The 57,671-nt window shown below is 71.8% G+C and carries 39 protein-coding genes, 1 pseudogene and 2 CRISPR repeat arrays (1 of these 42 running past the window's edge); of the genes and pseudogenes, 20 read left to right on the top strand and 20 right to left on the bottom strand.

What is annotated here, in order from left to right:
• The 10 genes from ACGFI8_RS41495 to ACGFI8_RS41450 all read right to left on the bottom strand — a co-directional run.
• Nucleotides 1–231, bottom strand: the 5' portion of a protein-coding gene (locus ACGFI8_RS41495) for a hypothetical protein (RefSeq protein WP_392813148.1). Its footprint begins 54 nt before the window's first position; the window shows 231 of its 285 coding nt (coding positions 1–231); it begins with the start codon at nucleotides 229–231; the stop codon falls past the left edge of the window.
• Nucleotides 232–296: 65 nt separating this feature from the next.
• The gene (locus ACGFI8_RS41490; RefSeq protein ID WP_392813146.1) at nucleotides 297–1,232 is read right to left on the bottom strand and encodes a Gfo/Idh/MocA family protein; all 936 of its coding nucleotides are present in this window, start codon (nucleotides 1,230–1,232) and stop codon (nucleotides 297–299) included.
• The gene (locus tag ACGFI8_RS41485) at nucleotides 1,223–1,990 is read right to left on the bottom strand and encodes an amidohydrolase family protein (protein ID WP_392813145.1); all 768 of its coding nucleotides are present in this window, start codon (nucleotides 1,988–1,990) and stop codon (nucleotides 1,223–1,225) included. Before ACGFI8_RS41485 ends, ACGFI8_RS41490 begins: the two co-directional genes overlap by 10 nt.
• A 1-nt stretch (nucleotide 1,991) precedes the next feature.
• On the bottom strand, nucleotides 1,992–2,747 hold the full coding sequence (locus ACGFI8_RS41480) for a cysteine hydrolase family protein (protein ID WP_392813143.1): 756 nt from the start codon (nucleotides 2,745–2,747) through the stop codon (nucleotides 1,992–1,994).
• On the bottom strand, nucleotides 2,744–3,619 hold the full coding sequence (locus ACGFI8_RS41475; RefSeq protein ID WP_392813141.1) for an NAD(P)-dependent oxidoreductase: 876 nt from the start codon (nucleotides 3,617–3,619) through the stop codon (nucleotides 2,744–2,746). The genes ACGFI8_RS41480 and ACGFI8_RS41475 overlap by 4 nt, the downstream gene beginning before the upstream one ends.
• A complete protein-coding gene (locus ACGFI8_RS41470) occupies nucleotides 3,616–4,659 on the bottom strand; it encodes an ABC transporter ATP-binding protein (protein ID WP_392813140.1) in 1,044 nt (347 codons plus the stop codon). The genes ACGFI8_RS41475 and ACGFI8_RS41470 overlap by 4 nt, the downstream gene beginning before the upstream one ends.
• Nucleotides 4,656–5,699 carry an ABC transporter ATP-binding protein gene (locus ACGFI8_RS41465; protein WP_392813139.1) on the bottom strand — a complete coding sequence of 348 codons (1,044 nt, stop codon included), beginning with the start codon at nucleotides 5,697–5,699 and terminating at the stop codon, nucleotides 4,656–4,658. The genes ACGFI8_RS41470 and ACGFI8_RS41465 overlap by 4 nt, the downstream gene beginning before the upstream one ends.
• Nucleotides 5,696–6,556, bottom strand: coding sequence for an ABC transporter permease (locus tag ACGFI8_RS41460; RefSeq protein ID WP_392813138.1), 861 nt, complete (start codon nucleotides 6,554–6,556; stop codon nucleotides 5,696–5,698). Before ACGFI8_RS41460 ends, ACGFI8_RS41465 begins: the two co-directional genes overlap by 4 nt.
• On the bottom strand, nucleotides 6,553–7,497 hold the full coding sequence (locus ACGFI8_RS41455; RefSeq protein ID WP_392813137.1) for an ABC transporter permease: 945 nt from the start codon (nucleotides 7,495–7,497) through the stop codon (nucleotides 6,553–6,555). The genes ACGFI8_RS41460 and ACGFI8_RS41455 overlap by 4 nt, the downstream gene beginning before the upstream one ends.
• A 65-nt stretch (nucleotides 7,498–7,562) precedes the next feature.
• Nucleotides 7,563–9,155, bottom strand: a complete 1,593-nt coding sequence (locus tag ACGFI8_RS41450; protein ID WP_392813135.1) for an ABC transporter substrate-binding protein — start codon at nucleotides 9,153–9,155, stop codon at nucleotides 7,563–7,565.
• A 157-nt stretch (nucleotides 9,156–9,312) separates the two neighbouring features.
• Between ACGFI8_RS41450 and ACGFI8_RS41445 the strand changes: the two genes are divergently transcribed.
• Nucleotides 9,313–10,209, top strand: coding sequence for a dihydrodipicolinate synthase family protein (locus tag ACGFI8_RS41445; protein WP_392813134.1), 897 nt, complete (start codon nucleotides 9,313–9,315; stop codon nucleotides 10,207–10,209).
• Nucleotides 10,210–10,278: 69 nt separating this feature from the next.
• Here the strand turns inward: ACGFI8_RS41445 and ACGFI8_RS41440 are convergent, their stop codons facing one another.
• The gene (locus ACGFI8_RS41440; protein WP_392813132.1) at nucleotides 10,279–11,892 is read right to left on the bottom strand and encodes an amidohydrolase family protein; all 1,614 of its coding nucleotides are present in this window, start codon (nucleotides 11,890–11,892) and stop codon (nucleotides 10,279–10,281) included.
• On the bottom strand, nucleotides 11,889–13,064 hold the full coding sequence (locus tag ACGFI8_RS41435) for a mandelate racemase/muconate lactonizing enzyme family protein (protein ID WP_392813131.1): 1,176 nt from the start codon (nucleotides 13,062–13,064) through the stop codon (nucleotides 11,889–11,891). The genes ACGFI8_RS41440 and ACGFI8_RS41435 overlap by 4 nt, the downstream gene beginning before the upstream one ends.
• Nucleotides 13,065–13,274: 210 nt before the next feature.
• Here ACGFI8_RS41435 and ACGFI8_RS41430 point away from each other — a divergent pair, with 210 nt between their 5' ends.
• From ACGFI8_RS41430 to ACGFI8_RS41420, 3 genes and pseudogenes are all read left to right on the top strand, one after another.
• On the top strand, nucleotides 13,275–14,021 hold the full coding sequence (locus ACGFI8_RS41430) for a FadR/GntR family transcriptional regulator (protein WP_392813130.1): 747 nt from the start codon (nucleotides 13,275–13,277) through the stop codon (nucleotides 14,019–14,021).
• 51 nt (nucleotides 14,022–14,072) lie between these two features.
• Entirely contained in the window at nucleotides 14,073–16,730 is a 2,658-nt protein-coding gene (locus ACGFI8_RS41425) for a PQQ-binding-like beta-propeller repeat protein (RefSeq protein ID WP_392813129.1), read from the top strand.
• Nucleotides 16,730–16,996 (top strand): annotated as a pseudogene (locus ACGFI8_RS41420) (serine dehydratase beta chain); the annotation flags it as partial. The gene ACGFI8_RS41425 and the pseudogene ACGFI8_RS41420, both read left to right, overlap by 1 nt.
• On the opposite strand, the gene ACGFI8_RS41415 reads toward ACGFI8_RS41420, so the two are convergent.
• The 3 genes from ACGFI8_RS41415 to ACGFI8_RS41405 form a co-directional block, all read right to left on the bottom strand.
• A complete protein-coding gene (locus tag ACGFI8_RS41415; protein WP_392813127.1) occupies nucleotides 16,961–17,674 on the bottom strand; it encodes a helical backbone metal receptor in 714 nt (237 codons plus the stop codon). The pseudogene ACGFI8_RS41420 and the gene ACGFI8_RS41415 overlap by 36 nt on opposite strands.
• A 202-nt stretch (nucleotides 17,675–17,876) precedes the next feature.
• Nucleotides 17,877–19,586, bottom strand: a complete 1,710-nt coding sequence (locus tag ACGFI8_RS41410) for an IS1634 family transposase (protein ID WP_392813126.1) — start codon at nucleotides 19,584–19,586, stop codon at nucleotides 17,877–17,879.
• An 816-nt stretch (nucleotides 19,587–20,402) separates the two neighbouring features.
• Nucleotides 20,403–27,411: a CRISPR direct-repeat array (repeat unit 28 nt; unit sequence GTGCTCCCCGCGCACGCGGGGGTGGTCC).
• A gap of 69 nt (nucleotides 27,412–27,480) precedes the next feature.
• Nucleotides 27,481–29,580, bottom strand: a complete 2,100-nt coding sequence (locus ACGFI8_RS41405) for a class I SAM-dependent DNA methyltransferase (RefSeq protein ID WP_392813124.1) — start codon at nucleotides 29,578–29,580, stop codon at nucleotides 27,481–27,483.
• 91 nt (nucleotides 29,581–29,671) lie between these two features.
• On the opposite strand from ACGFI8_RS41405, the gene ACGFI8_RS41400 reads away from it, so the two are divergent.
• Together ACGFI8_RS41400 and ACGFI8_RS41395 are read left to right on the top strand one after the other, a co-directional pair.
• Nucleotides 29,672–29,854: a hypothetical protein gene (locus tag ACGFI8_RS41400; protein WP_392813123.1), complete on the top strand. Its 183-nt coding sequence runs from the start codon at nucleotides 29,672–29,674 to the stop codon at nucleotides 29,852–29,854.
• 67 nt (nucleotides 29,855–29,921) lie between these two features.
• The gene (locus tag ACGFI8_RS41395) at nucleotides 29,922–30,542 is read left to right on the top strand and encodes a hypothetical protein (protein WP_392813122.1); all 621 of its coding nucleotides are present in this window, start codon (nucleotides 29,922–29,924) and stop codon (nucleotides 30,540–30,542) included.
• Here ACGFI8_RS41395 and ACGFI8_RS41390 read toward each other — a convergent pair.
• Complete coding sequence (locus tag ACGFI8_RS41390) at nucleotides 30,511–31,785, bottom strand: protein kinase (protein WP_392813176.1); 1,275 nt, start codon at nucleotides 31,783–31,785, stop codon at nucleotides 30,511–30,513. The genes ACGFI8_RS41395 and ACGFI8_RS41390 overlap by 32 nt on opposite strands.
• A 241-nt stretch (nucleotides 31,786–32,026) precedes the next feature.
• Here ACGFI8_RS41390 and ACGFI8_RS41385 point away from each other — a divergent pair, with 241 nt between their 5' ends.
• Genes ACGFI8_RS41385 through cas2e form a run of 9 tightly spaced genes read left to right on the top strand, consistent with a single transcriptional unit; the run spans nucleotide 32,027 to nucleotide 43,140 of the window.
• Nucleotides 32,027–34,150: a UvrD-helicase domain-containing protein gene (locus ACGFI8_RS41385; protein ID WP_392813121.1), complete on the top strand. Its 2,124-nt coding sequence runs from the start codon at nucleotides 32,027–32,029 to the stop codon at nucleotides 34,148–34,150.
• Nucleotides 34,147–36,987, top strand: a complete 2,841-nt coding sequence (cas3, locus tag ACGFI8_RS41380; RefSeq protein ID WP_392813119.1) for a CRISPR-associated helicase Cas3' — start codon at nucleotides 34,147–34,149, stop codon at nucleotides 36,985–36,987. The genes ACGFI8_RS41385 and cas3 overlap by 4 nt, the downstream gene beginning before the upstream one ends.
• A 30-nt stretch (nucleotides 36,988–37,017) precedes the next feature.
• Complete coding sequence (gene casA / locus ACGFI8_RS41375) at nucleotides 37,018–38,670, top strand: type I-E CRISPR-associated protein Cse1/CasA (protein ID WP_392813118.1); 1,653 nt, start codon at nucleotides 37,018–37,020, stop codon at nucleotides 38,668–38,670.
• Complete coding sequence (casB, locus tag ACGFI8_RS41370; protein ID WP_392813117.1) at nucleotides 38,667–39,311, top strand: type I-E CRISPR-associated protein Cse2/CasB; 645 nt, start codon at nucleotides 38,667–38,669, stop codon at nucleotides 39,309–39,311. The genes casA and casB overlap by 4 nt, the downstream gene beginning before the upstream one ends.
• Entirely contained in the window at nucleotides 39,308–40,432 is a 1,125-nt protein-coding gene (cas7e, locus tag ACGFI8_RS41365) for a type I-E CRISPR-associated protein Cas7/Cse4/CasC (protein ID WP_392813115.1), read from the top strand. The genes casB and cas7e overlap by 4 nt, the downstream gene beginning before the upstream one ends.
• Complete coding sequence (cas5e, locus tag ACGFI8_RS41360; RefSeq protein WP_392813114.1) at nucleotides 40,429–41,130, top strand: type I-E CRISPR-associated protein Cas5/CasD; 702 nt, start codon at nucleotides 40,429–40,431, stop codon at nucleotides 41,128–41,130. Before cas7e ends, cas5e begins: the two co-directional genes overlap by 4 nt.
• A 2-nt stretch (nucleotides 41,131–41,132) precedes the next feature.
• Nucleotides 41,133–41,798, top strand: a complete 666-nt coding sequence (gene cas6e, locus ACGFI8_RS41355) for a type I-E CRISPR-associated protein Cas6/Cse3/CasE (protein ID WP_392813112.1) — start codon at nucleotides 41,133–41,135, stop codon at nucleotides 41,796–41,798.
• Nucleotides 41,799–41,812: 14 nt separating this feature from the next.
• Nucleotides 41,813–42,763, top strand: coding sequence for a type I-E CRISPR-associated endonuclease Cas1e (gene cas1e, locus ACGFI8_RS41350; protein ID WP_392813110.1), 951 nt, complete (start codon nucleotides 41,813–41,815; stop codon nucleotides 42,761–42,763).
• A complete protein-coding gene (cas2e, locus tag ACGFI8_RS41345) occupies nucleotides 42,763–43,140 on the top strand; it encodes a type I-E CRISPR-associated endoribonuclease Cas2e (protein WP_392813108.1) in 378 nt (125 codons plus the stop codon). Before cas1e ends, cas2e begins: the two co-directional genes overlap by 1 nt.
• 44 nt (nucleotides 43,141–43,184) lie before the next feature.
• Nucleotides 43,185–45,900: direct repeats of the CRISPR family, unit length 24 nt; unit sequence TCCCCGCGCACGCGGGGATGGTCC.
• Between the two features lie 87 nt (nucleotides 45,901–45,987).
• Here cas2e and ACGFI8_RS41340 read toward each other — a convergent pair.
• Nucleotides 45,988–47,595 carry an ISL3 family transposase gene (locus tag ACGFI8_RS41340; protein WP_392813107.1) on the bottom strand — a complete coding sequence of 536 codons (1,608 nt, stop codon included), beginning with the start codon at nucleotides 47,593–47,595 and terminating at the stop codon, nucleotides 45,988–45,990.
• Nucleotides 47,596–48,016: 421 nt separating this feature from the next.
• Between ACGFI8_RS41340 and ACGFI8_RS41335 the strand changes: the two genes are divergently transcribed.
• Nucleotides 48,017–48,997 carry a fatty acid desaturase family protein gene (locus tag ACGFI8_RS41335; protein WP_392813105.1) on the top strand — a complete coding sequence of 327 codons (981 nt, stop codon included), beginning with the start codon at nucleotides 48,017–48,019 and terminating at the stop codon, nucleotides 48,995–48,997.
• On the top strand, nucleotides 48,955–49,620 hold the full coding sequence (locus ACGFI8_RS41330) for a maleylpyruvate isomerase N-terminal domain-containing protein (RefSeq protein WP_392813104.1): 666 nt from the start codon (nucleotides 48,955–48,957) through the stop codon (nucleotides 49,618–49,620). The genes ACGFI8_RS41335 and ACGFI8_RS41330 overlap by 43 nt, the downstream gene beginning before the upstream one ends.
• A 227-nt stretch (nucleotides 49,621–49,847) precedes the next feature.
• On the opposite strand, the gene ACGFI8_RS41325 is transcribed toward ACGFI8_RS41330, so the two are convergent.
• Nucleotides 49,848–50,798 carry an alpha/beta fold hydrolase gene (locus ACGFI8_RS41325; RefSeq protein WP_392813103.1) on the bottom strand — a complete coding sequence of 317 codons (951 nt, stop codon included), beginning with the start codon at nucleotides 50,796–50,798 and terminating at the stop codon, nucleotides 49,848–49,850.
• Nucleotides 50,795–52,273 (bottom strand): flavin-containing monooxygenase, encoded by a 1,479-nt coding sequence (locus ACGFI8_RS41320; RefSeq protein WP_392813102.1) that lies wholly within the window; start codon nucleotides 52,271–52,273, stop codon nucleotides 50,795–50,797. Before ACGFI8_RS41320 ends, ACGFI8_RS41325 begins: the two co-directional genes overlap by 4 nt.
• Nucleotides 52,274–52,410: 137 nt before the next feature.
• Here ACGFI8_RS41320 and ACGFI8_RS41315 point away from each other — a divergent pair, with 137 nt between their 5' ends.
• A complete protein-coding gene (locus tag ACGFI8_RS41315) occupies nucleotides 52,411–53,613 on the top strand; it encodes a PucR family transcriptional regulator (RefSeq protein WP_392813175.1) in 1,203 nt (400 codons plus the stop codon).
• Nucleotides 53,614–53,704: 91 nt separating this feature from the next.
• Nucleotides 53,705–54,019, top strand: a complete 315-nt coding sequence (locus ACGFI8_RS41310; RefSeq protein ID WP_392813100.1) for a hypothetical protein — start codon at nucleotides 53,705–53,707, stop codon at nucleotides 54,017–54,019.
• Nucleotides 54,020–54,065: 46 nt separating this feature from the next.
• Here ACGFI8_RS41310 and ACGFI8_RS41305 read toward each other — a convergent pair whose 3' ends face one another.
• On the bottom strand, nucleotides 54,066–54,317 hold the full coding sequence (locus ACGFI8_RS41305) for a hypothetical protein (protein WP_392813099.1): 252 nt from the start codon (nucleotides 54,315–54,317) through the stop codon (nucleotides 54,066–54,068).
• A gap of 158 nt (nucleotides 54,318–54,475) precedes the next feature.
• On the opposite strand from ACGFI8_RS41305, the gene ACGFI8_RS41300 reads away from it, so the two are divergent.
• Nucleotides 54,476–57,526, top strand: coding sequence for a discoidin domain-containing protein (locus tag ACGFI8_RS41300; RefSeq protein ID WP_392813097.1), 3,051 nt, complete (start codon nucleotides 54,476–54,478; stop codon nucleotides 57,524–57,526).
• Nucleotides 57,527–57,671 lie beyond the last annotated feature (145 nt).

Raw genomic sequence — 57,671 nt, 5'->3', positions numbered from 1 at the left:
GCCGTCCATGTACGTCTGCGCGGGCGTCAGGTATCCGTCGCTGGAGGTGGCGGTGGCCCGCTCGAACGTCTGCTGGAAGTAGGGGATGTAGCCGGTCTCGTTGCGGAAGTTCGTCAGCGTCGCCGTCGACTCCGTCCAGTGGTACATGTTGGTCTGCCACTTCGGGAAGTAGTAGCCGGGCACGTCCGGCTCACCGGGATCCCGCGTCGGGGAGACCAGCCAGTCCTCCACGCCGTCGCCGTCGACGTCGGCGATGTCCCAGAGGAACAGATCCTTGACCGAGACGTGCCGTCGGTTTATGAGGCGTGCTCCAAGGCGTCGAGCACCCGCATCGCCGGCAGCACGTCTGCCACCGTGCAGCGCGGAGCGCGACCCTCGGAAACGGCGGCGAGGAAATCAGCGTCCTGCGCCTCGATCGCCGCGTCCTGGGTGGCGGCCACTCCGGGCGAGTCGATGATGACTCCGTCGTGCCCGTAGAGGCGGCCGCCGTTGATGTGCAGCGTCTGGTCCTCCGCGATCAGCACGTAGTCGCTGACCGGTTCGCGGGAGTGGTACGACAGCGACAGGGTGGCCATGTCGCCGGCCGGGGTGACGAGCACGGCGCCGACGTCCATCGTGCTGCCGCTGGCGGGCCAGGCCGGTCCGCAGCCGCCGTGGACGGTGGCCTCGGTCGCGTCGAGCAGCCACAGTGCCGTGTCCACGAGGTGCGCGCCGTGGTGCCAGAGCACGCTGTCGGTCCAGTCGCGGGCCCGCCCGGTCCAGCCGACGTTGCTCTGCCGCAGCTGCAGCGAGCGCGCGATGACGTGGCGCAGCCGCAGCTCCCCGCGCTCCACCCGGGCGCGCACCTCCAGGTGCGGCGCCCAGAACCGCAGCGTGTGGCCCATCGCCACGTGTCGGCCGGTCTCCGCGGCGACCCGGGCCATCAGCTCGGCCTCCGCCAGCGAGACACCCGCCGGGATCTCGCACAGGACATGCTTGCCGGCCCGCAGCGCGGTGACGGTCAGGGCGGCGTGCACCGGGCTCGGCGCCGCCACCACGACCGCGTCCACGTCGGCGTCGGCCAGCAGCTCGTCGGTGTCCACATAGGAGCGTGCAATGTCGTGTTCGGCCGCGAACTCGGCGTTCTCCTCGGGTTTCGGGCCCGCCACCGCCACGACCCGGCCGCCGGCCGCCCGGATCGCCCGCGCGTGGCAGGCGCCGATCGCGCCCGGACCGAGGATTCCTACGCCCATGAGTCCCTCCCGAGGATCGTGGCCGCGCTACGGCCGAGCACCCGGTCCCGCTCTGCCGGGCCGAGAAATGGCATGTGGTCGGCCACGTGCGCGATGGCGGCGGCGTAGTCGGCGTCGGTGCCGCCGGGCCGGTTCCAGTCGCCGCTCCACATGAGACGGTCCGCGCCGAAGGCGGCGAGGGACATCCGCAGGTACGGCTCGGCGTCGGGGTAGGGGTAGGGGGTGCCGGCGTTGAGGAAGAAGCCCGACCACGATGTCGACGTGTTCGGCCGCTCCGCCAGGCGCAGGAACCGCTGGAATCCGCTGTACGGGGCGGGGTCGTCGGAGAACCGCAGCCAGCCGAGGTGTTCCAGCCTGAAGTGGACGCCCGGGTGCCGGTCCACGACGTCGAGGAAGGTGTCGTCGACGACGTCGGGGAAGGGGCCGGTGACGCTCGCCGTCAGGCCGTTGGCCTCCATCGCCTTCCAGACGTCGCCGCGCACCCGTGCTGGCAGCCGGACCCCGTTGAGGACTCCTCGCCGCGCCAGCTCGTCGATCCGGTGTGGTGCCTGCGGATCGTCGGGGTCGACCAGCCCGATCCCGGTGAACGCCTCGGGGTGCTCCCCGACGACGCGCTCCAGGTAGTCGTTGTCGGCGTTGCCGAGGTACTGCACGAGCACCGCCCGGTCGACGCCGTGGGCGCGCATGGTGTCCAGGTAGTCCTCGACCGGCCGGTACTTGGCGAGCCCGACGTGGACGTGGCAGTCGACGATCCCCACCTCACGCACGTTCGGCCGCCAGGCGCGCGCAGGCCGCGACGAACTCCGCCGAGGTGGCCGTGTAGCCGACGTTCGACTCGATGTACCGGATCGCCAGCAGGTTCGCGAGTTCGCCCTCGCGGGTCTCCGGGTACTCGAAGGTGCGGACGCAGTCGCGCAGCACGATGACGCGGTACCCGCGGTACATCGCCTCGGTGACCGTGTTGCCCAGGCAGATCCGGCTGTCGAAGCCGACCACCACGAGGTTGGCGATGTCGCGGGCCCGCAGCGTGGAGTCCAGCGTGGTCTCGTAGAAGCCGCTGTACATCTGCTTGCGGATCAGCGGCTCCCCGGGCCCGGGCTCGACCACCTTGGAGTAGGCCAGGACGTCGTTGGGTTCCCGCCATGCCTGCAGCACGTCGACGTCGCACGTCCGCATCGAGAGGTTGCGCCACTCGGTGCCCTCCGCGAGGCCGGGCGAGAGGTGGTTGGTGACGTGGACGACCGGCAGGCCGGCCCGCCGGGCGGCGTCGCGGGCCGGCACGATGTGCTCGCGGACGATCTGCCTGATGACCGGGTCGGGCGTGTAGATGCCGGTCCGGCCGTCGCCCGCGTCGCCGTCGTCGTCGAAGCCCTTGCCGTACGCGTCCACGATGAGGAACCCGGTGCGCGCCGGGTCCAGCTCCAGTTGCTCCTCGGCGTGCCCGAGCGGGTTGTCGAAGGATGGGAAGAGCCGGTAGTACCGGCCGGACAGGGTCAGCATCGTTGTCGGCGTCATCGGGTCTCTCCACTGTGCCTGGTCGTCGTGATGAGGGCCTGGGTGCCGCGGTCCCCGCCGAGCGCGTCGGCGACCGCGAGGCACAGCGCGTGCACCTGGGTCGTTCCCGGCAGTTCGCGAGCGTCGTCGACCTCGTCCAGGACGAGCTGGAGATCCTTCGCGAGGTGGGCCACCTTGAACCCGGGCTCCAGATCGTCGGCGGCGAGGCGGGCCCAGGCGAAGTCGAGCAACGGCGAACCGGCGACCCCGACCCGGACGGATTCCAGCACCTGCCGGGGATCCAGCTCGGCGGCCTCGGCCACCGCGAACGCCTCGCAGACGCCCTGCGTCACGTTGGCCACCAGAACCTGGTTGACGAGCTTGGCCGCCTGGCCGCTGCCGGCCGGTCCGTGGTGCACCACGGTCGTGCCGAGCGCCTCGAACAGGGGCCGCACGCGCGCGAGCGCGCCGGCGTCGCCGCCCACGAAGATCGACAGCGTGCCGTTGCGCGCCCCGGCCGGCCCCCCGCTCACCGGGGCGTCCAGGAGCGCGGCGATCGGCCCGGCGGCGGCCTGCTCGGCCAGGCGGCGGGCCAGCGCCGGTGATGAGGTGGACATGTCGATCGCGACCGTACCGGCCGCGGCGGCGGCAAGGATCCCGTCCGGATCCTGGTACGCCGCCGCCACGTCGGCGGGGTACGACAGCATCGTGACGATCACATCCTGGTCCCGCGCCGCCTCGGCGATCGAGCCGGCCCACCCGGCGCCCAGGTCGAGCAACGGTTCCGCCTTGGCGCGGGTCCGGTTGTGCACGCTCACCCGGTGCCCTGCCTCGATCAGGCGGGCGGCCATCGGCGCGCCCATCAGGCCCGTGCCGATCCAGCCGATCCTCATGCCGGTCCTCCCGCTCTTCCCGCGACGGTGTCGGCGACCTCGGGCGTGCCGTCCGGCGGCACGTCCGCGAAGTGGCAGGCGGCAAGAACACCGCCGCCGGTGACCGGCCGCAGCGGCGGCCGCTCCTGCGTGCATCGCGACGGCTGGCCCAGCTCACGCCACAGCTTGCAGCGCGGGGCGAAGTGGCAGCCGGTCGTGACCGGACCGGAGTCGGAGATCTCGCCCCGGATCACTTCACGGGTGAAGCCGCCGCCGGGGCGGAATGCCGGTATCGACCCGACCAGGGCCCGCGTGTACGGGTGCGCCGGGTGCTCCAGCAACGTCCGCCGTGGCCCGATCTCGACCAGCCGGCCGAGGTACAGCACGGCGATGCGTTCGCACAGGAAGTACACGGCGCGCAGGTCGTGGCTGATGAACAGCATCGAGAGGCCGAGCTCCCGGCGCAGGTCGGCGAAGAGGTTCAGCACCTGCGCCTGCACGGAGACATCCAGTGCGGACACGGGCTCGTCGGCCACCACGAGGGCGGGTTCGAGGGAGAGCGCCCGGGCGATGCCGATGCGCTGTCGCTGCCCGCCGCTGAACTGCTGCGGGTAGCGGTCGAGCATGTCCGGGCTGAGCCCTACGCGCCGCATGAGGTTGGCGATGCGCGAGTCGAGCTCGGGGCCCGAGGCGAGGCCGTGGATCCGGTACGGGTCGGTGAGGACCGACCGCACGGTACGGCGGGGATTGAAGGCACCCTGGGTGTTCTGGAAGATCATCTGGACATCGCGGCGGTATGCCAGCAGCTGCCGGCCCGAGAGCCCGCGCACGTCCTGCCCGCGCAGTTCCACGCGGCCGGAGGTCGGCTCCTCGAGCCGGACGATGAGCCGGCCGATCGTCGTCTTGCCGGATCCGCTCTCCCCGACGAGACCCAGCGCCTCGCCGGGGAACACGTCGAAGGAGACGTCGTCGACCGCCCGCACCGCCTGCCGGGAGCCGCCGATGCCGCGCCCGTGGAAGTCCTTCACCAGTCCGCGTACGGACAGCAGCGCTTCGGTCATGATGCCTCCCCGGCGGCCTGACCAGACCCGCCGAACTGCCCGGATCCGCTGAAGTGGCACCGGCTGCGCCGGCCGTCGGCGAGCGTCACGAGCGGCGGCGCCACCGCGGTGCACTCCTGCGGGTTGTCCATCGAGGCACGCAGCGCGCACCGCTCGGCGAACCGGCAGCCGGCCGGCCAGGCGCGCGGATCCGGTGGCGAACCGGGAATCGTGGTGAGCCGCTGCGGTGGCTCGCCGCCGAGGGGCGGCACGGCGGCCAGCAGCGCCCGGGTGTACGGGTGGGCCGGCGCGGTGCACACGTCGACGACGCGACCCGACTCGACGATCTGGCCGGCGTACATGACGAGCACCCGGTCGCAGATCTCGGCGACCGTGGTCATGTCGTGCGTGACGAACAGGATGCTCGTGCCCGACTGCTCCCGCACGTCCAGCAGCAGCCGCAGGATCTGCGCCTGGATCGTGACGTCCAGCGCGGTGGTCGGCTCGTCGGCGATGAGCAGATCCGGCCCGAGCTGGACGCCCATCGCGACCGCGACCCGCTGCTGCATCCCGCCGGACAGCTCGTGCGGGTAGCGCCGCACCTGCTCCTCGGTGCGGGGCAGGCCGACCCGGCCGAGGATGTCGAGGATCCGGCCGCGCCGTTCGGCACGCGGCAGGTCGGGCAGGTGCGCGCAGAGCCCCTCCCCCACCTGCGCGCCGATGCGGGCCACCGGATTGAGCGCCGCCCCGGCGTCCGACGGGATCAGCGCCATCTGCCGGCCGCGCAGGCTCGCCAGCTCGCGCTTGCCGGCGTCACGCAGTTCCCTGCCGCGCAGGCGCACCGAGCCGGCGACGATGCGGCCCGGCCGGGGTACGAGGCCCAGCAGCGCGAGCATCGTCACGCTCTTGCCGCTGCCGGATTCGCCGACCATGCCGACGATCTCGCCCGGCCGTACGTCGAGGTCCACCCCGTCGACCGCGCGTGCGACGTCGCCGCCCAGGGAGAACTCCACCGTCAGGCCGCTGACCTCGAGGACGGCCGCGGCGTCGGCGGCGCTCACGACACTCTCCGCGCGTCGAGCCGATCGCGCAGCGCGTCGGACAGGAGGTTGATGGCGAACACCGCGACCACGATGGGCACGCCGGCGACCAGCGCCAGCTCGGGATGGGACAGCATGAACTCCCGGCTCTCCGCGAGCCGCGAGCCCCACGACGCCTGCGGCGGCTGCACGCCCAGCCCGAGGAAGCCCAGGGCCGCCTCGTCGAGGATGGCGAACCCGAGCAGCACGGTGGTCTGCACCAGCACCAGCGGTACCAGGCCGGTCAGGATGTCGGTGCGGATCACACGCAGCCGGGAGGCGCCGAGCACGCGGGCCGCGTCGACGTACGGCCGGGACCGGATGCCCACCACGGCCGAGCGGATGAGCCGGGTGTAGAACGGCCAGTAGGAAAGCCCGAGCGCGAGGACGGTCGTGGTCAGCGAGGCGCCGAAGAGCCCGACCACGCCGATCGCCACCAGCAGCGAGGGGATCGCGAAGAACAGGTCGACCACCCGGGTCACCACCAAGTCCAGCCAGCCGCCCAGGAATCCGGTCAGCACGCCGAGCGGGATCGCGATGGCCGAGCCGATGGCGACCGCGCCGAGCGCGATCAACGCGGTCGCCCTCGCGCCGGAGGCGATCCGGCTGGCGACGTCGCGGCCCAGCTCGTCGGTGCCCAGCCAGTGCGCCGCGCTCGGGCCGGCGAAGCGGTGGTCGATGTCGATGGCGTACGGATCCTGGCCGACCAGCCACGGCCCGATCGCGATCGTGAGGAGCACCAGGAGACCGAGCGTGGCGCCGACGATCGTCAGCAGTGACGCACGGCGGCGCACCGGCACCCGGGGTTGCGAGACGAGAACGGCGGCCGGAGCGCTCATGTCAGCCTGACCCGGGGATCCAGCAGGCCCTGTGCCAGCTCGCCGGCCAGGTTGACCACGATGAACAGGGCGCCGTAGATGAGCACGAGCGCCTGCACCATCGCGTAGTCCCGTTCGGTCACCGCGCCGACCACCAACCGCCCCATGCCCGGCCAGTTGAACAGCGCCTCCACCACGATCGAGCCGGCCATCAGCGAGGCGATCGTCAGCCCGAGCGCGGCGACCAGCGAGGGCAGCGCGTTGCGCAACACGTATCCGATGGAGATTCTCCTTTGCGCGAGACCCTTCGCGCGGGCGAACGGGACGAACGGCTCCTGAGCGACCTCGACCACTGCGGATCTGGTCAGCCGGGCCAGGTATGGGCTGATCGCGAGGCCCAGCGTCAACGCGGGCAGCACGGTCAGCCGCATGCTCTGCGCCGCGTCGTCGGCGAAGGGCACGTAGCCCTGCGAGGGCACCAGGTGCAGCTTCAGCGCGAGCAGCATCATGAGGAGCGTGCCGAGGAAGAAGGCCGGTACCGCGAGCCCGAACAGCGTCGCGGACGTGATCATCGAGTCGAGCCGGGAGCCGGGGCGCATTCCGGCGGCGACACCGGCCGGGATCGCGATCAGCAGCGTCACCACCAGCCCGGCCCCGGCCAGTTGCAGCGTGGCCGGGATGCGATCCACGATGATCGTGCTGATCGGGATCTGCGAGCGGAACGAGACGCCGAGGTCGCCGTGCACCATGCCGGCCAGCCAGTCGCCGTACTGGCTCAGCAGCGGGCGGTCCAGCCCGAACCGCTCGCGCAGCTGGGCGACCACCGTGGGGTTGCTGTTCACACCGAGCATCGCGGTGATCGGGTCGCCCGGAATCAGGCGGACGTAGACGAACGAGAGCACGGAGAGTCCGAACAGCAGCGGAACCGCGAGCAGCATCCTTCGTAACGCGTACCGGAGCATCGCCCCCTCCTCCCAGGGATCGGTGGTGGCCGTCGCCGGTCACCACCGATCCGTCACGAGACCGATCAACCGACGCTGGCGCGCACCAGGCTGTAGGAGTCGTCGTCCAGCGGCGCGGTGAAGTCCTTCACCCGCTTGCTGACCGCGACCTGCGGCCACTGGTAGCCGACGACCAGCATCGGTAGTTCGTCAGCCTGCCACTGCTCAAGATCTTTGAAAATGGTCTTGGCGTCGTCGGTGCTGCCGGCGCCGAGGGCGCGATCGATCTTCGCGTCGATCGCCGGGTCGGCGAGGTGGGTGGTCAGCGCGGTGAGCGAACCACCGGAGTGGAACCAGTTCTGGTACAGGTCGGCCGCCCCGCCGGCGCCGGCTCCGCCGTGGTACATGGTGAACTTGCCCTTGGCCACGTCGCCCCAGTACGCCGCCGGGTCGTACTTGTCCGGGGTCACCTCGATGCCGATGTCCTTGAGGTTCTGCTGCAGGACCTGGACGTGACACCCGGCGGCCGGCCAGTTGGACTCGTAGGGCACGTCGACCTTGAACGGCGTTCCGTCGGCGACCCCTGGCACGCCCTGGGCCGTGCGGACACCACCGGCGCCTTCCTTCCAGCCGGCGGCGTCCAGCAGGGCCTTGGCCTTGCTGATGGCGTCCGCGCGGCTCGCCGTCTTGTACGTGTTGATCTCGATGTAGTTCGGGTCCCAGGGGCGCAGGATGTTGCCGTAGGTGACCCCGCCGGTGCCCGACCAGCACGCGGTCTGCCGTCCTTCCCGGTCCACCGCGTAGGCGACGGCCTGGCGCACGCTCTTGTCCGAGAACGGGGCCTTGGTGCGGTCCCAGCCCCAGAACAGCGGGGCGAGCGTGTCGGACTGGAGCACCTGCAGCGATCCGCCGCTCTTCTTGAGGCGCTCGGCGTCGGTGTAGCCGATGTTCGCGATGTCGCCCGAGCCGGACTCGATCGCGGCGGCGTGCCCGGACTGGTCCTCCGAGAACGTGTACCGAATCTTGGTGATCTTCGGCGGCGTCGGGTAGTGCGTGTTGATCTCGAAGATCGCGCTGCCCTTCGGGATGTAGGACGTGAGCTTCCACGGCCCGGAGGTCACGGTCGGCGAGGTGAAGTAGTCCGCCTTCGCCTCGACCGCCTTCTTCGACAGGATCGCCGCGCTGCCCGGCCGGCTGACCGTCTCCGGGAAGATCCGCGACGGCGCCGACAGGGTGAACTTCACCGTCTTCGTGTCCACCACGTCGACCGTGGTCAGGGTGGACAGCAGACCCTTCATCACGTCGCCGGTCTTCATCCGCTCGAAGGAGAACTTGACGTCCTCCGCCGTGACCGGGGACCCGTCGCTGAAGCCTGCGTTGCCCTTCAGCGTGAACGTGTATGTGGTGTTGTCCGGGGACGACTCCCACTTCTCCGCGAGCGCGCCGACCAGCTTGCCGGTGGCGTCACGCTCGGTGAGCGTCTCGTACATCATCGCCATCGGGATACGCGAGGCATCGGCGGCGGCGACATTGGGGTCGAGCCCTTGGCTGGGCTCGGGTTGCAACATGGTGATCTCGGTGCCGGCGTTGCCACTGCCGGATTCGGAGCCGCCGCAGCCGGCCAGTGCAGCCGCGCCGGCCAGCACGAACACCGCGACAAACGCTGTCGTGTGCCGCATCCCGCCTCCCTTGGAGTGCCACTTGTAAGCGCAGAGACTAGGTCGAGAGGTAGGGCCGGTCAAGTCCCTTGACATAGGTCATAGGTGCTACCGTTCGCATCGCCGGGTCGGTGCGCCGACCCGGTCGCGCCAACCCGCTGCCACCGAGAGGACGGTCATGCAACCCACCACCTGGAGCGGGATCTTCCCCGCCGCACTGACGATGTTCGACGCTCACGGTCGGCTCGACGAGGAGGCCACCGCCGCGCACCTGGACTGGCTGGTCGGACAGGGTGCGCACGGCGTGGTCGTCGCCGGCACGAGCGGCGAGTTCGTGTCGCTGTCCGGCCGGGAACGCCGCCGGCTCTTCGAGGTCGCGGTGAAGGCGGTCGCCGGCCGGGTGCCGGTGATCGCCGGTACGGGCGCGTTCGGCACCGCCGAGACCGTCGAGCTGACCCGGGCGGCCGGCGAGGCGGGCGCGTCCGGGGCGATCGTGATCCTGCCGTACTACCAGCGACCGCACCGCGACGAGGTGCTCGCCCACTTCCGGGCGGTCGGCCAGGCGGCCGGCATCCCGGTGATGGTCTACAACAATCCGGCCAACTCCGGCACCGAGCCGCTGTCCGCCACCGACATCGCGATGCTGTACCAGGAGGGTGCCGCGCACGCGGTGAAGAGCACGTTCCCGACCGTGCACCAGGTCCACGAGGTGCGGGCGGCCACCGACGACGGCTTCCGCACGTTCTACGGCAGCTTCATGGCCCCGCTGGAGGGCATGGCCGGCGGCGCGCACGGCTGGGTCAGCGGGATCCTCAACGTCGCCACCCCGGACGCGGTCGCGATGTGGGACGCCGTGCAGCGCGGGGACCTGCCCGCCGCGCGGGAGGCGTGGGCGCGCATCCTGCCGATCAAGTACCTCTACACGCGGCAGCCGCTCGGCCCGGTCAGCGACCTGGCGATCTACCGGGAGATGCTGGACATGCGGGGCCTGCGGGGCGGCTACAGCCGCGCGCCGCTGCAGCCGCTGACCGCCGCCCAGCGGGAGACCCTGGCCGGCCTGCTCGCCGGGCGCTGAGCCCCGGGTGGCCGCGCCGCCCCGTGGCGGCGCGGCCAGCCGTCGCGGTGCGGGCCGGCCCCCTGGCGGTCAGGGGGTCGCGCCGGGGCCGCGCAGGGCACGCCCCGGCGTCGCGCCGGTGAGCTCGCCTCCGTCGAGCACCAGCCGGCCGTTGACCACGACATAGGACATCCCCTGCGCCAGCTCGCGCGGGCGTTCGAAACTGGCCGGCGCGTGCACGGCCTGCGGGTCGAAGACCACCAGGTCCGCCTTCATGCCGTCGCGCAACAGGCCGCGGTCCGGCAGCCCGAGCCGCTGCGCCGGGAACGAGGTCATCTTGCGGATCGCCTCGGGCAGCGACAGCAGCCGCTCCTCCCGGACGAAGTCGCCCAGGACCCGCGCGAAGCACCCGTACGCGCGGGGGCTCGGATACGCGCCGATCAGCACCGCGTCGCTGGCGATCATGCCGAGCGGATGGCAGACGAACTTCCACAGCGTCATCGCGTGCGGGCTGGGCCTGGTGAACGTGGCGCCCGGGTTGGCGGCCGCCAGCTCGCACAGGGTCTCGGTGAGGTCCCCACCGAGTTCGGTGACCACCTCGGCGAGGTTCCTGCCCTCGAACCGCAGGTGGGCGGCGTCGCTCAGGTTGCCCAGCCGGACGTCGGCGAACGGCCGGCTCACCACGTACTGCCGCACCGCGGCACTGTCGAGCAGCTCCGCGCGCAGCCGGTCGCGCAGCGCCCGGTCGGTGAGCCGCTCCTGCAACAGCTCCGGCCCGTCCGACTGCAGCCAGCCCGGCAGCAGCCGCACCAGCCGCGTGCCTCCCCACTCGTACGGGTACGTGTCGAACGTGACGTCGAGCCCGTCCGCGCGCGCGTCGTCCACCAGGTCGAGCATCCGCTGCGCGCCGCCCGTGTAGGAGGCCCGCGACGAGCGCGAGAAGTGCGTCAGCTGGACCGGGAGCCCGGCCCGCCGCCCGATCTCCAGCGCCTCCTTGAAGGGATCGAGGTAGGTGTCGCCCAGCGCGTACCGGACGTGCGTGTGGTAGATCCCGCCGAAGCGCGCCGCCTCCTGCGCGAGCGCCACCAGCTCGTCGGTGTCCGCGTGGCCGCCCGGCGGGTAGTCCAGCCCCGTCGACAGGCCCAGCGCGCCGTCGCGCATCGCGTCGCGCACGATGCCGCGCATCCGGTCCAGCGCGGCCGCGTCCGCGGGGTCGCCCGACCAGCCCACCGCGCTGATCCGCGCCGGCGTGTTGCCGACGAAGACGCCGACGTTGACCGCGGTACTGCCGTCGTAGCGCTCCAGCAGGTCGGCCACGGATCGCCAGGAATAGTCGATGTCCGGCTGACCGGCGATACCGGCGTTGAGCCGGACGAACCGCATCAGGTCGGCCGGGTCCTCGAAGGGCGCATAGGACAGACCGTCCACGCCCAGGATCTCGGTCGTCACCCCCTGGCGCACCTTCATCTCGAGCATCGGGTCGACCATCAGCACCAGGTCCGAGTGCGAGTGCGCGTCGATGAAGCCGGGCGCCACCACCTGGCCGCGGGCGTCGATCCGGCGATCCGCGGGCACGTGCGACACGTCGCCGCGCAACACGTACACACGGTCGCCGCAGACCCCGACGGCCGCCTGGAAGCCGGGATTGCCCGACCCGTCGACGACCAGCCCGGAGTGGATGATCAGCTGGTACGGCGCGCTCATCGGGTTCCCCCCTGGTCGAGTTCGGGCTTGAACGGGTGCTTGACGATCTCCTCGACGCGCAGCCGCGGCCCGAGCCCGGGCGCCTCGGTCACCACCCATTCGCCGTTCTCCACCCGGGGCGGGTCCTCGGTGTACCGCTCCCAGTACTGCAGCTGGCTCGGCGTGATCATCGACTCGGAGATCAGCAGGTTGGGCAGCGTCGCGGCGAGTTGCCAGGTGGCCGCGCTCTGCAACGGCCCGAACGGGTTGTGGAACGCGATCGACAGCCCGTGGACCTCCGCGCACGTGGCGATCTTGCGGGCCGCGGTGATACCTCCGCAGATCCCCACGTCGGGCTGCACGACGGCGACCGAGTGCGCGCCGATGAACGGCGCCGAGGCGAGGTGGTTGCCCCAGCGCTCGCCGGCCGCGATCGGGGTGGACGAGCGGCGGCTCACCTCGAGCATCGAGTCGACCCGGTCGGCCGGCACCGGCTCCTCGATGAAGGTCAGGTTGTACGGCGCGAGCGCCTCGCACAGCCGGATGGCGTTGGCCACGTTGAGCCGGCCGTGGCAGTCGAGCATCAGGTGGATGTCCGGGCCGACCGCCTCCCGGGTCGCCGCGAAGTACTCCGCGATCAGGTCGAACGTCCAGGTGGGCAGCAGCTCCGTCTCGGTCTGCCGGGCCGGGATGAGCGCCGGGCGCTCGTGCTTGACGCTGGTCACCTTCTCGTAGAAGCCGGGCAACGTGGTCTTCACCGCACGAAAGCCGCGATCCACCCGGTCCTTGACCTCGGCAGCCATCGCCTCCGGCGAGCCGCCGGCCTTCGCATGCGTGTAGACCGGCACCCGGTCGCGGAACTTCCCGCCGAGCAGCCGGTGCACGGGGACACCCAGCGCGCGGCCGTTGAGGTCCCACAGCGCCTGGTCGATCGCGCTGATCCCGATCGTGAGCAGGGTGCCGCCGAGGAACGCGTCGCGGTACATGCGCTCGGCGTGTTGCTCGATCCGGGTCGGGTCGCGTCCGACCAGGTATTCCGACAGCTCCTCGATCAGGGCCGACACCGACCTGGTACGCCGCCGCATCGCCACCTCGGCCTCGCCCACCACGCCCTCGTCGGTCTCGATCCGCAGGTAGATGGCGTTGTAGAACCCGAAGTCGGCGATCCACTGACGGACACCGGTGACACGCATTGTTCCTCCCTCTGTTCCGCACACCGGCGGACAGACAAACTAAACCACAGTTCGGCCCTAGGTCATACCTCACGTTTCATTGTCATTACAGTGGCCGCTACGCTGTTCCCCGAGGCGCCCGATCTGACGGGGTGATCAACCAGGCAGACCGGCGAGCAGACCGGCCGAGCAGACCGGCAGGGCCGGACGACGTGGGAAGGGGTGACCGGCGTGGCCATCGGGTCGTCGGCACGGCAAGAGCAGTGGCGGCATACCCGGGTACCGCTCGGGGCGCAGATCGCGGATCAGATCCGGGACCTCATCAAGACCGAGGGGTTGACCGACGGCGATCCCCTGCCCTCCGAGTCCGACCTCGCCGACCGCTACGGGGTCAGCCAGCGAGTGGTGCGCGACGCGCTGCGCACGCTCACCAACCAGGGCATCGTCAAGACCCATCAGGGCAAGCGGGCCACGGTCAGCGGACTGCGGCCGGTCGCCGTCGAGGACTACTTCCGGCTCGCGGTCGACGCCAACCAGGAGGCCATCGACGAGCTGCTCGAGCTGCGGCTGGCGATGGAGACCAAGGCGGCCGGGCTCGCCGCCATCCGGGCGACGGCCGAGGAGATCGCCGAGCTGCGCAAGATCATGACGCAGCTCATCGAGGCCGAGGACGACCTGACCCGCCGGGTCGAGCTCGACATGGCGTTCCACGACGCGATCGCACGCGCCTCGCGCAACCGGTTCTTCAAGGCGATCCTGGACGCGCTCGCCGAGGCACTCACCGCCGAGCGGCACCGCGGCGGGCAGCTCACCGAGGCGGCCGGCCTGACCCACGCCGAGACGAACACCCAGCACCAGGCGCTGCTGCTGGCCTTGGAGGCGCGCGACCCCCAGCTCGCCGAGCAGTGCATGCGGGCGATCCTGGAGCGCGCCCGGCACTACTTCCGGGATCTGGACAGCGGCGCCACCGCTCCCTAACCTCTGTCTGAGGACGGCAACTTCTGTCTTAAGACAACGTTGGGGGTGGCGGTGGCCGGCTCGGACAACGCGACCCCCGGCCACGTGCGGGCGGGCTCGGGTCTTGCCGGCCCTGGGGAATGGTGGAGCGCCCGTGGGGACGGGCGCAACCTGGGCCGCACCGAACTGCCGGGCCGGTTCCGCGGCACACCCGTCGAACTGTGTCACCTCGACACCGGCGGGGAGGTGCGCTTCGCGCGGACCGTCCATGCCCGGGGCGCGGAGGCACTGCTCGTCCAGGCGGGCAGCACGCTCGCCGTGACCCGCTGGGACGGCACGCCGATCTGGCGCGCGGACACGCTCGGCGTCACCCGGGTCCTGCACGCCGGCCGGTTCGGGCGGCCCGAAGGCTGGCACACGCTGATCACGACCGACGAACGCACCGTGGTACTCCTCGACCTCGACACCGCCGAGCCGGTGTGGCAATGGTCGACCGAGGCGCGCGCCAACCTCGCCGGGCCGGGCGCGTCCAAGGTGTTCGGCTCCCCCGGATCGCTGCGCTGGGTGTGCTTCCCGACCTACTCGACGCGCGGCCGCTGCATGGAGTTCGCCGACCCGGCACACCCGCGCGTGGTCTGGGACGTCGACTTCGGGGACACCTACGACGCCGGGTTCGGCCCCACCGTCGTCGTCGCGGACGTGACCGGCACGGGCCGGGCCGAGATCCTGCTGTCCAGCCGGTGCGGCACCGGATACGCCAGCGCGGACACCGAAGCCCTCGTGCTGGGGCGCGAGGACGGGCGGCTGTACCAGGCGGTGCTCGACGCGGACACCGGTGCCGTGCGGCTCGCCACAACCTATCGACCCGACCCCGGCGACTACCCGTGCGCCCGCCCTTACGGACTGCTCCAGCCGGTACCGCTCGACGACAGCGGACGCCTCGGCGTCGCGCTGGTGAGCTGTCAGGTCGAGGAGTACGTGTCGGTGACCGGGCACTCGTCCGCCGGCCTGGGCCGCGCGTGGGGCCAGTTCGTGGAGAAGGACTGGCCCGAAGACCATCGCGAGCTGCGCCCGCAGATCACGTCGATCGCCGACGTGCGCGCGCCCGGGCGCCCCGACCTCGTCGTCGGCCTCTGGCAGGACGGCCGGTGGCAGACACTGATCCTCGACCTGCCGGGCGGCTCGGGCGGCGACGGCCTGGCCGAGCGGGCGGCCGCCACATTGCCGGGACGGTACTTCTGGGGATGCCACGACCTCAACGGCGACGGGCGCTACGAACTCGTGGTGAGCCGCGAGTCCGAACGCCGTCCGGGAGCCCGCACGGTGCTCGAGATCGTCGACGGTACGACCCTGGAGACGCTGGCGACGCTGGCCGACGCCGCGCTCGTCACCTCGTCCGACTCGGCGCTGCCCGAGCACGTCAACTTCAACGCCGACCGGCGCAGCGCGGTGGAGGTGCGTGACGGTTCGGGCGCGGCCGGCCTGCTCGTCCGGCGTGACGACGGCGTCCACGTCTGGAGCGGAAGGACGCTGCGGCCACTGGCGGGTCCACGCTACGCGCGGGCCGACTGGTACGGCGGCGAACTCATCCTGTCCACCGGGGACGGCCTGGTCAGCCGGTGCGGACCCGACCTGCTCCCGGCCGGCGAGCCGGTGACCGCCGCCGGCCGGTTCTGCCAGCCGCTGGTCTGGACGCGCGACCGCGGCCCGCAGGTGGTGACCGACCTGGCCGGCGGCGAGGTCACCGGTGGCACACCGGGGCACGGCGGACTCGACGACGCCTGGCGCGTGCCGGGCAACCTGCCGGCGCTGCATCGCGACGACAACGGCACCCACCGGCTCGTCGTGTCGGCGACGGGCGATCAGCACCTGGCGGTGGTCGTGCACCGCGAGCCGGGCGAGCCGCGCGCGACGGTGACGACCGTCCCGCTGCCCGCACCGCCCGCCCTGGCGCTGATGCCCTACGGACTCGCCTTCCGGCTGCTGGCCAACCTGCACACCGGCGTACACACGGCCGCGTTGACCGCGATCGGCGACGACGGTGGTCCACTGTGGAGCGACCCGCTGCACGGCGGGCATCCGAGCCGCCCCGGTCTCGTACCGCTGGGCGGGGACGCCTGGCTGATCGCCGCCGACGACCACGGCCGGCTGCGGCTGTACGACGAAACCGGCAGGATACGGGCGGAGAACGACTGGACCGCCGCGTACACGACCCCGCTCGCGATACCCGCACCGGATGGCGGCACCGCCGCCCTGCTGCGCGCGGACGGAATCCACGGCCTGGAACTGGTCGACCTCACCGGACAGACCGTGTGGCGCGTCAACACCGAGTTGTGGCGGTACTTCCCGGGCCGCTCCGCGCTGGCGCGCGCAGCGCAGGCAGGACAGTGGCTGCTCGGCGCGGTCGCCCGCGACGGCGAGTTCGTCGCGCTCGACGCCGCCACGGGCGAAGCACGCTGGCGCCTGGACACCGGCCCCACCATGCCTGAGCGCGCGGTCGCGGCCGGCGACGTGGACGGCGACGGGCGCGACGAGTTCCTGGTCGGCACCCGCGACGGCCGGCTGCTCTGCCTGCGCGACGGCGACGTCCTCTGGACGAAACGATTCCCGGCCGCGGTGACCAATCCGGTGCTGGCCGACGTCAACGGCGACGGGCTCGCCGAGATCCTGCTCGCCACGGCCGACGGGAAGCTGCGGATCCTGACCCCGGGCCTCGACGCAGGCGAATGATGGCGATCAGCGTCTTCGACCTGTTCTCGATCGGCATCGGGCCGTCGTCGTCACACACGGTCGGGCCCATGCGCGCCGCCCGCATCTTCGCGCTCGGCCTGCGGCAGGACGGCCTGGCCGACCGGGTTGCCCGGGTGCGGGCGGAGCTGTTCGGCTCGCTCGGTGCCACCGGACACGGCACAAGGAGACCGCCCGCGGTGGCCTCGCCGTCAACGTCATCGAATGCTGAGTCAACTCGCGGCGGCGAGCTGCGCGGACAGCAGCGCCGGGGCTTCCGCGAGTGACGGGCCGTACCAGGTCAGATGCCGACCGGAGACCAGCGCGGCAGGCACGCCGGGGAACGCCTCCGGACCGTCGTCGCGGGTGAACAGGTACGGCTCGTCCGGAAGCACGACCAGATCGAGGTCCCGGGCGCGGATCTCGTCGAGGCTGGGCCGCGGATAGCGATCGCCGCCGGCCTCGAAGGCGTTGACGACGCCGAGCCGGCGCAGGACGTCGCCCGCGAACGTGTCACCGCCGACGACGATCCACGGCCTGCGCCAGACCGGAATCGCCGCCGTGCGCAGCCGGTCCGGCCGCCGCACCGCGGCCCACGCCGCCTTCGCGGTGCGCAGCCAGGCCGGCTCCGGTCGCCCCAGGACCTCCACCAGCGTGGTCAGCTCGGCAAGCGCGCCGTCGACGGTCCTGGGAAAGGTCACGTGCAGCCGCACACCGGCGGCCCGCAGCGCATCGGCGTCGGCGCGCCGGTTCTCTTCCTCGTTGACCAGCACGAGGTCCGGTTCAAGACTGAGAACCTCGTCGATCCGAGGGTACTTGCTGCCGCCCACCCTAGGCACGTCGAGACCCGGCGGGTGCGAGCACCAGTCGGTCGCCCCGACGAGCATTTCAGGAGCGGTGTGCACAACCGCCTCGGTGAGCGACGGCACGAGCGAAACAATCCGCATGAGCCAAGATCTCACGAACGGCCGCCTTCGCGCCTCGAACAACGGTATGAGGCAGGTCCCCATTGGTCCGCCTACTGACCGCCTGATACACCCGCATTCCGCGCTTGAGCATCGATATAGTCCGCGTGTCTGGGGTCTGAGCTGGTGAAACGGCGATGGGCCCGGTGACGGGCGTGTCACTAGGCAGTGGGAAACGTGCTGGTCAGCGCGTTGTTGCTGGGGTGGCGTCGAAGACCCGGGGTGGTTCGGTGAGGCCGAGCGTGGTGAAGGCCTTCTTCTGGGCTGGGTTGAGTTCGGTGCGTTGGCGGAAGGTGCCGGCGGGGCCTTGGAAGGTGCCCAGGTGGATACGGTCGAGACTGGCCCGGATCGTCTTCCAGGTGTCGCCGGTGGTGGTCTCTGCGATGCGGATGAGTAGCAGGGCGAGCCAGCACAGCAGGACGTGGGCGCGGATACGGTCTTCGCGGCGGTGGTAGACCGGGCGCAGATCGATGATCTGTTTCATGTCCCGCCAGCCGCGTTCGACTTCCAGGAGTTGCTTGTAGCCCACCGCGATGTCCTCTGTGGACAGTTTGGGGTCTGAGCAGCGCAGCAGGTACTTGCCGTCGAGGTGTTCCTCGGCCTTGACTGCGGTCTGGTCGATGCGCAGTAGCCCGCCGGGGGTGAGGCGCAGGAACCTGTTCAGGCCGGGCTTGGTGGAGATCACTCCGCGCAGTTCGGCGCGTTTCGTGGCGCTGAGTTCGTCAGAGCCAGCGATCCGCTCGGTCAGCTGGGCGACCAGACGTTCACGTACGCTGCGGTCGCGTTCGGCGGCATCGGGGTTGAAGCAGATGACGAACCGGTCATCGGCCAGGTCGCCGAGTTTGACTTCCTTGACCTGCAGGTTGTCCGCGACGGTGGCGTAGCGGCCCTGACGGGAAAGCGCCGCGGTGGCCTCGGCCGAGCCGGAGCGCAGCTTCTCACCGAGGATGTAGTGCCCACCCGCGCGTTGCAGGTAGCGACGGTTCTCGGCCGAGGTGAACCCACGGTCGGCAACCCACACGACCCGGCCCAGGCACCATTCCCGCATATCGTGCTTGACCTGGCGGATCAACGCCGAATCGGCGGTCCCACCGGGCCAGACCCAGCACCGTACCGGGATCCCTTCCCGGGTCACGGCCATGCCGATCACGACCTGGGGCAGGTCATCGCGGTGGTCCTTGGACTTGCCGTAGGCACGGAACCCGACCTGCTTGACCGCCTGCGGGTCCTCGGGGTCCACGGCCCGGCCGCGTTCGTCGCGCCACAGCAGCTCGTCGGCCTCATCCAGCTCGAAATACGTCGATGTCGTATCGAAGAAGAGCAGGTCTACCTGAAGGTTGAGCAGGTCCGCGACCCGGTCGTAGACGCGCCGGGTCAGCTGCGGTTCGATCTCGATCAGCCGGTCCATCGCCCGGTAGCACACGTCGTCGCTCACCGCGGGCAGGCCACGGATGTGCACGTCATGGGTCACCCAGTCCGCGGCGGCGAGCTTGCTGGACGCCTTCAGCGCCCGGTTGGCCGTCAACGCGAACAGCACCCGCTCCAGATCAGCGTCCCCTGCCCGTCCCCGCGCCGCAGCGTCGGTCGCGGCGTCGATGCCCAACCGCTGCCACAACCCGTCCAGCAGCCACGCCCCACCCAACGGCCGGGACTCCACGAACGACAGCCCGGCCTCCGCCGTGGCGGCCAGGGCCTCACCCGGGTCCAGCAGCCGGGACAGGGCCGCGACCAGCCGCCGCACCCCATCACGGTCGAGCTGGTCCTCCCGGCCGAAGGAGTACAGCACCTTCGTCTTCGACGCCTTGGCGACCGGGTCCCACTCGTTGTGCGCCAACTGCAGGTAGCGGACCGTCTGCCCGTCACGAGTCCTGCGCGTCGATGCCCTCACATACACGAGGCGGAACCGTACACCACCTAGCCACAACGCGGGAATCCCAAGACAGCAAACGTTCTTGACCTCAAGGCGTGTCACTATGGCTTTTCGCTGATTCCACCAGGCCGCAACGCGCTGACCAGCCAGTCCACTACCGAACGCCGACCATATCGACGCTCAAGCGCGGAACGCAGGATACACATTGTGCCGTCGATCGCTTGCCGCCTTGCCGGGCCGGCCCCGTTCGCCACGCCTTGCGGCGGTCGGGTCCGGCGCCGTCGTCGGCGCGGAAGTACTCGCAGAACAGCAGGTTGTCGCGCCAATCGGGTCGCCCTGGAGTCGGTCCACCCACCGAACGCGGGCCGGCGGCCGTTCCATACCAGCAGCCACAACGACCAGCCCCCAACCTGGCTGGACTCATCGCCAGCCATCTACGTAACGAACCCGGGCTGTCGTACGCACATGCTGGAATTCGGAGAGGCTCCACCCGGACTGACAATCGAGGGCAAAGCGGTCCGCCGGCCAAGGCGTGGCAGTCGTGCCACGCCATCCGCCCAAGACCGCTTCCGCGGAGGGCGAGCGTGTCAACGCGATCATGTGACTGCCCGCAGCGCCGGAACTGCCACGGCCAAAGAATCAGAGCACAACGATTTGGTGATACCGTGCTTACCGTCAGCGGCGGGAGCGCGCTGACCGAGCAATGCAAGACTGGTGTGCAATGTACGTGACGAGGCGGCAAGTGACGTGTTCGCCGGGAGCCTATGCCCCTGTACGGGCGGGCTGAACCAAGTGAACGAAATCCGCACTGTTGATCTTTAGACGTCCAGATCAACGAGTGTGCTCCCCGCGCACGCGGGGGTGGTCCCGCGCCCGCCGCCGCGCACGCGCCACCGTCACCGTGCTCCCCGCGCACGCGGGGGTGGTCCGTTTGCCGGCCGCGACGCGGTGGAGGAATGGCTGTGCTCCCCGCGCACGCGGGGGTGGTCCCGCAGGGGAAACCGCTTTGGCAGGATTTTAATTGTGCTCCCCGCGCACGCGGGGGTGGTCCGCAGATCGGTGAGGTGCTGGGCATCTCGCGTCAGTGCTCCCCGCGCACGCGGGGGTGGTCCGACGTGGGCGGCGCTGTTCTCATGACCGACACCGTGCTCCCCGCGCACGCGGGGGTGGTCCGACGCACGGTCACCTGTCGGTGGTTGGCGACGCGTGCTCCCCGCGCACGCGGGGGTGGTCCACGGTTGCGCACACAATGAGAACCCCGTTAGGCGTGCTCCCCGCGCACGCGGGGGTGGTCCTCCGCAAAATGGATGCGAGAAAAACCCCCTAGCGTGCTCCCCGCGCACGCGGGGGTGGTCCGGCGGGGCCTCCGGCCTGGCGGTGGCATCGGCAGTGCTCCCCGCGCACGCGGGGGTGGTCCGACGTTCACGGCCGCCTGCCCGCCGGACGCGACGTGCTCCCCGCGCACGCGGGGGTGGTCCTTCTGCCTGAGGCGTTGGAAGCCGCGGCGGATAGTGCTCCCCGCGCACGCGGGGGTGGTCCCGTCGGCAACGAGATGTCCCGGGCTGACCTCAAGTGCTCCCCGCGCACGCGGGGGTGGTCCGAAGTCTTGACAGACCCCGGGGCCGTCAAGGATGTGCTCCCCGCGCACGCGGGGGTGGTCCGGCGCCGGCGGTCGCCGGGGTACGCCTCGCGCAGTGCTCCCCGCGCACGCGGGGGTGGTCCCGGGAACCCCGCCATCAACGCGATGGGCGCGCAGTGCTCCCCGCGCACGCGGGGGTGGTCCTGCATCTGACGCGTCCCCGGAAATCGCAGGCTGGTGCTCCCCGCGCACGCGGGGGTGGTCCGCATGGCGACGCACGACGGTTACCCCATCGGGTGTGCTCCCCGCGCACGCGGGGGTGGTCCCTACTGGTGTCGCTTGTCGGGTCGACAATCACCGTGCTCCCCGCGCACGCGGGGGTGGTCCCGTCTACAAGAACGCCAAGCACTGACAACCGTCGTGCTCCCCGCGCACGCGGGGGTGGTCCCGGCGCCTCCGGATCGGGTGCGGCCGGGGTCTCGTGCTCCCCGCGCACGCGGGGGTGGTCCCGGCTACCTCCCCACCGCGTCCGGCACGCGCTTGTGCTCCCCGCGCACGCGGGGGTGGTCCCTACGTCGCGCCGGCCAACGGCGACGACTTCGTGTGCTCCCCGCGCACGCGGGGGTGGTCCCGCGTCACTGTCGAGGTAGTACTCGATCTGCTTGTGCTCCCCGCGCACGCGGGGGTGGTCCTGAGCGGAGTGCACTAATGACGGTGGTGCAGGTGTGCTCCCCGCGCACGCGGGGGTGGTCCCTCCGCCGACTCGTTGTCACCGCGCCCGGCGACGTGCTCCCCGCGCACGCGGGGGTGGTCCTTCGCCGATGGGGTCGGCGGTTCCGGGTATATGGTGCTCCCCGCGCACGCGGGGGTGGTCCGCCCCGCTGACCGGCAAGGCCGCGGCGCGTAGGTGCTCCCCGCGCACGCGGGGGTGGTCCGAGGCCGCCGGCGGACCGCGGGTGCTTCCCGGCAGTGCTCCCCGCGCACGCGGGGGTGGTCCCAACACCGACCTCTACGCGGTGACGTTCGGGCTGTGCTCCCCGCGCACGCGGGGGTGGTCCCCTCAGGCGCTACTCGTGGTTGCTGGATCAGATGTGCTCCCCGCGCACGCGGGGGTGGTCCCGGAGGCCCGCGGCCAGGCGTTGCGATGTGGCTCGTGCTCCCCGCGCACGCGGGGGTGGTCCGGTTGCCCACCGCAGGATCACGCGCTCCCCGTAGTGCTCCCCGCGCACGCGGGGGTGGTCCCTTTGGATACCGGGGAGCATTCGAAGAAGACAGCGTGCTCCCCGCGCACGCGGGGGTGGTCCCTCTGGCACCGGCCCGACAAGGGCCGATGGATGCGTGCTCCCCGCGCACGCGGGGGTGGTCCGGGAATCGCGTCGGCCGCGATGTGGCTGTGGAGGTGCTCCCCGCGCACGCGGGGGTGGTCCAGCCTGATGACCGCTTTGCGCACCTGACCCACTGTGTGCTCCCCGCGCACGCGGGGGTGGTCCCAGCAGCCCAGCCCGAGCCCCGCTCGCCGGGCCGTGCTCCCCGCGCACGCGGGGGTGGTCCGGCTCATGGCGACCGTTCGGGTTCAACAAGGACGTGCTCCCCGCGCACGCGGGGGTGGTCCCATCGAGGCGAGCCACTCCAGGCCCCGCCCGGCCGTGCTCCCCGCGCACGCGGGGGTGGTCCCTAACCCCATGGTCGACGTACACGCTGACGATCGTGCTCCCCGCGCACGCGGGGGTGGTCCCGCCATGGCCTGGCGGAGTTCGTTGGCGCTGTAGTGCTCCCCGCGCACGCGGGGGTGGTCCCACGAGCTTTACAATCGGGAAAACGCCGGAGAGGTGCTCCCCGCGCACGCGGGGGTGGTCCCTCGCCGACATCAGGACGCTCGTCGCAGAGGGAGTGCTCCCCGCGCACGCGGGGGTGGTCCGTAGTAGCCGCCGTACTTGTAGGTCATGGCCAGGTGCTCCCCGCGCACGCGGGGGTGGTCCCGCCTTGCTCGATTTCCGATGGCGGGTCCGTGGGTGCTCCCCGCGCACGCGGGGGTGGTCCCGCTCGGTACATGACCTGACCGCCCCCTTACACGTGCTCCCCGCGCACGCGGGGGTGGTCCCGGTGGTTGCCTTGACCATCAGGCCGACCCAATGTGCTCCCCGCGCACGCGGGGGTGGTCCGGCTCTCAAGAAGGCCATCCGGGAAGTGGAGGGGTGCTCCCCGCGCACGCGGGGGTGGTCCATCCTGGGTTGCGGCCAAATCCAGGCCGGCAACGTGCTCCCCGCGCACGCGGGGGTGGTCCCGCTTTCATCGCAGGCCCGGAACCGGAGGCGAGGTGCTCCCCGCGCACGCGGGGGTGGTCCCCCCGCCTCGGTGATGATGAGGGGCTGCTCGTCGTGCTCCCCGCGCACGCGGGGGTGGTCCCACGCTGCGGGCGAAGGCGGACCAGGAGTACGGGTGCTCCCCGCGCACGCGGGGGTGGTCCGATCTTTGGCCCTGTCTGTTGCCGTCTGCCTTTGTGCTCCCCGCGCACGCGGGGGTGGTCCCGTCACCGCGCCCCCGACGACCAAGCCACCGGCGTGCTCCCCGCGCACGCGGGGGTGGTCCAGGAACGGGGCGCGTGGGATCTGGCCCTGGACGGTGCTCCCCGCGCACGCGGGGGTGGTCCGTTCTTCGCGGGCGTCACGGTCGTTGCGGTCGTGTGCTCCCCGCGCACGCGGGGGTGGTCCCCCGCCGCCTTGCCACCAGCATCGGGCTCCAACGTGCTCCCCGCGCACGCGGGGGTGGTCCTTCGGCAAGCAAGCGGAAGGCGTGGCACAAGCAGTGCTCCCCGCGCACGCGGGGGTGGTCCCGCCGGTAACGCCCCTGCGGGGTTGCGGCTACGGTGCTCCCCGCGCACGCGGGGGTGGTCCAAGCCCATTTCGGGTATAGATGATCTCTTTACCGTGCTCCCCGCGCACGCGGGGGTGGTCCGTCCACGCCGGGGATCTTGTTGGCCGCGCCGATGTGCTCCCCGCGCACGCGGGGGTGGTCCGGATCTGAGGGGCTTCACGGAGCAACTGCAGCAGTGCTCCCCGCGCACGCGGGGGTGGTCCGGCCAATGGCGACCCCGGCGAGCGCTACACCCGGTGCTCCCCGCGCACGCGGGGGTGGTCCGGGCTGGACGCGCCGTACGGCCAGGCCGCAGGCGTGCTCCCCGCGCACGCGGGGGTGGTCCGATCCGCCCGGATGTGCCGGTGTCGTGGACGGCGTGCTCCCCGCGCACGCGGGGGTGGTCCGCTAACGCCGTCCGCGTCGACCTGGACGACGCCGTGCTCCCCGCGCACGCGGGGGTGGTCCGGGGGTGGCGGTCGCGGACTCCCCGGCGGCCGCGTGCTCCCCGCGCACGCGGGGGCGGTCCCGAAAGCGCGTCGGGACCGCACTTCCCGCAGTGGTGCTCCCCGCGCACGCGGGGGTGGTCCCCGAACAGCAGCGCCGACACCAGCAGACACGACGTGCTCCCCGCGCACGCGGGGGTGGTCCGGGTGGGCGGGGGTGGTCCGCGTAGGACGCCGTCGGTGGGGTCGGGTTCGGCGTGCTCCCCGCGCACGCGGGGTGGTCCTGACACGCCGGAGGTCTATAGGAACGGCACGCTGTGCTCCCCGCGCACGCGGGGGTGGTCCGGCCGAGCCGAAGGTCCGCGGCATGACCCTCTGGTGCTCCCCGCGCACGCGGGGATGGTCCCGTGCGCACCGGGCGACCCGTCACCGGCAGCCGGCGCTCCCCGCGCACGCGGGGATGGTCCGCGTCGTAAGCGCCCCGGGCCTCTGAGTCCCCCGCGCTCCCCGCGCACGCGGGGATGGTCCTCGCGTTGCGCAGCTGCTCCAGCACCCAATCGGGCGCTCCCCGCGCACGCGGGGATGGTCCACAATGGGGGGAGGACAGGGCTTTGACAGATCCGCGCTCCCCGCGCACGCGGGGATGGTCCCGCGACGACCGACGCCAGCTGCGGCCGGCGGTGGCGCTCCCCGCGCACGCGGGGATGGTCCCGGGCGGCGTGGCGTCGGGCGTGGAGCGGCTCGCGCGCTCCCCGCGCACGCGGGGATGGTCCGGGCTACAACACCGAGTCGGTCGGTGTCTGCCAGCGCTCCCCGCGCACGCGGGGATGGTCCGGTCGAGGCCATCACCAGCTTGGAGAAGACGATGCGCTCCCCGCGCACGCGGGGATGGTCCAGAGCATCTCCGCGGGCGGGTCGTCGTGCTCGAGCGCTCCCCGCGCACGCGGGGATGGTCCGATGCAGGCGTCGGACGGGATCGAGACGCAGATGGCGCTCCCCGCGCACGCGGGGATGGTCCTCGTCGAGCAGCCCGCCGGCGTGACCAAGTCCAGCGCTCCCCGCGCACGCGGGGATGGTCCGGTGGTCCGGATGATCCGCGAGGGTGCGTCCGCGCGCTCCCCGCGCACGCGGGGATCGTCCTCGTCAGCGTTGAAGTGCAGCCGCACGCGAGCAGCGCTCCCCGCGCACGCGGGGATGGTCCGCTTCCGCCACGCGAACGTGCACCGGTCGTGCGGCGCTCCCCGCGCACGCGGGGATGGTCCTGACTCGGCGTCACCGTGGCAGTTCTTCGGATGGCGCTCCCCGCGCACGCGGGGATGGTCCCTTCGCCGACAGGGTCTTGACCACCTGTGACGGGCGCTCCCCGCGCACGCGGGGATGGTCCCCTGGTGCAGTCGACGACGGACCTGACAACGCAGCGCTCCCCGCGCACGCGGGGATGGTCCGGGAGGCGGGAAGTCATGAACAGGGGACTTGCGGCGCTCCCCGCGCACGCGGGGATGGTCCCCGCACGGATTCGGGGTCGACGCCGCCGACGCCGCGCTCCCCGCGCACGCGGGGATGGTCCCGCGCCCTTGAGGATCACGTCCCGGCCCAGGTCGTGCTCCCCGCGCACGCGGGGATGGTCCGGGGCCGGGCGACAACGCCGAGTGGGAGGGCGGGTGCTCCCCGCGCACGCGGGGATGGTCCCTGCCTGCACGCCCGACGCCCCGCGGCGCCGGGGTGCTCCCCGCGCACGCGGGGATGGTCCGGCCACCGAGGGCGCCACCTACTCGGCGCCGCGGTGCTCCCCGCGCACGCGGGGATGGTCCGGCCAGGCGCGTAGCCGTCGTGAACGACGTGGTGTGCTCCCCGCGCACGCGGGGATGGTCCCGGTAACACGTCGCGTGAACGACCGAAGAAACCGTGCTCCCCGCGCACGCGGGGATGGTCCGCAGGCCGCGTCCCAGCGCAAGGCGTTGGGTGAGTGCTCCCCGCGCACGCGGGGATGGTCCGCCGCCGACGTACAAGCCTCCGAGCACGAGCGCGTGCTCCCCGCGCACGCGGGGATGGTCCCCGTGGCTGACGTGGGTGACGCTCGCCGCCTACGTGCTCTCCGCGCACGCGGGGATGGTCCGGTGTTGGTGTGGGCCAGGCGACGGGCCGGAAGTGCTCCCCGCGCACGGGGGGATGGTCCCCGCCAGCTCAGGCCCAGCGCATCGGAGCTGATGTGCTCCCCGCGCACGCGGGGATGATCCTGGTGTCAGCGCCGGATCGGCGCCGAGCATTCCGTGCTCCCCGCGCACGCGGGGATGGTCCGCCCGGTGACGAAGTCTCCGTGCAGGTCCACACGTGCTCCCCGCGCACGCGGGGATGGTCCCATCGCCGGAACCACGGTCCAGCAGGGCTCGCTGTGCTCCCCGCGCACGCGGGATGGTCCCGGCATTGCTTGCCCATCCGCACCGCAAGCGTCGTGCTCCCCGCGCACGCGGGGATGGTCCGAGGCGCGACGCCGGACGTGGGTTCGGCTCACCGTGCTCCCCGCGCACGTGGGATGGTCCCAGCCCGAGCAGGCCGTTCGATCGGCTGGACAGGTGCTCCCCGCGCACGCGGGGGTGGTCCGGGAATCCAGGGCAAGATCGCCGAGGAGCTCGGGTGCTCCCCGCACACGCGGGGGTGGTCCCGTGATCACCTCGACGGTCTCGCCGAGGATCGTCGTGCTCCCCCGCGCACGCGGGGGTGGTCCCAGTTCAGGTACCCGGTCGGGGGTCAGGTCCAGGTGCTCCCCGTGTAACGCGGGGATGATCCGAGATCGGCTTGAAGCTCATCCACGATGGGCCGGTGGTCCCCGCGCATGCTGGGATGGTCCGGCGGCGGTCTTGGCGCTGTCGTGGTTGCTGGCGTGCTCCCCGCACACGCGGGGGTGGTCCGACCCGCGATCAGGTGACCCGCATCCACCATGCGCGCTCCCCGCGCACGCGGGGGTGATCCGGGGCGTTGAACGTAATGACAGATTTCGCTACCTGCTGAACATCATGAGTCTGGGGCAACGTCGCTCGGCTCAGGCGGTCTGGTCGGTGCGGACTGCGAGCGTGCCCGAGGCGAGGCCCTCGCTGATCTCGCGGGCGAGTGCTGTTCCTGCCGTTGCGGCGCGCTCAAGCCCTGTGCGGAATTCGGTGAGCCGGCGGAATGCTTGCCCGTACACTCGCTGATCCTGCAGCGTCAGCACTGGGATGGTGAGGCGCCTGAGCTCGATTCGTAGGGTGCCGCTGCTGGTGCTGGACGGCCGCCCGGCGACGCGGAGGTTGTCGGTGCGGGAGAGGACTCCGGCGACGAACCATGGATCGAACCGGGCCGGATCGACCCGCAGCAATTGTACGCCCGGTCCGATTTGAGCGCCGACCTGTTCGGGGTTTGCCACTCGGGCGACGAGCTCGCGGCCGGTGACGGGGATGAGGAGGTCGCCGGGGCGTACCCGTGGTGTGTTGTCGTCTTCCGCGGTGCTGGTGGCTGTGCCTGTCGGCGGTCCGCCGGAGAGGATGTCGGCGGAGGTCAGCACGGTGTTGTCGGTGGTGCTGTCGATCGGTCGGGTACGGGTGGTTGTGCGCAGTATCGACATGCTGCCCGAGCGGACCAGGTCGGCGAGGCTGGCCTGTGGCGCGGTCGCCAGGGGCGTCGCTTTCGCCGGTCGTACCTCGGGTAGCCCGTCTCGCAGTTCGGTGAGCAGTTGGCCGAGGTCGCTGATGCCGGCCATCGTGCGGGCCGGGTCGGCGATCAGCTCGCCGGCTGGTGGCAGGTAGCGCTGGGGGGTCAGGTCTACCTGGTCGTCGAGTACTTCGATGGCGGGGACGGCGCGTTGGAGGCCCGGTACGTCGGTGTGCTGGCCGGACCGGTAGTCGCGCCACGCCGTTTCGACCAGCTCGGTGAGCGGTTGCCTGCTTGCGGCGGCGTTGATGAACAGGAGCCGATCCACGGGTGGTTGGTGTTCGTCGGGCTGGGTGAGCGCCCAGATGTGCAGGCCGATGCCGGCCGGTGGCATGAGCCCGGCGGGCAGTGCGACGACGGCGCGTAGCGCGCCACGGCGGACCAGTTCGGCCCGGATTCGCCGGCCGGCTGGGCGCAGCGCTGCGGCTGGAGGCATCAGGACGACGGCGGTGCCGCCGGGAGAGAGGTGGGCCAGGGCGTGCTGTACCCAGGCCAGCTCCGGTTCGGTGCGTGGGGGCATGCCGTACACCCAGCGGGGGTCGTAGGCGAGTTGGTCGTGGCCCCAGTCGTGGATGCCGAACGGGAAGTTCGCCACTACGGCATCCGCCCTCACGTCGGTGAAGGCATCGGCGAGCAGGCTGTCGCCGATGTGCAGCACGGGCGGCGCCGACGGCGCTCCATCCTGCTGTGCGCGCCGGTTGACGAACCACAGCCGCAGCAGGGCGATCAGCGCGTACTGCGGCTTGATCTCCTGGGCGAAGCAGTCGATCGCGGTTCCGCCGCGCAGCGCCCGGTCGGCGGCCATGCGCAGGATCGATCCGGTACCGCAGGTGAAGTCCAGGATGCGTGCACCGTGGCCGGCGATGGTCAGCATCACGTCGGCAACCGTGTCCGGGGTGCTGGCCAGGCCGGACATCGACTGGGCCGATGCCACGTACTGGCTGTGCAGGTACTCGAAGGCGGTCTCCGGGTCCTGTTCCTGGCCCAGTTGGTCGACGGTGCGCAGCACGGTGGTCAGCTGCGGCCCCCATCGGTCCGGAAGTACGCCGCCGACCAGGGTGGCGAGCCCGCGATCGACCGCGCGCAGCTGGTTCAGGAGTTGTCTCGGGGTGACCAGGCCGGTGCCGGGGGTGGTCTGAGCGGATCGGGCGAGCAGGTAGGCACCCGCGATACCCAGGGCGTCACCGATCTGCGCCGCGGGCTGGTAGCTCTCCAGGTACCGCCAGGCCCATTGCTCGGTGCCGGCCTGATGCAGCTTGCCCTGGCGGCGCAGCCACTGCTCGACCTCGCGTGCATTGAAGCTGGGGCTGGTCGGGGTGCCGCCGACCGGGGCAGGGAAGTCCGCGTACCGGCGGCGCCAGTTGCTCACCGCGGCCCGGCCGACGTTGGCCAGGCGCGCGATGCCGCTGGCGGTGAGGGTGGCGTCCCCGATGACCGTGTCCTGCTCGCTTGTCACACGTGAACGTTACCACTCAAGTGGGAGGCTGTGACTAGTGTTCACAGGAGCCTGGTGCTACGATCGCCCGGTACACACATCGGGAGGGGTCATGGCGCGGCGTGGGCACAGCACCACCATCGGGAAGTTCGCCAAGCTTCATCACGACCGCCGGGTCTCCGAGATCCGCGTCCTCGGCGAGTTGCTGCGCCGCGAGCGCCGAGCGGTGCCGATCGGGCCGCCGGCCCGTGACGTGTGGCCCGACCGGCCTGACCCGTCCCACCCCGACGACTGAAGGAGGACCATGAACACGGTTGTTCGTATCCGCCCTGCCGGCTGCCGCGGCACCGTCCTTCGAACCGGTGGAGTATCTCGTTGACGGCGTTCGCCGATACGATCGCCGCGCCCGCGACGCGGTGGCGTACCAGCAGGTTCGTCTCGACCCGGTGCTGGGCAGCGCCATCGCGGACGCATATGTGAGGGCGCCGAGCCGGGACGAGCGGGCCTTCGCCGCGTACGCCGCGTTCAGCGCGCAGACCGTGCGGCAGTACCAGTTTCTGATCGGCCGGGTGGAGTTCGGCGGGCTGGGCGTCGCGGTACGGATCGTCGACGACGACCCGTACCCGGATGTCGAGACGATGGTCAAGGACGTACGCCATCGCCGGCTGCGGGTGTTCGCCAGCGCGGCCACCGGCAACCCGCACCCGTACCTGAGCGACGGCGAGAACGACATGCTCCGCGCGGTGCACGACACCTTCGGCCACGCGGCCAGCGGGCGTGGCTTCGATCCGCATGGTGAGGAGGCGGCCTGGTTGAAGCACAGCGCGATGTACTCGCCGCTGGCGCGCCGTGCGCTGGCCACGGAGATTCGCGGCCAGACCTGTGCGCGGGTGTTCCACTACGGCGGCAAAGGGTTTCCGGAGCAGAAGGCGGTGCTGCTACCGCGACGGTTCAGCGATCCGCAGTCGGTGCGCGTCGGGTAGCGGCACGCACCTGCGCGATTTCCTGCCGCAGTTCCAGCACCGCCGGGTGCTCGGGACCGTCCGTCCGGACCCGCTCCTGCAGCAGGACGTCGAGTTGACGCAGCGCCCGGTCGTGCTCGCCGAGCGGCACGTGTGCTCGGGCGGCGAGCAGCCGCCACTCGTACACCCGTGGATGGGCAGGACCGTGCCGTTGCTCGTGCTGGTCGGCGAGTTGCCGCCAGCGCCGGGCGGCGGCCCGGAACTCGCCGGCCGCGAACAGCCGTTCCGCCTCCGAGGCGGCGCCGTCCGGGTCTTGGTCGGTGTGGGCTTTCCGGTGCGGTGCCGCCAGGCTGTGCCGCACCGGCAGCCGTCCGACGACGGCGGCGTAGCACCGCACGGCGTCGACGCCTTCGTTGACCACGCCAGGGATCGGCGGCAGGTCCCCGGCGAGCGGGGCCAGCGCGTCATACACCTCGACCGCGCTGGCCGGCCGATCTTCCGGGCGCTCCGCCAGCAGTGCGTGCACCAGATCGTCGAGCGCTTCCGGCGTCTCCGGGCGCGTCTGGGAAGGGTGCGGTGGCGGGTCGTTCAGCTGGTGCCGCAGGGTGGTCACGGTGGTGACGCCGTCGAACGGCGGCTCGGCGGTGAGCAGGTGGAACAACGTGCCACCCAGACCGTAGAGGTCGGTGCGGTGATCGACGGGGTCGCCGTGTATCTGCTCGGGCGCCATGTACCCGACCGTTCCCGGCCGCTGGTCGCTCCGGGTGATCCGGGAGTAACGCTCGTCGTCGCGCATCACGGCTAGGCCGAAGTCAAGCACCTTCACCGCGCCGCTCGGCTCCAGCATCACGTTGCTCGGTTTGAGGTCCCGGTGCACCAAGCCGATGTCGTGGGCGGCGATGAGCACGCTGCTGACCTGTGCCCCGATGGCGGCCACCCAGGTGATCGGCAGCGTGCCCTGCTCGGCGGTCAGGTCCTCCAGAGTGAGTCCGTCGATCTTCTGGAGCACGAGGTATGGGCGTCCACCGTGGTCACCGAGGTCGAAGACGACCGGTACGCCGGGATGGTCCAACCGTGCGGTCAGCAGTGCCTCCCGACGGAACCGGCGCACCAGGTCCGCGTCCATCACCGCGGAATTGATCGACTTGACGATCACGTCGCGGTCGAGCAGCGTGTCCCGGGCCGGCCAGACCTCGCCCATTCCGTTGTGGGCCAGCGGGAGGCGCCCCACTGCGTACCGATCCTTGAGGCGCGCGTCCGCCATCACGACAGCCAGTCTAGTCGGCCCTGCCCCGGTGGATTACCTGCGGTGAGCCGTTCGGCCGATCGCCCGTCCTCCGTTTTTCGTGAACTGGATCCATAATGCATTTGCTTGAAGTCAGTATTCACAATAATCTGATGCCAGCCGATGGGTCGCCGTGGGCGGTGGCAGCGGCGGTCGACACCACACAAATTCTGGTGGGGCAGCACCCGCGATTGACGCCGACGACAGGGGAAGGGACGGGATGGCTGAGCTGGCCATTGATGCAGGGTTTCTCCGCCGCTATGCCGGGCTGCCCCGCCCGGTGCAGCGGGCGGTCGACGCGGCGATCCTGAAGTTTGCCGAGCACACCCATGCCGGCTTGCACCTGGAGAAGCTGACCGGTGCACGTGACCCGAAGGTTCGGACCATCAGAGTCTCGGACTTCTGGCGCGGGATCGTGGTGGCGCTCGGCAGTGCCAAGTACCTCCTGCACGACGTGCTGCCGCACGACGACGCCAACGACTACGCGGTGAGCCGGATCTTCTCGGTCAACCAGGTAGTCGGCATCCTCGAGGTCCGCGACCAGGTGGGCATCGAGGAGTTCGCGCGGACACTGCCGGACGCGCCGCCCACCGAGGGACTGTTCGACCAGGCGTCCAACCGCGACCTGGAACGCCTGGGCATCGACCCGGACCTGATTCCGTTGCTGCGGCGGATCAACACGGAGCCGCAAAGGGAAAGCCTGTGCCGGTTGCTACCCGAGATCCAGAGTGATGTCCTGAGTGGACTGGCCTCGGGGATGTCCACGGCGGAGGTCTGGGAGGAGCTGTCAGAACGGATCATCGCAGGAAGGGACTTCGGCGGCGTGGACGCCGACGATCTGGAAGCCGCCGCCCGCCGTACCCCGGACCGGTTCAAGTTCGTCGACGGCCCGGTGGAGCTGGCCGCCATCCTGGCCCGCCCGTTCGACCTCTGGCGTACCTTCCTGCACCCGACCCAACGCGATGTCGCCCACCGCGAGGTCTACAGCGGCCCCGCACTGGTCACCGGCAGCGCCGGCACCGGGAAGACCGTCACCGGCCTGCACCGGGCCGTCTTCCTAGCCGGCCGGCTGCCCGACGACGGCTCGAAAGTGCTGCTCACCACGTTCACCCGCGCGCTGGCCGACGCGCTCGGCAAGCAGCTGTACCGGCTCACCGACGACCCGGCGGTGCGCTCCCGCATCGACGTGGTCAGCATCGACAAACTGGCGTACGAGATCGTCACCCAAAGCCGGAAGCGGGTCACCATCGCCGAGGACGACGTCCAGGACCCGCTGTGGGCCGAGGCCGCCGCGGCCGGGCCGACATATCAGAGTCGGGCCGGCCGGGTGACCAGGTTCAGCGGCGCCTTCCTGCGGCGCGAGTGGGAGCAGGTGGTGCTGGCCCAGCAACTGGCCAGCATGGAGGCGTACCGGGACGCTCAGCGTGGCGGCCGCGGCGAGGGACTGCGGGCGGCGCAGCGCGACCAGGTGTGGGCCGCGATGCACAGCGTCGCCGCCCAGCTGGCCAAGAAGGGCCTGCGCACCCACACCCAGCTCGCCGACGAGGCGGCCGAGATCGTCAGGCGCTCGACCCCGCCGTACCGGCACGTGGTGGTGGACGAGGCGCAGGACCTGCACCCGGCGCAGTGGCGGCTGCTGCGGGCGCTCGTCGCTCCCGGCCCCAACGACATGTTCCTGCTCGCCGACCCGTACCAGCGCATCTACGACAACCACGTGTCGCTGGCCCAACTCGGCATCCAGGTGCGAGGCCGGACCCGACGGCTGACCGTCAACTATCGGACCACCCACGAGATCCTGGACCTGTCGGTGCGGGTCCTCAATGGCGACTCGGTCCTCGGTCTCGACGATCAGGACGACACCCTCCGCGGGTACCGCTCGGTCACCCACGGCGGCACACCCGAGGTGAACGCCCACACCGACCGGGACGGCGAGCTCGACGCGCTGGTCGAGCGCGTCGGCACCTGGCTCGAACAGCGCGTCGAGCCGCACGCGATCGGCGTCGCCGCGCGCACCGGAAATCTGGTCAAGACCATCAGCCGGACATTGAGCGAGGCCCACATCGACGTGGCGGACGACCGGCGCGGCATCGACGGGGTGCGGGTGACCACCATGCACCGGATGAAGGGCCTGGAGTTCCAGTGCCTGGCCGTGTTCGGGCTGGACGCCGGGACGCTGCCCGCACCGAACGCGGTCACCTCGGCGGCCGAGGACCCGCACAGCCACCGGCAGGACCTGCAGCGCGAGCGCTGCCTGCTGTTCGTCGCGCTGACCCGAGCCCGCGACGTGCTCTACCTGTCGCACACCGGCGCGCCCAGCACGCTCCTGCCGGCGGTGACGCCATGAGTACCGCTGCGGTGGGCGCCGGGCCGCCGCTGGGCGAGGCGGCACGATCCGTCTGGGGCAAGACCGACCGCACGGGCACGTCGCCGGTGGGCTGGCTGCCGCTGTGGCGCCATCTCGCCGACGCCGCCGACGTCGCCGGGCGGCTCTGGGACGGCTGGCTCAGCCCGGCGGTGCGCCGGCGGGTCGCCGACGAGTTGCCCGGCGGCGACGCCGACGGCCGGGCGCTCGCGGTCTGGCTGGCCGGGGTGCACGACATCGGCAAGGCGACCCCCGCCTTCGCCGTTCAGGCCCTCGCGCTCGCGGGGCGGATGCGCGACCGCGGCCTCGGGTACCACCTGGGCCAGATCAACGCGGACCGCCGCCGCGCGCCGCACGCCACTGCGGGCCACGTCGTGCTCGCCGACTGGCTGCGGCAGCAGGGCTGGGAGGACCCGGATCCGTACGCCGTCGTGGTCGGGGGACACCATGGCGTGCCGCCCACCGACGAGCAGCTCAAGGGTGTGATGGCGCGCCGGCACCTGCTCGGCGACGCCGCGTGGGAGGAGGTCCAGCGGGAGCTGCTGACCTGGATGACCGAGCGGTCCGGGGCCAGCGACCGGCTCGCCGAATGGCGGGACGCGCCGCTGTCGCAGCCGGTCCAGGCGGCCCTCACCGGCCTGGTCATCGTCGCGGACTGGATCGCCAGCGCCGAGGAGTTCTTTCCGTACATCTTGGACAGTGCCGACGCCGACCGGCTGCGCGCCGGCTGGGAGCGATTGAACCTGCCGATGCCCTGGCTGCCGGCCACCCCACCGTCCGATGTGGACGGACTGTTTGCCGCGCGGTTCGACTTGCCGGCCGGCGCGACACCGCGCCCGGTGCAGTGCACCGTCGCCGAGCTGGCCGAGACCATGCCGGCGCCGGGCATGATGATCGTCGAGGCCGCCATGGGCGAGGGCAAGACCGAGGCCGCGCTGGCCGCGGTGGAGATCCTTGCCAGGCGTACCAACGCGTCCGGCTGCTACCTCGCGCTGCCCACCCGGGCCACCAGCGACGCCATGTTCGGCCGGATGCTGTCCTGGCTTCGCCGGCTGCCTGACGCCCAGGTCGGCCGCGGCGACCGCGACGTGCGGCTCGCGCACGGCAAGGCGGCGCTCAACCCCGAGTACGACAAGCTCCGGTTCACCTCGCTGCCCAGCGGCATCGCCCAGGACGCCGGCGGCGCCGACATCGGCGTCCACGACTGGCTGGCCGGCCGCAAACGCACCCTGCTGTCCAGCTTCGTGGTGGGCACCATCGACCAGCTGCTGTTCGCCGCGCTGCGCAGCAAGCACCTCGCGTTGCGCCATCTCGGCCTCGCCGGCAAGGTCGTGGTCATCGACGAGGCCCACGCGTACGACGTGTTCATGAGCAGTTTCCTGGACCGGGCCCTCGAATGGCTCGGCGGCTACGGCGTGCCGGTCGTGGTGCTCTCCGCGACGCTGCCCGCGCACCGTCGTGCCAAACTCATGGAGGCGTACGACCGGGGCCGGCTCGGGCCGCCGCCCCCACTCACCTGGCGCGACCGGGGCAAGTCGAGGCCCGACCCCTACGCCGCCCTCCGCACCGACCTGCGGTACCCGCTGGTGACCGTATCCGGCGAAGGGCGCGGCGCCACCGCGACCAGCTGCGCCGACTCGGGCCGCGGCGTCGACGTGCGGCTGCGCCGGCTGGACGACGACCTGGCGACGCTGGCCGACCTGCTCCGCGAACAGCTGTCCGACGGGGGCTGCGCGCTGGTGGTCCGCAACACCGTGGCGCGGGTACAGGAAACGGCCGCGGCCCTGCGCGCCGCGCTCGGTGCCGACATTCCGGTGTCGGTGGCGCACTCCCGGTTCATGGCCGTCGACCGGGCCGCGAAGGACCGCTGGCTGCGGGAGACGTTCGGACCGCCCGGCAGCGCCGACCGTCCGCACCGGCACGTCGTCGTGGCCAGCCAGGTGGCCGAGCAGTCGCTCGACATCGACTTCGACCTGCTCGTCACCGACCTCGCCCCGGTAGACCTGGTCCTGCAGCGCATCGGCCGCCTGCACCGGCATCCGCGCGCCGACCGCCCGGCCCGGCTCGCCGCGGCGAGCTGCTGGCTCACCGGGGCCGGCTGGAACGAGGAGCCGCCGCAGCCGGTGCCGGGCTCACGCCGGGTGTACCAGACCTCCACGCTGCTGCGGGCCGCCGCGGTACTGCTGCCGCACCTGGACGGCGAGCCGCTGCGGCTGCCGGCCGACATCGCGCCACTCACCCAGGCCGCCTACGGCGACGCACCGGTCGGCCCGCCGTCCTGGCAGCCGGCGATGGCCGAAGCGGAGGTACGGCGGCAGGACGAGCAGGCTACCAAGGAACAGCAGGCAGACGGATTCCGGCTGGCCGCCCTGGGCGAACGCGGTTCATCGCTGATCGGGTGGCTCTCCGGCGGCGTCGGCGACACGGACGACCGCGCGGCGCAGGGTCACGTCCGCGACACCGACGCCGAGTCGCTGGAGGTGCTGCTCCTCGTGCGAACCCCGGACGGACTCGTCGTACCGCCGTGGATCGACGGGGGTGGAGTCCCTGTCCCGACCGCCAGCGAACCCCGCTGGCCGCTGCCGCGGCAGATCGCGCGCTGCACGCTACCGCTGCCGCGGACGATGACCGCCCCCGAGGTGATCGACGACGTCATCGCGGACCTGGAGGGCCGGATCGAGCTGGCGGCATGGCAGAGCAGCCACTGGCTGGCCGGCGAGCTCGTCCTCGACATCGACGGCGATGGGCACGCCACCGTGGCCGGCTTCGACCTGCACTACGACCAGGACGAGGGTCTGCGCGTCACTCGCGCCGCCTGAGTCCACCTCGATCGCAAAGGAGGTGATGCCGTGACCGGCTCACCACACGAAGACGGGTTCTCGCTCGTGGATGAGGCGTGGATTCCGGTGTTGGACGGCGCGGGGCAGCGGCGCGAGGTTTCGCTGCTCGGCCTGTTCGAGCAGGCCGGCGAGCTGCGCATGATTGCGTGCGAGCTGCCCACGCAGACATTCGCGATCCTGCGACTGGCGCTCGCGGTCCTGCACCGCGCCGCCGGCGGGCCGCTCGGCGAGGCTGCATGGCGGGACCTGTGGCGGGACCGCCGGCTGCCACTGACCGATCTCGCCGACTACCTGGACGCGTTCCGCGACCGGTTCGACCTGCTCCACCCGAAGCACCCGTTCTACCAGGTCGCCGACCTGCGCGCCGACAAGGACAACACCTACGGGCTGGAACGGCTGATCGCCGACGTGCCCAACGGCATGCCGTTCCTGACCACCCGCGCCGGGCCGGGCATGGAATCGATCTCGCCGGCCGAGGCGGCCTGGTGGCTGGTGCACTGCCAGGCGTACGACTCCTCCGGCATCAAGACCGGCGCGATCGGTGATCCCCGGGTCAAGAACGGCAAGGGATATCCCCAAGGGGTCGCCTCGGTCGGCGCGCTGGGCGGCGTCTACCTGGAGGGCGCAAACCTGCGGCAGACGCTGCTGCTCAACCTCATACCCGTCGCGCCCGACTGGCAGCGCGCCGACGAGCGCGACCTGCCGGCATGGGAACGGGAACCGCAGAGCGCCGTCCAGGAGACGGACGCCACCCGCGGGCCGTACGGCCTGCTGAGCCTCTACACCTGGCAGTCGCGGCGGATCCGGCTCTTCGGCGACCGGGACGGCATCACCGGCGCCATGATCGCCTACGGCGACCAGCTCGACTGGCAGGACCGGCACCTGCTGGAGCCGATGAGCGTCTGGGGCCGCAGCGGTCCGAGGGAGAAGGAGCAGAAGCGGACCCCGGTGTACCTCCCCAGGCCCCACGACCACACGCGGGCGCTGTGGCGCGGCCTGCAGACGCTGCTGCCGCCACCGCCGTCCGGCAACGAACCGGCGCAGCGGCTCTCGCCCCTGGTGCTGCGGTGGCTGGCCCGGCTGACGCGCACCGGGGCCGTCGGGCAGGACCTCCAGGTGCGTCCGCACGCCGTCAGCGTCACCTACGGCACCCAGCAGGCGGTCGTCGACGAGGTCTTCGGCGATGCGCTGACGATGAACGTGCTGGTGCTGGTCGAGGGGTCTCCCCAACGTACCGCCGCCGTGGATGCCGCCGCCGACGCGGAGGCCGCGGTCCGGGTCCTGGGCCGGCTCGCCACCAACCTCGTCCGCGCCGCAGGCGGCGATCCTGGCGGCGCGGCGGAACGCGCGGCCGAACGGGGATACGCCGAGCTGGACCGCGAGTTCCGGGACTGGCTGGCCGACCTGCGTCCGGACAGTGACCTGGCTGCCGAGCGCACGGCGTGGCAGCGCGCGGCGTGGCGGACCGTCAGACAGCTCGGCGAGGAGTTGGTCGAGGCCGCTGGGCCGAAAGCCTGGGTTGGGCGCCTGATCGACGAGAAGAACGGCAAGCAGGTCCATTACTCCAGCTACCAGGCCGAGGCATGGTTCCGGACCGGACTGGCCAAGGCGTTGCCGCTGGCCTTCGAGCACACGGAGCAGACCCAGGAGGTACCACAATGACCACGGTCGCGACGGATCGGGCGCGCAAGGCACCGGCACGCCGCCGGGAGAAGCTGGGCGATCATGTCGCCCGGATCGTCGGCGCCCTGCAGGCGCAGGTGCTGCGTGACCCGCCCCGGCCCGAGGCGGTGAGCGCGCTGGCCCGGCTGCGGCGCGGCATCGGCCGCGCCCCCGGCTTCGACTACACACTGGAGACCTACCTGTGGGTCCCGGACGGCCTGCTGAGTCGCCGGCCGGCCGATAAAGCCGACGACGCCGAGTACGCGGTGCACGATGCGGTCACCCTCTACGCGCTGCACCAGCAGTCCCGCCAGGAGCCGATGCACGTCGACGGCCACGGTATGGGCCGGGCCCTGGCCCGCCTGGTGCATGCCTCCGACGGGCCGGACGGGGTGCGCCGGCGCTTCGCCGCGCTCGGCACCGCCAGCACCTACGCCGAAGGCATCTACCACCTGCGCAGCCTCGTCACCATGCTGCGCGAGCACCAGCTCCCCCTCGATTACGGCCTGCTCGCCGACGACCTGCGGCGCCTGCGCCAGCCCGTGAGACGCGCCGACGTGCAAGCCACGTGGGGCCGGGAGTTCTTCCGTAACCGCATCGACGAGTCCACCACCGAGGCCCCAGAGGAGAGCGCCGCATGAACCGCACCATCATCGACGTGTACGTCCTGCAGACCGTGCCGCCGAGCAACCTCAACCGGGACGACACCGGCTCGCCGAAGACCGCCATGTACGGCGGGGTGCGCCGCGCCCGGGTGTCCAGCCAGGCGTGGAAGCGCGCGGTCCGGCTGGCCTTCGCCGACCTGCTGGACGACTCCCAGCTCGGCGAGCGGACCAAGCGGGTAGGCGAGTCGCTCGCCGTCAGGATCAAAGCGCTGGACCCGAGCCTGACCGACGAAGACGCGTCCGCCCTGTCCGCCGACGTGTTCGCCGCGCTGGGCCTGGCCAAGGCCGAGAAGAAGAAGGGCGAGGCCAAGGACGCCGAATCCGGCTACCTGCTGTTCCTCAGCCACCGGCAGCTGGACAACCTCGCGGCCGACGCGCTCGAATCGAAGCGCGCCGGAGCGGCCCTGGACAAGAAGCGGCTCAAGGAACTGGCGAACACCGAGCACTCGGTGGACATCGCCATGTTCGGCCGGATGGTCGCTGATATGGCGGACATCAACGTGGACGCCGCATGCCAGGTCGCGCACGCCATCAGCGTGCACGCGGTCGACAACGAGTTCGACTACTTCACCGCCGTCGACGACCGCAAGGAAGACGCCGCCGAGACCGGCGCGGGCATGATCGGCACCATCGAGTTCAACTCCTCCACCCTGTACCGATACGCCACCGTCAACGTGAACGCGCTCCACGAAACTCTCGGCGACGCGGCCGCCACGCGGGCAGCCGTGGAGGCGTTCCTGGTCGCCTTCGCGCGCAGCGTGCCGACCGGCAAGCAGAACACGTTCGCCCACCGGACCCTGCCCGACGCTGTCGTGGTACGGGTGCGCGACACGCAGCCGATCAACATGGTCGGCGCGTTCGAGACCGCGATTCAGGAGACCGAGTCCGCCGGCCGGGTCAAGCTCGCCGCGGCCGCCCTGGCCGACCACGTGCTCGCGGTGGAGAAGGCATACGGCGAGCGGCCGGTCGGCAGCTGGGTCACCCAGGTCGGCGAGCAGACCGCGGCGCTGGCTGACCTCGGCAAGGCGGTGACGTTCGGCGAGCTCGTCACCGGGGTCGGAGAGCAGGTCACCGCGGCATTGGGCCAGCCGGCATGAGTGTCCTGGTGCTGCAGTTGGCCGCGCCGCTGCAGTCGTGGGGCTCCTCCAGCCGGTTCGCGCGCCGGGGCACCGAGGTCGCGCCGACGAAGAGCGGCGTGATCGGGCTGCTTGCCGCGGCCAAGGGCATCCGCCGCACCGAACCGCTGACGGAACTACTCGGGCTGGAGTTCGGGGTGCGCCTGGACCAGCCCGGACAGATCCTGCGCGACTTTCAGACCGCGCGAACGCTGGACGGGCAGGTCAGCGCCCCCCTGACGTACCGCTTCTACCTGGCCGATGCGGCGTTCCTCGCCGTCATCGGCGGCGACCGGGAACTGCTCACCGGCCTTGCCGAGGCGCTGGAGCGGCCACACTTTCCGCTCTACCTCGGGCGTCGCTCCTGCCCGCCGGCCCGCCCGGTCAGCCTCGGCGTCCACGACGACACCCTCGACGGCGCGCTAGCCTCGTGGCCCTGGATCGCCGCCGAGTGGTACCGAAAACGGGCCTCCCGCTCCGTCCGGCTGGAGATCATCCGGGATGCCCGGCCGGGCGAGCCGACCGCCGAGACCGTGCACGACGAGCCGGTCAGCTTCGACCCCGCGCATCGCCAGCACACCTGGCGGGCGGTGCATCGCGGGCACGTGGACGTCGTCAACGACCTCGCCGAACGTGCTGGTGTCGCCGAGCACGACCCGTTGAGCCTGCTGGGAGGCTGAGCATGTTCCTCACCCGGTTCACGATCGACCCGACCCGCCGTGGGGCGCGGAAGCTCCTCGCCTCGCCACAGGTCATGCACGCCGCGGTCCGGGGCGCCTTCGCCGTACCCGAGGATCACGAACGGCCCGGCGCGCGCACCCTGTGGCGGCTCGACACCACGGCGGCCGGGGCCGTGCAGCTTTATCTCGTCAGCCCGGGCCGGCCCGACCTCGCGCACCTGGTCGACCAGGCCGGCGGGGGCACGGCCGAGGCCTGGACGACCCGCGCGTACGACGGGCTGCTTTCGTCGCTGCGCCCGGGCCAGCGGTGGGCGTTCCGGCTCACCGCGAACCCGACGCACAGCGGCCGCAAGACCCCCGAGTCGAAGGACACGCAACGCTTCGGCCGCCTGCGAGCCGCCGAGCAGGAGCAGTGGCTGGTCGACCGGTCCGCCCGGTGCGGCTTCGCCGTGGCGGCACAGCAGGACGGCCAGCCCAACCTGATGTTGCATCGGCGCCAGACGCTGAGCTTCAAGCGAGGTATGAGTGCGGTCACGCTCACCACGGTGACCTACGACGGGGTGCTGGACGTCACCGACGCGGACGCCTTCCGTCAGGCGTTGACCCTCGGCATCGGGCACGCCAAGGCGTATGGCTGCGGCCTGCTGACCATCGCCCCAGCACACTGAGACCGGGCCGAGCGATGCAGATTCCCGGAGTACCGCCGGCCGAACTCGCCGATCTCACCCGTGCCGAGGACCGGATCAGCTTCCTCTACCTCGAACGCAGCGTCATCCACCGGGACAGCAACGCGCTCACCGCCACCGACGACCGGGGCGTCGTGCACATCCCGGCCGCCTCCGTCGGAGTGCTGCTGCTCGGACCCGGCACCAGCATCACCCACCAAGCCGTCGCCCTGCTCGCCGACCACGGCGCCACCGCCGTCTGGGTCGGCGAGCGGGGCGTTCGCTACTACGCACACGGCCGGTCGTTGGCCGCGTCCAGCCGGTTGCTCATCGCCCAGGCGGCTGCGGTCAGTCACCGCGGCCGTCGGCTGGCCGTGGCCCGCACCATGTATGCGATGCGATTCCCGGGCGAGGACACCGCCAACCTCACCATGCAGCAGCTCCGTGGCAAGGAGGGCGCCCGGGTCCGTCGCGCCTACCGGGAGCACGCTATCCGGACCGGGGTCGCCTGGGACCAGCGCCAGTACGATCGGAACGACTTCGGGTCCGGCGACCTCATCAACCAGGCGTTGTCGGCCGCGCATGCCTGCCTGTACGGGATCGTCCACGCCGTCATCGTCGCGCTCGGCGCGGCCCCCGGGCTAGGCTTCGTCCACACTGGACACGAACGCGCCTTCGTGTACGACATCGCAGACCTCTACAAGGCCGAGATAACCATTCCGGTCGCATTCGATGTGGTGGCCGGCGGCTCCAGCGACATCAGCGCGGACACCCGCCGAGCGGTCCGCGACCGAGTCCACGACGGCGCCATCCTCACCCGATCCGTCCGCGACATCCGAACGCTGCTGCTCCAGCCACAGCCCACCGGTGAAATCGACGAAGAGGACTCCCTGGGCCTGTGGGACGACAACGGCTTCGAGGTGCCCGCGGGGCGTAACTATGCCGGCGGAGAGGACATCGACTTCTGATGACGGTCATCATCCTCACCGCCTGCCCGCCCGGGCTACGCGGCCACCTCACCCAGTGGCTGCTGGAAATCTCCGCCGGGGTGTACGTTGGGCATGTCAACGCACGGATACGGGGCCGGTTGTGGGCACGGGTGGTCGACATGGCCGGACCAGGCCGCGCACTGATGGTATTTCAGGTCAACGGCGAGCAGCGACTCTCCTTCAAGGTACACGACCACCACTGGACGCCGATCGACCTGGACGGGATAACGCTGATGCGCCGCCCCAGCGAACCCGTCTTCAACGCGGCAATGCCAACCGGCTGGAGCAAAGCAGCACGCCGCCGCCGATTTGGTCACCGCACCCGCCCCGCCTCGCCCACCTCCGACAGCAAGTGAACAAAAATCGGGATCTGGATCTTCATCGCCCCAGGTAAACAAGTGTGCTCCCCGCGCACGCGGGGATGGTCCCGTCCAGCCGCAATCCTCCCGGGCACCAGCCCCGTGCTCCCCGCGCACGCGGGGATGGTCCCACGAGCAGAACGTGCAGGTGCGGGTGCCAGCCGTGCTCCCCGCGCACGCGGGGATGGTCCGGCGTGCTGATCGCAGCTCACGAGGCCAACGACGTGCTCCCCGCGCACGCGGGGATGGTCCTCTGCGCAAGCCGACCCGGGCTGAGAAGGCGATGTGCTCCCCGCGCACGCGGGGATGGTCCCCGCCTGGGCGGAGTGGGCGCCAGGCGCCGACCGTGCTCCCCGCGCACGCGGGGATGGTCCCTACAACAGCGCCGTGAAGTCAGCGGTGACCGCGTGCTCCCCGCGCACGCGGGGATGGTCCGTTAGCCGTAGCCTCCTCCGGCTGTTCCCACTCCGTGCTCCCCGCGCACGCGGGGATGGTCCTTCCCCATCGGAGGAACCGTCATCCAGCCGGACGTGCTCCCCGCGCACGCGGGGATGGTCCAGACGACCGGACTCTCCGGCGGGCACTTCTTGCAGTGCTCCCCGCGCACGCGGGGATGGTCCCCTTGATCCGGGCCTTGAGGCGGTCGACGTGCGTGTGCTCCCCGCGCACGCGGGGATGGTCCCGATCTGCAAACCAAGTACCTCGATTGGCACGGGTGCTCCCCGCGCACGCGGGGATGGTCCGGAGCACGAGCGGCGGCGGGCGATGCAGGGGCAGTGCTCCCCGCGCACGCGGGGATGGTCCGTCTCACGCCTAATCGGAAAGGGGGAAACCCCCGTGCTCCCCGCGCACGCGGGGATGGTCCGCTGTCGCCCGTGATGGTCTCGGTGTGGTACAGGTGCTCCCCGCGCACGCGGGGATGGTCCCGGAAGCCGTACGCGGGCACCTCGATGAGTGCCGTGCTCCCCGCGCACGCGGGGATGGTCCTCAGAGTCCCCCGATCACAGACGCGTGCGGCTCGTGCTCCCCGCGCACGCGGGGATGGTCCGGCGACTCGAGAGGCGCTGAAAACCCCGCGGGGGTGCTCCCCGCGCACGCGGGGATGGTCCCGGACCGGCGACACGGCCGGGGCACGCCGGGCAGTGCTCCCCGCGCACGCGGGGATGGTCCCTCATCGCGTGCCCCGCGGATGCGCAGCCAATCGTGCTCCCCGCGCACGCGGGGATGGTCCCTCAGCAGCACGCCCACGCCGATACCCAGGTGAGTGCTCCCCGCGCACGCGGGGATGGTCCCCTCACCCGTCGAGCATTATTCAGGAAAGGGATGTGCTCCCCGCGCACGCGGGGATGGTCCGGCGATGAGGCGGATGCACGTCCGGGCGTGGAAGTGCTCCCCGCGCACGCGGGGATGGTCCGTACCGGGCGCATTGCTATGCTGTCAGCATGACGTGCTCCCCGCGCACGCGGGGATGGTCCGCGGGTGTGGCAGCACCGGATGGCGCAGGCGTAGTGCTCCCCGCGCACGCGGGGATGGTCCCAAGTCCCCCTGACGCACCGGAATCCGGTTCAAGTGCTCCCCGCGCACGCGGGGATGGTCCCTGGTGCAGGCTGAGGCCACGGAGACCGATCTCGTGCTCCCCGCGCACGCGGGGATGGTCCGCGGATGCGAGCCCTGGTCGACGAGACCGGGCTGTGCTCCCCGTGCACGCGGGGATGGTCCGTCGCGGATCGCCGAGATCCGGCGCGCGGGTGCGTGCTCCCCGCGCACGCGGGGATGGTCCGTTCCCGGCCGCGTCGTAGACCTGGATGCCCAGGTGCTCCCCGCGCACGCGGGGATGGTCCCCGACGAGGAGGTGTACGCACACCTCGCCGATGGTGCTCCCCGCGCACGCGGGGATGGTCCTACCGCGAACAATTCGGCATCACGGAAGACGGAGTGCTCCCCGCGCACGCGGGGATGGTCCCGACAGTCGGTTCCGGATGCCGTTGGTGAAGTTGTGCTCCCCGCGCACGCGGGGATGGTCCGCTGGACGAGGCTTCGCTGACCGCGATGAAGGAGTGCTCCCCGCGCACGCGGGGATGGTCCGCTGCGCCTGGCGCGGGCCCGCTACGACGACCTGTACTCCCCGCGCACGCGGGGATGGTCCTGCGAATGCGTCGGGCAGATAGGTCTCTAGCGCGTGCTCCCCGCGCACGCGGGGATGGTCCCCGTACGACACGCGGACCGACCACACACCAACAGTGCTCCCCGCGCACGCGGGGATGGTCCGGTGGTGGCTGCGTCGCGCGAGGAGTGGGAGGGGTGCTCCCCGCGCACGCGGGGATGGTCCCGCAATGCGCGCGACCGTCCTCGCTGCGCTGGCGTGCTCCCCGCGCACGCGGAGATGGTCCGGTCTTCGTCCGTCTGGTCGACCGCGGCCTGTCGTGCTCGCCGCGCACGCGGGGATGGTCCGGCGCTTGTCCAGCACCGGCGCGGCCAGGGGGTTGTGCTCCCCGCGCACGCGGGGATGGTCCGTTGCTGGCTTTGACCTCGGACGACGTCCTCGTGTGCTCCCCGCGCACGCGGGGATGGTCCCAGCGCAAGCTCGCGCACGAACACACCCAGGCCGTGCTCCCCGCGCACGCGGGGATGGTCCCGCGTACCGCGCCACCGTGTTGTGGAACGCGAGCGTGCTCCCCGCGCACGCGGGATGGTCCCCGGCGTCGTGGCGGTACCAGCGGCGTTCGCGGGTGTTCCCCGCGCACGCGGGGATGGTCCATCGCATGGTGCGGCGGCTCTTGTCAACGGCGGCTGAAATTTGGATCTGGCCCACTTTGGTTGATTGAAGTTGGTCCCTCGGATGGGTCAGCTGGCGAGGAGGACGAGCTTGCGGAGGAGGTCGAGCTTGGCGCGGCCGAACAGCTTCCGCTTGATCATCTTGATGCGGTTGACCTGGCCTTCGACAGCTCCTGAGCTGTGGGCCAGGGTGAGGCCGTTGCGGACGGCGTCGTAGTCGCGTTTGAGGCCGTTGGCGTAGGAATGCAGGTCGGGCAGGTCATCGGCCTCGACCGCGGCGATCCACGCGTCGAGGCGGTCGCCGTGCCGGCCGGTGAGCATATCCCCGAACGCGGCGACGTGGGCGGCGAGCGCGTCAAGGTGGGGGCAGCGTCTGCGGATCTGGTGGAACTTGTCCTGCTCGTCGGGGTTGAGGTCGGTGAACCGGCGCAGTATCCAGTTGGTGATGTGCCGGACTTTCGGTGGCCGGGCCGCTGGCGGCGGGCTGCCGGCGGTGGTGCGGAACGGGCGTAGGTAGCCGCGCAGGGTGGCGTAGCTGCCGCGGTAGCCGAGGGCTTTGACCTCGGCGAACAGCTGCGTCGCGGAGGTGCAGCCCTCACTCCAGCGGCGGTGCAGGTGATCAGCGAACGCGTCCAGGATGCTGGGACGGCTCCCCACCTGGGCGGTGACCAGCAGTTCAGCGACGCTGCCAGCGCGGGCGAACCGGCGGACCGTCTCCCGGGCCAGGCCAAGCTCACGCATGATCGCCTTGATCCCCATACCCTGGCCGCGCAGGGCTTGGACCTGCTCGAAGCGTTGCCGGGTTCGTTCGGCCAGCCGGCCGGACTGGGCCCGCTGCTCGGCGGCGTCAGCGGCGAGGCGGCCCAGGTCGGGCAGCGGGACTGACCCAGCACCTTCGGGCTCGACAGGCTCGACGGGCTCGACAGGCTCGGCCAGGCAGTCGTAGTGGCGGCGCACGGCCTGTTCGGCGTGTTCGGCCAGGTTCTGCCACAAGTGGAAGCGGTCGGCGACCTGGATCGCCTGCGGTGCTCCGGTGCGGGCGCCCTCGGCGTACGCGCCAGCGCGGTCGCGGCAGATCACGGCCACCTCGGGATGTGCCTGCAACCAGGCGGCGAGGGTGTCGGCTTCCCGGTCGGGCAGCACGTCGATCGGCTGGTGGGTGTCCAGGTCGATGAGCACCGTGCCGTAGACGTGCCCGCGGCGGATCGCGAAATCGTCGACGCCGAGGACCCGTACCGGTGCCGGCGGTGGGTCCGGCAGCCGGCGGACCAGCCGCAGGATCGTGTTGCGGCTGGTCGGTAGCCCGAACCGGGCCGCCAACCGCACCCCGGCCCGGCCAGCGAGGGCCAGCCCGATGCCTTCCAGCGCGCCGCGCAGGCCGCCGCTGCGCCGGGCGTGCGGCTCGGTCAGGCCCTTGACCTGCTCGGCGAACCGCCGGACCGGGCAGGCGTCGTCTCGGCAGACGAACACCCGAACCCGCAGCACGAGCACCACTTGCCGCTCACCCACCGCCAGATCGGCGACCCGGCGTTGGTAACGGCGGTGCACACGCGCACTGCGCCCGCCGCACCCGGGACAGGACGCCTGGTCCGTCTTCGGGTAGGCCCAGATCCGCAGCTCAACCGCGCTGTGCTCGACCCGCTCGACCGTCACGCCGGCCAGTTGCGGCAACAGCATCTCAAGGCATCGATCATCGCACCGGCAGAACAGTACACAGTGGACAATCAGCGATCCATGAAGGGATCACCTTCAATCAACCAAAGTGGGCCAGATCCATTTTTCACGCGTCGCCGACAGCTCTCGAAGACTCGCCGCTGCACGGGCTGCGGCGTCTGGCAACACCAGACGCTCGGCGCCCTTGCGACGCAGGGTCCCCGCCCCAGCCCCTCACCGGGTGCTCGTCGGCGTCCGGTGGGGCGGACACCCGGAGCGCCATCGGGAGCCAGGTGCCGGCGGCGACAGCCGCGAGGACTCCACCTGCACGTGACGGCGGCGCTACACGCAGGGGCAGTGGCCTGACACAGGCTTTCATAGGATCTCAGAGACGCTTCGCGAGGAAGTCACTCGGTGGTTTCCTTCGCCCGGTTAGCGTGCGTTCATGGTCCGCCGTCAGTCCGTGCTGGCGATCGCGCTGGCCAGTGCCGCGCTCGCCACCCTGCTGCTGCAACTCGTCGCGCTGCCCCTCCTGCTGCTCCCGGTCGATGCGCGCTGGGCCTGGCTGCTCGTGCCGATCGCGCTCACCACCGTCCCGCTGTGGTCGCTCATCCACGAAGGTATCCACGGTGCCCTGCTGCGCGACCGGCGCTGGAACGACCGGCTCGGCCGCCTGCTCGCGGTCGGCTACGGCGGGCCGTTCACCCTGCTCAAGGCCGGGCACCTGCTGCACCACCGATACAGCCGCACCCAGCGCGAGCGTACCGAGGTCTACGACCCGGCCCGCACCTCGTGGCTGGCCGCGGCGCGCTCGTACTACCCGCGGCTGCTCGGCGGCCTGTACCTCGCGGAGCTCGCCTCGGTGGTGCTGGTCCTGCTCCCCCAGGCCGGCTGGCGGATGCTGGTGCGCAAGACCGACTCGCTGGACTCGGTCAGCGGGCTGCTGTTCGACCGGGTCTCCCGCCGCGACAACCTGCGCCGGTTCCGGCTCGAGGGGGTGGCGGTCATCGTGGTGTACACCGGATCCTCCATCGCCTACGGCCGCCACGCGTGGCTGCTGTGGAGCGCGGTCGGCGCCCGGGCCCTGATCGTGTCGCTGGCCGACAACGCGTACCACTACCGCACCCGGCTGGAGCGCCCGCTCGACGCGATGAACCTGCGCCTGCCGCGGCCGCTGGAGTACTTCGTGCTGGCCTTCAACCTGCACAACGTGCACCACCGCCACCCCGGCCTGCGCTGGCACGAGCTGCGCGCCGCGTTCACCGCCGACCGCGACGAGTTTCATCTCGGCTGGTTCACCGCGGTCGCGCGGCAGTTCCAGGGTCCGGTGCCAGCCACGGCCGACGACGTGCGCCCGCTGCCGGACGCCGATACGGTGCCACGGTGGACAGCGGAGATGTCGGGCGCGCCCTCGGCGAGTCACTGAGGCTGCTTGCCGGGCCCGCCGGGGCGGCCTGGGATCCGGGCGCCAGCGTCGTGTCCCGCCAGCCGCCGGAGGGCCGAGACGACGACCCGCGCATCGGCGGCGCGTGGGCGGCCCGGGCCGGCGGGCTGGACTGGACGTGCCTGGACACCGCCGCGCACATCGCGCACGACCTGACCGCGTACGCGATGCAGCTCGCCGGTCGCGAGGACACGGAGTACCTGCCGCTGGACCTGTCCGTCCGGCCGGACACGCATCCACGCACGATGCTGCGCATCGTGGCCGCCTGCGCCCAGCTGCTGCGCCTCGAACTGGACGCCGCCGGCGCGCAAGCGCGCGCGTGGCACTGGGGCCCGACCGACCCGGCCGGGTTCGCCGCCCTGGCCGTCGACGAGATCCTGGTACACACCTGGGACATCGCGCAGGGCCTGGGCCTGGCCTGGACCCCGCCCGCGGATCTCTCGGCCGCCGTGCTGTCCCGGCTGTTCCACCACGTGCCCCTCGATGCCGGCCCGGACCCGGGCCGCACCCTGCTGTGGGCGACCGGGCGCGTCGAGCTGCCGGGCCACCCGCGCCGCGAGTCGTGGACGGTCCGGGCGGCCCTCGAAGCGCCACCCGGCGCGTGACGGTGTTCAGCCCGCGGCGGCGCGCAGCCGCGCGAACCGCCGGGCCGCCACGGCCGCGCGAACCGCCGGGCCGCCACGGCCGCGTGAGACGCGCGGCGCTCGCCGCGCCCGCGAACAGCAGCGGCCAGCCGGCGGCGTCGGCCAGCAACCCGGAGACGAGCAGGTGGGCGTCGCCGGCCGGGCGCGGGAGAGCCGAGCCGAGAGGCGGTCGGCACGCACCGCACTTATCAGGGCTTTTCAGGCATGTCCGAAATTTCTAATAAATCCAGATTCATCGGACTTGTCGCCATGTTCGACGACTCGGCGATGAGGTTCACGAGCTGGTCGATGACGCCCGGTGCCAGGTGGTGGGACATGCCGGCGATCTCGACGTGCCGGGCGCCCGGGATCGCCGCGGCCGTGGCCCGGCCGCCGCTGGGGTGCACCATCCGGTCGACGTCGCCGTGGACGACGAGCGTCGGCGCGGTGATGCGCCGCAGTGCCGCGGTCCGGTCGCCGGACGCCTGGATGGCGCCGATCTGCCGCGCGACGCCGGCGTGCCGGGCCAGGCCGCCGCCCCGGTCCCACGCGCCGGTGGCCCAGGCGCGTTCGACCGCCTCGTCGTACGGGTAGGCGCGCGAGCCGATGTGGTCGAGCATCGACAGGTGCCGGGCCACCCACTGCTCGCGCGTGCGGGCGGGGCCGCGGGCCATCCGCAGCAAAGTCGAGCGGGCGGGCTGCCCGACCCGCCGCTCGCCGGTGGTGGAGAAGATCGACGTGAGCGTGGCGATCCGGTCCGGGTGTGCGGCCGCGAGGGACTGGGCGATCATCCCGCCCATCGACATGCCGGCCACGTGGGCGCGGCCGATGCCGAGGTGGTCGAGGACGCCGAGGGCGTCGCCGGCCATGTCCTCCAGCGTGTACGCGCCGCGCGGCGGCCGGGCGGCCAGCTGGCGCAGCAGGCCCGGCGGACGGGCGCGCACCCGCGTGGAGCGGCCGGCGTCGCGGTTGTCGAACCGGACCACCCGGAACCCGCGCCCCAGCAGGCCGTCGAGCAGGGGCCGCGGCCACGACGTCAGGTCGAGGCCGAGGCCGGCGATCAGCAGCAGCGGTACGGCCGAGTCGTCCCCCTCCGCGCGGTAACACACGCGGATGCCGCCCGGCAGGTCGCAGAAGCCGTCGTCCATGGACTCCGTCATGCCGCAACCGTCGCACGGCTCGAGCTGAGGCGCAGCTGCGGGTCGGCGATCGCCCCGCGGCGCAGCAGCTTCACGTCGGAGTGGTAGCTCATCGAGGTCAGCCACGGCGCGCGGTCGCCCTGGCGGGGCAGTTCGCCGATGGCGCGCTTGATGTAGCCGGCGTCGAAGTCCAGGAACGGCCGGGTCGGCATGCCCGGGTCGGCCGGCTCGGGGCGGCACACGTCGTAGCCGCGCTCGTCCATGTGGGACAGCAGGCGGCAGAAGTACTCGCACAGCAGCCCGACCTTGAGCGTCCACGACGAGTTGGTGTAGCCGATCGCGTACGCGAGGTTGGGCACCCCGGACAGCATGACGCCCTTGTAGGCGATGGTGTCGGGCAGGTGGACCGGCGCGCCGTCGACGGTGAGCGCGACGCCCCCGAACGCCTGCACGTTGAGGCCGGTGGCGGTCACGATGATGTCGGCCGGCAGCTCCTGGCCCGATTCCAGCAGTACACCCGTCTCGGTGAAGGTGGCGATGCGGCCGGTGGCCACGGACGCGGTGCCGGCCCGGATGGCCCGGAACAGGTCGCCGTCGGGCACGAAGCACAGCCGCTGGTCCCAGGGGTCGTACGGCGGGTTGAAGTGCTCGTCGACCGGATAGCCCGCGGGCAGCGCCCGGGCGTTGGCCCACCGGATGAGCCGGCGCGCCGCCCGCGGGTGCCGGCGGCAGAACCGCCACACGGCCCGCTGCCGGGCGATGTTCAGCCGGCGCGCGGTCGTGTGCGCGCGCCGCTCGCCGATCAGCGGGCGCAGCCGGGCCGCCAGCGTGTCCCGGGACGGCACCGACAGGACGTAGGTCGGAGTGCGCTGCAGCATCGTCACGTGCGCGGCGGTGCGCGCCATCGCCGGCAGCATGGTGACCGCGGTGGCGCCGCTGCCGATGACGACCACGCGCTTGCCGGCGTGATCGAGGTCCTCCGGCCACTCCTGCGGGTGCACGACGGGCCCGCGGAAGCGCTCGCGGCCCTCGAAGCGCGGGGTGAAGCCCTCGTCGTAGCGGTAGTACCCGCCGGCGCAGAACAGCCAGGTGCAGGTCAGCGCGGTCCGCTCGCCGGTGTCGGCGCGCTCGACCTCCAGCCGCCAGCGCGCGTCGGGCGACGACCACGAGGCGGCGACGACCCGGTGGTGGTAGCGCACCGCCCGGTCGATGCCGTGCTCGGTCGCGGTTTCGCGGAGGTACCGCAGGATCGCCGGACCCTCGGCGATCGAGCGCTCGTCGCGCCAGGGCCGGAATTCGTACCCGAACGTGTGCAGGTCGGAGTCGGAGCGCACGCCGGGGTAGCGGAACAGGTCCCACGTGCCGCCGCTGGCCCCGCGGGCCTCGAGGATGGCGTAGCGGCGGTGCGGGTGGGATCGCCGCAGGTAGTACGCGGCGCCGATGCCGGAGAGCCCGGCGCCGACGATGACGACGTCGAGGTGTTCGACCTCGGGCATTGGCACCTCCAGGTGGCAGGCGTCGGGTGCTCGTGGCAGCGTCTTTCAGCGTCTCGGTTCGGCGGCCCCGGACCAAGGGCGAAACGCACCAGGTTCACCCTTTCGCAGGTGCAAATTGTCACTACCCTGGGGCGGTGATGTGGGAGCCGCCGTCGCCGCGCATGCGCGAGCTCATCCGCGCGGGCGCCGAGATCGCCCTCAACCCGCCGCCGGAGTGGCTGGCCGAGCTCGACGAAGCGACCCTGGCCGGCGCGAACATGCAGGCGATCGCCGCCGATCCGGTGCTGGCGGCCGGGACCCGCCGCACCAACCGGTCCAATTTGCTGTTCTGGGCCGCGGCCAACGTCCGCGAGCCCGGCGTACGGGTCCCGGCGAACCTCGGCGAGGCGCCCCTGGCCGTCGCCCGCGACCTCGTCCGGCGCGGCCTCGACGAGTCGGCGCTGGACGCGTACCGCATCGGCCAGGGCGTCGCGCTGCGCCTGTGGCTGCGCGTCGCGTTCAGCCTGACCGACGACCCGGAGGAGCTGCGCGAGCTGGTCGAGGCCTCGTGCCGGTCGATCTCCACGTTCATCGACGACACCGTCGCGGCGATCTCGGCCCAGATGCGCGCCGAACGGGCCGAGCTGCTGCGCGGCACGCACGCCGAGCGCCGGGAGGTGGTGGCGCTGCTGCTGGACGGCGCGCCGATCGGGCGGCAGCACGCGGAGGCCCGCCTCGGGTACCGCCTCGGCCGCACCCACACCGCGGCCGTGATCTGGAGCGACGACCCGGCGCAGGACCTGGGCGAGCTGGACCGGGCCGCCGACGCCCTGGCCGCGGCCGCGGACGAGCCCCGCCCGCTGACCGTCATCGCCAGCGCCGCCACCCGCTGGGTCTGGGTCCACGGCCGCCCGGACACCGCCCGGCTGCGCCCCGCCCCCGGCGTGCGGATCGCGATCGGCTCCACCGCCGGCGACCTCGACGGCTTCCGCCGCAGCCACCTCGACGCGATCACCACCCAGCGGATGCTGGCCCGGCTGTCCTCGACCCAGCAGGTGGCCACCCACGGGGAGGTTGAGCTGGTCGCGCTCGTCACCCAGGACCGCCAGCGCGCCGACGAGTTCGTCAACCGCACCCTCGGCGAGTTGCGCACCGCCCCGCCGGAGCTCGCCGATGCGGTACGCGCCTTCCTGGCCGAGCAGGGCAACGCCACCCGCGCCGCCGCCCGCCTGTTCACGCACCGCAACACGCTGCTGCGCCGCCTGGCCCGGGCCGACGCCCTGCTCCCCCGCCCGCTGTCGGACAACAGCCTGCACGTCGGCGTCGCCCTCGAGGTCCTCCAGTGGAGCGGCCGCCCCTGACCGACGCCGTCGCGGTCAGCCCGTGCGTTCGAACTGGTGTTCGAGTATCGTGATGGAGTCTTCGATCGTTGCCTGAGAGGGGGTGGTGACGATGACCGAGGATGACCCGGCCGGCTTCGCGGTGCGGCTCGACTGGCCCGCGCCGGACCACGGCACCGGGGCAGGGGCGGTGCACGAGTTCACGCAGTTCACGACGAGCCTGGGGCGGGCACTGCGCAGAGCGGAGAGCGCCCGGCGGTTCTGGGCGCCGGGGCCGCTGCGCCCCCTCGCCGTCACGGTCGTGCCGATCGGGCGGGCCGAGTTCCAGGCCCACGCGAGGCAGTGCGGGTCGCCACGGTGCCCGACCACGGCGCCACTGCTGGGGATGGACCCGGCCGGCACGGATCCACTCACAGTGCCGCGGTAGACCGTCGCGGCGCCGCGGGGCTCTGGGTGCGAACGCCGGCGGCGCGCTACAGCGACACGTCGCGGGCGAGGTCGAAGCCGGGGCCGGCGTGACCCGGGTGCGGGTGGGCGATGTCCGCGTCGAGGTCGAACGGGGCGTCCTGCGCGTCCTCGGCGAGCTCGTCCTCCATCTCGTCGTCGATCGCGCCGAAGTCGGTGGCGCCGGCGAAGTCGGCGGTGTCGGCGTGCAGGGGCTCGGTGCGGTGCGACGCGACCGCGGACAGGTCGACGGCCGGGGTGGTCGCCTCGTCGGTGCTCATCCAACGATCGTCCGAGATCGACCGCCCGCGCACAACCGAACAACAGATGAACCCGGGCGCTTGACGTGTGGACGTTTTTCGATAAGTCTGATGGCCAGAGAGCGCTCTCTCAGTCCTATCGCGACGCCCCCGCCAGGAGCCGTCCAATGCTCTCTCGCATGCTCTCCCGAAGACTCAAGACCGCCATCGCCGCCCTGCTGCTCGCCGCCGCCTACGCCGTCGTAGCGCCGGCGGCGGCGCACGCGGCCGGGGCCCTGCTGTCGCAGGGCAAGACCACCACCGCCTCGTCGGCGGAGAACGGCGGCACCGTCGCCGCCAACGCCACCGACGGCAACACCGGCACCCGCTGGTCCAGCGCGTTCAGCGACCCGCAGTGGCTGCAGGTCGACCTCGGCGCCACCAGCACCGTCGACCAGGTCACGCTGGTCTGGGAGACCGCCTACGCCACCTCGTTCCAGGTGCAGATCTCCGCCGACGCGGCGAACTGGACCACGATCTACAGCACCACCACCGGCGCCGGGGGCACGCAGACGCTCGCCGTCGCCGGCACCGGGCGCTACGTGCGCATGCTGGGCCTGGTCCGGGCCACGCAGTGGGGCTACTCGCTGTGGGAGTTCCAGGTGTACGGCACCCAGGGCACCAACCCGCCGCCGTCCGGGACGCCGATCTCGCGGTACAAGAACGTGACCGCCTCCTCGTGGGAGGGCGGCAACGTGCCCGGCAACGCGCTCGACGGCAACGCCGGCACGCGCTGGAGCAGCCTGTTCAGCGACCCGCAGTGGATCCGCGTCGACCTCGGGGCCACCGCGAGCATCACGCAGGTGCGGCTGCAGTGGGAGGCCGCCTACGGCACCGGCTTCCGGATCGAGACCTCCCCCGACGACAGCGCCTGGACCACCGTGTACTCCACGACCACCGGCACGGGCGGCACCCAGACGCTCAACGTGACCGGCACCGGGCGGTACGTCCGGCTCTACGGCACGGCCCGGGCCACCGGCTACGGCTACTCGCTGTGGGAGTTCGAGGTCTACGGCACGATCGACTCGACGTCGACCAGCCCGCCGCTGCTGTCCGGGCCGACGAAGGCGCCGGCCACCACCGGGCAGTTCGCGCTGAGCGCGCCCGCGGACGGCGCGATGGTGACCAGCACCCGCCGGCCCACGTTCACCTGGGCAGCGGTCGCCGGGGCCACGAAGTACCAGCTGTGGCTCAACGTCAGCCGTACCGACTACGACTTCACCCAGCCGGGCAACCTCATCGACCTCTACACCAAGGTCGCCGAGCCGACCGGCACAAGCTACACGCCGGCGTGGGACATCCCGGACCGGTGGACCTACAAGTGGTACGTCCAGGCGGTCACCGGCTCGGGCACCACCACGTCGAACATCAGAAAGTTCTCGGTGTACCTGCCCAACGTCGAGACCGTCGCCGACGGCGTCAACCTCATCGGCGGGGCGCGGGACCTGAACAAGAACGGCACGATCGAGCCGTACGAGGACTGGCGGCAGCCGATCGAGACCCGGGTCAACGACCTGCTCGGGCGCATGACGCTCGAGGAGAAGGCGTACCAGATGTTCTACAATGCCCAGGTCTACGCGCAGTCGGGGTGGCACTTCGGCCCGGCCGAGGCCCAGGACCTCGACACGATCCTGCGGGGCGCCTCCGGGACGCGGCTCGGCATTCCGCCGATCTCCGCCGGTGACACGATCCACGGGTACAAGACCACCTATCCGACGCAGAGCGCGCTCGCGGCGGCGAAGGACTACCCGCTGGACTACAAGCTCGGCGACATGCAGCGCCGCGAGCAGCTCGAGGTCGGCACGCGCGGCGTGCTCGGGCCGCTGGCGGAGGTGGGCACGAAGGTGCTGTACCCGCGCATCCAGGAGGGCAACGGGGAGAACGCCGACGTCGCCGCGGCGCAGGTGCGGGCGCTCGTCGCCGGCCTGCAGGGCGGCCCGGAGCTCAACCCCGCCTCGGTGCTCGCCACGGTCAAGCACTGGCCCGGCGAGGGCGCCGGCGGCGAGGCGCTGATCACCTACGACGCGGTGACCATCAAGTACCACATGATCCCGTTCCGGGCCGCGATGGAGGCCGGCGCCGTCAACATCATGCCCGGCTACGCCGGATCGTCGTACCTCGATCCGGGCGGCCCCGGCGCCGGCGACTCCGCCAAGATCCTCGCGTACCTGCGGCAGAACCTCGGGTACACCGGCCTGATCACCACCGACTGGCTGCCGTCGACGTCGTGGATCGGCGCCGCCAACGCCGGCTCCGACGTGATGGGCGGCGCGGACCCGGGCGCCGCCGGGTTCTCCATCGCCCAGTTCACCGCGGGTGTACCGCAGGCGCGCATCGACGACGCCGTCCGGCGCATCCTGCGGCTGAAGTTCACCCTCGGCATCTTCGACAACCCGTACGGCGACCCGGTCAACGGCCCGACCCGGTTCCACCAGCCGGCGTACACGGCCCTGGCCAACCAGGCCTCCCGCGAGGCGCTCACGCTGCTGAAGAACACCGGCGGGAAGCTGCCGATCCGGCTCAACGCCGGCGACAACATCGTCGTGGCCGGCGCCCGCGCGGCCGACCCGCTCGCGTGCTGCATCTGGACGTCGTACTTCCACCAGGAGTACGGCTCGCTGGACATCCTCGACGCGATCAAGAAACGGGCGGCGACGGCGGGCGTCAACGTGTACCAGGACACGGGACCGGCGCCGAAGCTGGCCGTCGTCGCGGTCGGTGAGCCCTCCTACACGCACGCCACGGCGTGGGTGAAGGAGCAGCCGTACCTGCCCGCCGACCAGCTCGCGATCATCCAGAACTTCCAGCGGCAGGGCATCCCGGTCGTGGTCGTGCTGGTCATGCCGCGGCCGTACGTCATCACCGAGTGGAACGACCTCGCCTCCGCCATCCTGGTCACCTACCGGGGCGGCGAGGAGATGGGCCCGGCCGTGGCGAGCGCGCTCTTCGGCGACTTCACGCCGTCGGGCCACCTGCCGTGGCAGCTGCCGAGGGCCCTGACCGACGTGCTGCGGGCCGGCGGCACGGACACGCTCGCCGACGCCACGGAGAGCTGGGACCTGCCGTACGACCTGGGCGCCACCGCGGCACAGCGGGCCGACATCCGGGCGAAGATCGACGCCGGCCAGCCCGTGCCGACGAACTACGGCAACCCGCTCTACCCGTACGGAGCCGGCCTGACCAACTGGTGATCCCGTCGGAGCTCGTCCCGGGGGGGGGGGGGGGCCCCCCCCCGCCCCCCCCCCCCCCCCCCCCGGGGGGGCCCCCCCCCCCACCCCCCGGGGGGGGGGACATAAACCCGGGGTTACCCCTCCGAAAACACCCCCCCCCCCCCGC

The sequence above is a fragment of the Dactylosporangium sp. NPDC048998 genome (assembly GCF_043197855.1).
Lineage (GTDB): Bacteria > Actinomycetota > Actinomycetes > Mycobacteriales > Micromonosporaceae > Dactylosporangium.
The sequence above is the reverse complement of the archived record's forward strand: the minus strand, read 5'-3'. Positions and strand labels throughout refer to the sequence as shown.

Excerpts from the sequence above, each read along its gene's own strand:
- ACGFI8_RS41490 (WP_392813146.1), bottom strand. The coding sequence starts at position 1,232 with ATGGGCGTAGGAATCCTCGGTCCGGGCGCGATCGGCGCCTGCCACGCG.
- ACGFI8_RS41480 (WP_392813143.1), bottom strand. The coding sequence starts at position 2,747 with ATGACGCCGACAACGATGCTGACCCTGTCCGGCCGGTACTACCGGCTC.
- ACGFI8_RS41475 (WP_392813141.1), bottom strand. The coding sequence starts at position 3,619 with ATGAGGATCGGCTGGATCGGCACGGGCCTGATGGGCGCGCCGATGGCC.
- ACGFI8_RS41470 (WP_392813140.1), bottom strand. The coding sequence starts at position 4,659 with ATGACCGAAGCGCTGCTGTCCGTACGCGGACTGGTGAAGGACTTCCAC.
- ACGFI8_RS41460 (WP_392813138.1), bottom strand. The coding sequence starts at position 6,556 with ATGAGCGCTCCGGCCGCCGTTCTCGTCTCGCAACCCCGGGTGCCGGTG.
- ACGFI8_RS41455 (WP_392813137.1), bottom strand. The coding sequence starts at position 7,497 with ATGCTCCGGTACGCGTTACGAAGGATGCTGCTCGCGGTTCCGCTGCTG.
- ACGFI8_RS41450 (WP_392813135.1), bottom strand. The coding sequence starts at position 9,155 with ATGCGGCACACGACAGCGTTTGTCGCGGTGTTCGTGCTGGCCGGCGCG.
- ACGFI8_RS41445 (WP_392813134.1), top strand. The coding sequence starts at position 9,313 with ATGCAACCCACCACCTGGAGCGGGATCTTCCCCGCCGCACTGACGATG.
- ACGFI8_RS41440 (WP_392813132.1), bottom strand. The coding sequence starts at position 11,892 with ATGAGCGCGCCGTACCAGCTGATCATCCACTCCGGGCTGGTCGTCGAC.
- ACGFI8_RS41435 (WP_392813131.1), bottom strand. The coding sequence starts at position 13,064 with ATGCGTGTCACCGGTGTCCGTCAGTGGATCGCCGACTTCGGGTTCTAC.
- ACGFI8_RS41415 (WP_392813127.1), bottom strand. The coding sequence starts at position 17,674 with ATGCGGATTGTTTCGCTCGTGCCGTCGCTCACCGAGGCGGTTGTGCAC.
- ACGFI8_RS41400 (WP_392813123.1), top strand. The coding sequence starts at position 29,672 with ATGGCGCGGCGTGGGCACAGCACCACCATCGGGAAGTTCGCCAAGCTT.
- ACGFI8_RS41390 (WP_392813176.1), bottom strand. The coding sequence starts at position 31,785 with ATGGCGGACGCGCGCCTCAAGGATCGGTACGCAGTGGGGCGCCTCCCG.
- ACGFI8_RS41385 (WP_392813121.1), top strand. The coding sequence starts at position 32,027 with ATGGCTGAGCTGGCCATTGATGCAGGGTTTCTCCGCCGCTATGCCGGG.
- cas3 (WP_392813119.1), top strand. The coding sequence starts at position 34,147 with ATGAGTACCGCTGCGGTGGGCGCCGGGCCGCCGCTGGGCGAGGCGGCA.
- casB (WP_392813117.1), top strand. The coding sequence starts at position 38,667 with ATGACCACGGTCGCGACGGATCGGGCGCGCAAGGCACCGGCACGCCGC.
- cas7e (WP_392813115.1), top strand. The coding sequence starts at position 39,308 with ATGAACCGCACCATCATCGACGTGTACGTCCTGCAGACCGTGCCGCCG.
- cas5e (WP_392813114.1), top strand. The coding sequence starts at position 40,429 with ATGAGTGTCCTGGTGCTGCAGTTGGCCGCGCCGCTGCAGTCGTGGGGC.
- cas6e (WP_392813112.1), top strand. The coding sequence starts at position 41,133 with ATGTTCCTCACCCGGTTCACGATCGACCCGACCCGCCGTGGGGCGCGG.
- cas1e (WP_392813110.1), top strand. The coding sequence starts at position 41,813 with ATGCAGATTCCCGGAGTACCGCCGGCCGAACTCGCCGATCTCACCCGT.
- cas2e (WP_392813108.1), top strand. The coding sequence starts at position 42,763 with ATGACGGTCATCATCCTCACCGCCTGCCCGCCCGGGCTACGCGGCCAC.
- ACGFI8_RS41340 (WP_392813107.1), bottom strand. The coding sequence starts at position 47,595 with ATGCTGTTGCCGCAACTGGCCGGCGTGACGGTCGAGCGGGTCGAGCAC.
- ACGFI8_RS41335 (WP_392813105.1), top strand. The coding sequence starts at position 48,017 with ATGGTCCGCCGTCAGTCCGTGCTGGCGATCGCGCTGGCCAGTGCCGCG.
- ACGFI8_RS41325 (WP_392813103.1), bottom strand. The coding sequence starts at position 50,798 with ATGACGGAGTCCATGGACGACGGCTTCTGCGACCTGCCGGGCGGCATC.
- ACGFI8_RS41320 (WP_392813102.1), bottom strand. The coding sequence starts at position 52,273 with ATGCCCGAGGTCGAACACCTCGACGTCGTCATCGTCGGCGCCGGGCTC.
- ACGFI8_RS41315 (WP_392813175.1), top strand. The coding sequence starts at position 52,411 with ATGTGGGAGCCGCCGTCGCCGCGCATGCGCGAGCTCATCCGCGCGGGC.
- ACGFI8_RS41310 (WP_392813100.1), top strand. The coding sequence starts at position 53,705 with ATGACCGAGGATGACCCGGCCGGCTTCGCGGTGCGGCTCGACTGGCCC.
- ACGFI8_RS41305 (WP_392813099.1), bottom strand. The coding sequence starts at position 54,317 with ATGAGCACCGACGAGGCGACCACCCCGGCCGTCGACCTGTCCGCGGTC.
- ACGFI8_RS41300 (WP_392813097.1), top strand. The coding sequence starts at position 54,476 with ATGCTCTCCCGAAGACTCAAGACCGCCATCGCCGCCCTGCTGCTCGCC.